The organism is Novosphingobium indicum, from assembly GCF_014645195.1.
GTDB classification, from domain to species: Bacteria; Pseudomonadota; Alphaproteobacteria; order Sphingomonadales; family Sphingomonadaceae; genus Novosphingobium; species Novosphingobium indicum.
Genome location: NZ_BMLK01000003.1, coordinates 55,402 through 113,072, shown reverse-complemented (window position 1 = coordinate 113,072; position 57,671 = coordinate 55,402). Strand labels below are relative to the sequence as shown.

46 protein-coding genes, 1 tRNA gene and 1 pseudogene (1 of these 48 running past the window's edge) are annotated in these 57,671 nt (G+C 63.5%); 17 read left to right on the top strand and 31 right to left on the bottom strand.

Annotated elements, in window-relative coordinates; all coding sequences use genetic code 11:
• Nucleotides 1-393: 393 nt before the first annotated feature.
• A pseudogene (locus IEX64_RS03800) lies at nt 394-834 on the bottom strand (CopG family ribbon-helix-helix protein); the annotation flags it as partial.
• Between the two features lie 574 nt (nt 835-1,408).
• Here IEX64_RS03800 and IEX64_RS03795 point away from each other — a divergent pair.
• The gene (locus IEX64_RS03795; RefSeq protein WP_188818353.1) at nt 1,409-2,389 is read left to right on the top strand and encodes a sterol desaturase family protein; all 981 of its coding nucleotides are present in this window, start codon (nt 1,409-1,411) and stop codon (nt 2,387-2,389) included.
• A 197-nt stretch (nt 2,390-2,586) separates the two neighbouring features.
• Nucleotides 2,587-4,962: a TonB-dependent receptor gene (locus tag IEX64_RS03790; protein ID WP_188818352.1), complete on the top strand. Its 2,376-nt coding sequence runs from the start codon at nt 2,587-2,589 to the stop codon at nt 4,960-4,962.
• 129 nt (nt 4,963-5,091) lie between these two features.
• On the opposite strand, the gene IEX64_RS03785 is transcribed toward IEX64_RS03790, so the two are convergent.
• Nucleotides 5,092-6,648 (bottom strand): tetratricopeptide repeat-containing sulfotransferase family protein, encoded by a 1,557-nt coding sequence (locus tag IEX64_RS03785; protein WP_188818351.1) that lies wholly within the window; start codon nt 6,646-6,648, stop codon nt 5,092-5,094.
• Between the two features lie 184 nt (nt 6,649-6,832).
• On the opposite strand from IEX64_RS03785, the gene IEX64_RS03780 reads away from it, so the two are divergent.
• Entirely contained in the window at nt 6,833-7,594 is a 762-nt protein-coding gene (locus IEX64_RS03780; RefSeq protein WP_444544065.1) for a glutaredoxin family protein, read from the top strand.
• Here the strand turns inward: IEX64_RS03780 and IEX64_RS03775 are convergent.
• The 3 genes from IEX64_RS03775 to IEX64_RS03765 form a co-directional block, all read right to left on the bottom strand.
• Nucleotides 7,587-8,693, bottom strand: a complete 1,107-nt coding sequence (locus tag IEX64_RS03775; RefSeq protein WP_188818350.1) for a glycosyltransferase — start codon at nt 8,691-8,693, stop codon at nt 7,587-7,589. The genes IEX64_RS03780 and IEX64_RS03775 overlap by 8 nt on opposite strands.
• A complete protein-coding gene (locus tag IEX64_RS03770; RefSeq protein WP_229710051.1) occupies nt 8,690-10,006 on the bottom strand; it encodes a lipopolysaccharide biosynthesis protein in 1,317 nt (438 codons plus the stop codon). Before IEX64_RS03770 ends, IEX64_RS03775 begins: the two co-directional genes overlap by 4 nt.
• Nucleotides 10,007-10,089: 83 nt before the next feature.
• The gene (locus IEX64_RS03765; protein ID WP_188818348.1) at nt 10,090-11,283 is read right to left on the bottom strand and encodes a CDP-glycerol glycerophosphotransferase family protein; all 1,194 of its coding nucleotides are present in this window, start codon (nt 11,281-11,283) and stop codon (nt 10,090-10,092) included.
• Nucleotides 11,284-11,444: 161 nt separating this feature from the next.
• Between IEX64_RS03765 and IEX64_RS03760 the strand changes: the two genes are divergently transcribed.
• Complete coding sequence (locus IEX64_RS03760) at nt 11,445-12,497, top strand: endonuclease/exonuclease/phosphatase family protein (protein WP_229710050.1); 1,053 nt, start codon at nt 11,445-11,447, stop codon at nt 12,495-12,497.
• 224 nt (nt 12,498-12,721) lie between these two features.
• Nucleotides 12,722-13,954: a glycosyltransferase gene (locus tag IEX64_RS03755; RefSeq protein ID WP_188818347.1), complete on the top strand. Its 1,233-nt coding sequence runs from the start codon at nt 12,722-12,724 to the stop codon at nt 13,952-13,954.
• Here the strand turns inward: IEX64_RS03755 and IEX64_RS03750 are convergent.
• On the bottom strand, nt 13,852-15,393 hold the full coding sequence (locus IEX64_RS03750; RefSeq protein WP_188818346.1) for a bifunctional aminoglycoside phosphotransferase/ATP-binding protein: 1,542 nt from the start codon (nt 15,391-15,393) through the stop codon (nt 13,852-13,854). The two genes, IEX64_RS03755 and IEX64_RS03750, sit on opposite strands and share 103 nt — an antisense overlap.
• Before the next feature lie 216 nt (nt 15,394-15,609).
• Between IEX64_RS03750 and IEX64_RS24690 the strand changes: the two genes are divergently transcribed.
• The 3 genes from IEX64_RS24690 (at nt 15,610) to IEX64_RS03735 (ending at nt 21,507) form a co-directional block, all read left to right on the top strand.
• Entirely contained in the window at nt 15,610-19,995 is a 4,386-nt protein-coding gene (locus tag IEX64_RS24690) for an autotransporter domain-containing protein (RefSeq protein ID WP_373290125.1), read from the top strand.
• 168 nt (nt 19,996-20,163) lie between these two features.
• Complete coding sequence (locus IEX64_RS03740) at nt 20,164-20,757, top strand: CC0125/CC1285 family lipoprotein (protein WP_188818344.1); 594 nt, start codon at nt 20,164-20,166, stop codon at nt 20,755-20,757.
• A 42-nt stretch (nt 20,758-20,799) separates the two neighbouring features.
• Nucleotides 20,800-21,507 carry a hypothetical protein gene (locus IEX64_RS03735; protein ID WP_188818343.1) on the top strand — a complete coding sequence of 236 codons (708 nt, stop codon included), beginning with the start codon at nt 20,800-20,802 and terminating at the stop codon, nt 21,505-21,507.
• Between the two features lie 316 nt (nt 21,508-21,823).
• Here IEX64_RS03735 and IEX64_RS03730 read toward each other — a convergent pair whose 3' ends face one another.
• The 3 genes from IEX64_RS03730 to IEX64_RS03720 form a co-directional block, all read right to left on the bottom strand.
• Nucleotides 21,824-22,009, bottom strand: a complete 186-nt coding sequence (locus IEX64_RS03730) for a hypothetical protein (RefSeq protein WP_188818342.1) — start codon at nt 22,007-22,009, stop codon at nt 21,824-21,826.
• Nucleotides 22,006-22,197 (bottom strand): hypothetical protein, encoded by a 192-nt coding sequence (locus tag IEX64_RS03725; protein ID WP_188818341.1) that lies wholly within the window; start codon nt 22,195-22,197, stop codon nt 22,006-22,008. The genes IEX64_RS03730 and IEX64_RS03725 overlap by 4 nt, the downstream gene beginning before the upstream one ends.
• Before the next feature lie 67 nt (nt 22,198-22,264).
• A complete protein-coding gene (locus IEX64_RS03720; protein ID WP_188818340.1) occupies nt 22,265-22,603 on the bottom strand; it encodes a DUF6481 family protein in 339 nt (112 codons plus the stop codon).
• Nucleotides 22,604-22,850: 247 nt separating this feature from the next.
• Between IEX64_RS03720 and IEX64_RS03715 the strand changes: the two genes are divergently transcribed.
• A complete protein-coding gene (locus IEX64_RS03715; RefSeq protein ID WP_188818339.1) occupies nt 22,851-23,066 on the top strand; it encodes a hypothetical protein in 216 nt (71 codons plus the stop codon).
• 636 nt (nt 23,067-23,702) lie between these two features.
• Here IEX64_RS03715 and rpoD read toward each other — a convergent pair.
• Complete coding sequence (gene rpoD / locus IEX64_RS03710) at nt 23,703-25,718, bottom strand: RNA polymerase sigma factor RpoD (protein ID WP_188818338.1); 2,016 nt, start codon at nt 25,716-25,718, stop codon at nt 23,703-23,705.
• A 370-nt stretch (nt 25,719-26,088) separates the two neighbouring features.
• Nucleotides 26,089-26,742 carry a cold-shock protein gene (locus IEX64_RS24685; RefSeq protein ID WP_188818337.1) on the bottom strand — a complete coding sequence of 218 codons (654 nt, stop codon included), beginning with the start codon at nt 26,740-26,742 and terminating at the stop codon, nt 26,089-26,091.
• 642 nt (nt 26,743-27,384) lie between these two features.
• On the opposite strand from IEX64_RS24685, the gene IEX64_RS03700 reads away from it, so the two are divergent.
• Nucleotides 27,385-27,933, top strand: a complete 549-nt coding sequence (locus tag IEX64_RS03700; protein ID WP_188818336.1) for a hypothetical protein — start codon at nt 27,385-27,387, stop codon at nt 27,931-27,933.
• Nucleotides 27,934-28,071: 138 nt separating this feature from the next.
• Here IEX64_RS03700 and IEX64_RS03695 read toward each other — a convergent pair whose 3' ends face one another.
• The 4 genes from IEX64_RS03695 to IEX64_RS03680 form a co-directional block, all read right to left on the bottom strand.
• Nucleotides 28,072-28,356 carry a hypothetical protein gene (locus IEX64_RS03695; RefSeq protein ID WP_188818335.1) on the bottom strand — a complete coding sequence of 95 codons (285 nt, stop codon included), beginning with the start codon at nt 28,354-28,356 and terminating at the stop codon, nt 28,072-28,074.
• 625 nt (nt 28,357-28,981) lie between these two features.
• Nucleotides 28,982-29,251, bottom strand: a complete 270-nt coding sequence (locus IEX64_RS03690) for a hypothetical protein (RefSeq protein ID WP_188818334.1) — start codon at nt 29,249-29,251, stop codon at nt 28,982-28,984.
• Nucleotides 29,252-29,335: 84 nt separating this feature from the next.
• Nucleotides 29,336-30,757 carry a DUF6538 domain-containing protein gene (locus tag IEX64_RS03685; protein WP_308422584.1) on the bottom strand — a complete coding sequence of 474 codons (1,422 nt, stop codon included), beginning with the start codon at nt 30,755-30,757 and terminating at the stop codon, nt 29,336-29,338.
• 155 nt (nt 30,758-30,912) lie between these two features.
• Nucleotides 30,913-30,986 (bottom strand) — tRNA-Gly (locus tag IEX64_RS03680).
• Between the two features lie 290 nt (nt 30,987-31,276).
• On the opposite strand from IEX64_RS03680, the gene IEX64_RS03675 reads away from it, so the two are divergent.
• A complete protein-coding gene (locus tag IEX64_RS03675; protein ID WP_188818332.1) occupies nt 31,277-32,644 on the top strand; it encodes a malonyl-CoA decarboxylase in 1,368 nt (455 codons plus the stop codon).
• A 55-nt stretch (nt 32,645-32,699) separates the two neighbouring features.
• Here the strand turns inward: IEX64_RS03675 and IEX64_RS03670 are convergent, their stop codons facing one another.
• From IEX64_RS03670 to pepN, 6 genes are all read right to left on the bottom strand, one after another.
• The gene (locus tag IEX64_RS03670) at nt 32,700-33,236 is read right to left on the bottom strand and encodes an adenine phosphoribosyltransferase (protein ID WP_188818331.1); all 537 of its coding nucleotides are present in this window, start codon (nt 33,234-33,236) and stop codon (nt 32,700-32,702) included.
• Between the two features lie 85 nt (nt 33,237-33,321).
• Entirely contained in the window at nt 33,322-34,158 is an 837-nt protein-coding gene (locus IEX64_RS03665; protein ID WP_188818330.1) for a cytochrome c1, read from the bottom strand.
• 28 nt (nt 34,159-34,186) lie between these two features.
• Nucleotides 34,187-35,470, bottom strand: a complete 1,284-nt coding sequence (locus IEX64_RS03660; protein WP_188818329.1) for a cytochrome b — start codon at nt 35,468-35,470, stop codon at nt 34,187-34,189.
• A 23-nt stretch (nt 35,471-35,493) separates the two neighbouring features.
• Nucleotides 35,494-36,027 carry a ubiquinol-cytochrome c reductase iron-sulfur subunit gene (gene petA / locus IEX64_RS03655; protein ID WP_188818328.1) on the bottom strand — a complete coding sequence of 178 codons (534 nt, stop codon included), beginning with the start codon at nt 36,025-36,027 and terminating at the stop codon, nt 35,494-35,496.
• Nucleotides 36,028-36,248: 221 nt separating this feature from the next.
• On the bottom strand, nt 36,249-37,028 hold the full coding sequence (gene pgeF / locus IEX64_RS03650) for a peptidoglycan editing factor PgeF (protein ID WP_188818327.1): 780 nt from the start codon (nt 37,026-37,028) through the stop codon (nt 36,249-36,251).
• Complete coding sequence (gene pepN, locus IEX64_RS03645) at nt 37,021-39,675, bottom strand: aminopeptidase N (RefSeq protein WP_188818326.1); 2,655 nt, start codon at nt 39,673-39,675, stop codon at nt 37,021-37,023. Before pepN ends, pgeF begins: the two co-directional genes overlap by 8 nt.
• A 166-nt stretch (nt 39,676-39,841) precedes the next feature.
• Here pepN and IEX64_RS03640 point away from each other — a divergent pair, with 166 nt between their 5' ends.
• Nucleotides 39,842-40,687, top strand: coding sequence for a Rossmann-fold NAD(P)-binding domain-containing protein (locus tag IEX64_RS03640; protein ID WP_188818325.1), 846 nt, complete (start codon nt 39,842-39,844; stop codon nt 40,685-40,687).
• On the opposite strand, the gene IEX64_RS03635 is transcribed toward IEX64_RS03640, so the two are convergent.
• Nucleotides 40,597-41,511: a DMT family transporter gene (locus IEX64_RS03635; protein ID WP_188818324.1), complete on the bottom strand. Its 915-nt coding sequence runs from the start codon at nt 41,509-41,511 to the stop codon at nt 40,597-40,599. The two genes, IEX64_RS03640 and IEX64_RS03635, sit on opposite strands and share 91 nt — an antisense overlap.
• A 22-nt stretch (nt 41,512-41,533) precedes the next feature.
• Nucleotides 41,534-42,529 carry a threonine aldolase family protein gene (locus IEX64_RS03630; protein WP_188818323.1) on the bottom strand — a complete coding sequence of 332 codons (996 nt, stop codon included), beginning with the start codon at nt 42,527-42,529 and terminating at the stop codon, nt 41,534-41,536.
• 64 nt (nt 42,530-42,593) lie between these two features.
• On the opposite strand from IEX64_RS03630, the gene IEX64_RS03625 reads away from it, so the two are divergent.
• Nucleotides 42,594-42,884 (top strand): GNAT family N-acetyltransferase, encoded by a 291-nt coding sequence (locus IEX64_RS03625; RefSeq protein WP_188818322.1) that lies wholly within the window; start codon nt 42,594-42,596, stop codon nt 42,882-42,884.
• A 40-nt stretch (nt 42,885-42,924) separates the two neighbouring features.
• On the opposite strand, the gene IEX64_RS03620 is transcribed toward IEX64_RS03625, so the two are convergent.
• Nucleotides 42,925-46,515 carry a hydantoinase B/oxoprolinase family protein gene (locus IEX64_RS03620; protein WP_188818321.1) on the bottom strand — a complete coding sequence of 1,197 codons (3,591 nt, stop codon included), beginning with the start codon at nt 46,513-46,515 and terminating at the stop codon, nt 42,925-42,927.
• A gap of 253 nt (nt 46,516-46,768) precedes the next feature.
• On the opposite strand from IEX64_RS03620, the gene IEX64_RS03615 reads away from it, so the two are divergent.
• Nucleotides 46,769-49,240: a TonB-dependent receptor gene (locus IEX64_RS03615; protein WP_188818320.1), complete on the top strand. Its 2,472-nt coding sequence runs from the start codon at nt 46,769-46,771 to the stop codon at nt 49,238-49,240.
• Between the two features lie 79 nt (nt 49,241-49,319).
• On the opposite strand, the gene IEX64_RS03610 is transcribed toward IEX64_RS03615, so the two are convergent.
• The 5 genes from IEX64_RS03610 to IEX64_RS03590 form a co-directional block, all read right to left on the bottom strand.
• The gene (locus tag IEX64_RS03610) at nt 49,320-50,021 is read right to left on the bottom strand and encodes a phosphotransferase-like protein (protein ID WP_188818319.1); all 702 of its coding nucleotides are present in this window, start codon (nt 50,019-50,021) and stop codon (nt 49,320-49,322) included.
• Nucleotides 50,018-50,962 (bottom strand): DUF7064 domain-containing protein, encoded by a 945-nt coding sequence (locus IEX64_RS03605; RefSeq protein WP_188818318.1) that lies wholly within the window; start codon nt 50,960-50,962, stop codon nt 50,018-50,020. Before IEX64_RS03605 ends, IEX64_RS03610 begins: the two co-directional genes overlap by 4 nt.
• Complete coding sequence (locus IEX64_RS03600; RefSeq protein WP_188818317.1) at nt 50,959-51,414, bottom strand: nuclear transport factor 2 family protein; 456 nt, start codon at nt 51,412-51,414, stop codon at nt 50,959-50,961. The genes IEX64_RS03605 and IEX64_RS03600 overlap by 4 nt, the downstream gene beginning before the upstream one ends.
• A gap of 110 nt (nt 51,415-51,524) precedes the next feature.
• Nucleotides 51,525-52,748 carry a M20 metallopeptidase family protein gene (locus IEX64_RS03595; protein ID WP_373290124.1) on the bottom strand — a complete coding sequence of 408 codons (1,224 nt, stop codon included), beginning with the start codon at nt 52,746-52,748 and terminating at the stop codon, nt 51,525-51,527.
• 11 nt (nt 52,749-52,759) lie between these two features.
• On the bottom strand, nt 52,760-54,121 hold the full coding sequence (locus IEX64_RS03590) for a lipopolysaccharide biosynthesis protein (RefSeq protein ID WP_188818316.1): 1,362 nt from the start codon (nt 54,119-54,121) through the stop codon (nt 52,760-52,762).
• Between the two features lie 155 nt (nt 54,122-54,276).
• On the opposite strand from IEX64_RS03590, the gene IEX64_RS03585 reads away from it, so the two are divergent.
• Genes IEX64_RS03585 through IEX64_RS03575 form a run of 3 tightly spaced genes read left to right on the top strand, consistent with a single transcriptional unit; the run spans nt 54,277 to nt 56,520 of the window.
• The gene (locus IEX64_RS03585; protein WP_188818315.1) at nt 54,277-55,035 is read left to right on the top strand and encodes a phosphocholine cytidylyltransferase family protein; all 759 of its coding nucleotides are present in this window, start codon (nt 54,277-54,279) and stop codon (nt 55,033-55,035) included.
• Between the two features lie 31 nt (nt 55,036-55,066).
• Nucleotides 55,067-55,870, top strand: a complete 804-nt coding sequence (locus IEX64_RS03580; RefSeq protein WP_188818314.1) for a TlpA disulfide reductase family protein — start codon at nt 55,067-55,069, stop codon at nt 55,868-55,870.
• A complete protein-coding gene (locus IEX64_RS03575; protein WP_188818313.1) occupies nt 55,867-56,520 on the top strand; it encodes a DsbA family protein in 654 nt (217 codons plus the stop codon). Before IEX64_RS03580 ends, IEX64_RS03575 begins: the two co-directional genes overlap by 4 nt.
• A 132-nt stretch (nt 56,521-56,652) precedes the next feature.
• On the opposite strand, the gene IEX64_RS03570 is transcribed toward IEX64_RS03575, so the two are convergent.
• Nucleotides 56,653-57,081 (bottom strand): HIT family protein, encoded by a 429-nt coding sequence (locus IEX64_RS03570; protein WP_188818312.1) that lies wholly within the window; start codon nt 57,079-57,081, stop codon nt 56,653-56,655.
• A 15-nt stretch (nt 57,082-57,096) separates the two neighbouring features.
• Nucleotides 57,097-57,671: the 3' portion of a CDP-alcohol phosphatidyltransferase family protein gene (locus tag IEX64_RS03565; protein WP_188818516.1), read on the bottom strand. The gene runs 562 nt beyond the window's last position; 575 of the gene's 1,137 nt are visible here — the last part of the coding sequence; the start codon falls outside the window, past its right edge — the gene reads right to left on this strand; it ends in the stop codon at nt 57,097-57,099.

Below are 57,671 nucleotides of genomic sequence, written 5' to 3'. Positions count from 1 at the left end.
TACGCGCAAAATTTTTGGTAATACCTCGCGCATATAAGGGAAGCGTGTGCAGTACCCGCCCGGCGCTGCGGCGGCACTATCGACCGTCAAGCGCGAATCAGGCTGGCGGAGTTATGCAGGAAGGCACGATGGCAGCATCGAACCCGACACAGCTCGCTAAAGCGTAGCGGCCGCGCGGCACTGCTGCCGCGCCATCGTCATGCCGGAGTACGAAACCTCTTGTCGGAAATCGAAAGCGCGGGCCTAGAGCGCCAGCGGCTCCGCGACCTTCTTCGCTGTAGCGCGTTCCTCGTCGCTGTCGCGACCGGCAGCAGCCGACCGGGCCGTCTTGCCCCTGCCGTTCTTGCCCGCCTGGGTCTGGCGCGCCTTGCCCGCATCGCTGCGCAGGCGGCCCTGTTCGTGCAGGGGCGGCAGCAGCGCGGTCGTGGTGACAAGCTGGAGTTGCTGCACGCCGCGGATGCTGCGCAGGGCATCACAGAGCTCGTCCAGCCGCACCGCCGGTCCCTGAACGAGCAGCACTTCGAGCGACTGGTCATCCTCCAGAAAGACGTGCTGCGAGGAAATGACTTCCTTCAGGTACTCGGCCTGGCTCTCGGCAAGCTGCTGGCGCACGCGCCCGCGATCCCCGCGATATACCAGCGTGATCGTGCCCGCGAGCATGTCGTCCGGACGGGTCCGGGCTTCATGGTCGGCAAGCGCATGGCGAATCAGTTCCGCGATCAACTGCGACCGGGACGGGAGGCCGCGTTCCTCGACCATGACATCGAGCTTCCGGAACAGTTCGGCAGGAAGGCTCATGCTGAGACGCGCCAGATTGCCGTTGTCGGTGCTCATGCTGCGGTCCTCTCAAGTCCTGTCGCTGTCATCAATTGTCTGCTTTCGTCCTTTTCGAGGAGATCCGAAGCGAATTTCGGCACCCTTGCCAAAAATCGGCACTCAAGTCCACGCACCGATATTACCGCTTTAAAGCCTTTTAATATCCGGGCACACTCCGCAGATCGGGTTGCCGCCCAAACATTGGCATCAGGTTCACAAGCCCATCTGCGGCGATTTGTTCCTGCTCGTACCGGCGCACCTGCAGTTCGGGCACCCTGCAGGCTGACTCCTAAATCCTTATGACGGCCATTTCACGAATCGATACCTGCGCAAAGGCAGCTGCTTGATCGGCAGATAACCCGGGAGCGACAACCGTCCCGGCCGCTGCCATCGGCCCGACCATCCGTGACGACCGCAGGATTCACTGGCATTTTTGCAACGCACCATACGAATGACGCGGTGCGGAATTAATACGCTTGACGCAAAGCGTAATATCGATACCGTGTGGCTCATCGCCTGGCAGAGCGACATCTACAGGGAGAGAAGATCTGGAGCATTGAGCCGTTTTCCGGCTCGATAGGGGAGATTTTCGATGGATCAACTGCCGGCCAACAGCACGCATTCCAGCGACGGGAAACCGACTGCCGGGAATCGCACCGCGGAAGCGGCGGCCGAACAGAATGAGGGTAGGATCAAGCGGTTGCTCGTCAACCTGCTGCCGCCTGCGACTGTCGTAGCCGTTGTCATGTTCTGGGCCTTTGCGCCGCAGGCAGTGCTCGACAATCCCTGGACTCTGGTAATCGCCATCGCCGCCACCGTGGCATTCGTCCTTGCACTCGAGTGGGTTTTCGAACGGCACGCCGGCTGGCGCATGACCTGGACCGAGTTCGCCACCGACTTCTTCTACGTCATTCTCAGCTTCACGGTCATCGCATGGGTGACGGAAGCCCTCGCCGAAGCGCCGCTGCGCGCGGCCAAGGCGTCGCTGGGCATTTCCACCGAATGGCTGATGACCCTGCCATTCCTCGTGCAAGCCGCAATCGTGGTGTTCCTGATCGAGTTTGGTCAGTACTGGATGCACCGCGTGATGCACAACTCGCATCCGTTCTGGCTGACCCATGCGCCGCATCACCATATCACCCAGCTCAATGCCATGAAGGGCTACGTGGGCAATCCCATCGAGCTCTTCCTCATCAGCCTCAGCGTCGTCGCCCTGCTCGATTTCGATACGGCTGCGATATTCTGCGCGCTCAACGTCCTCGCGGTGGTGTCGACCTACGCGCACGCCAACGTGCGCGCCAATCCTCCGCTGTTATACTCGTTCTTCTTCACGACGATCCGGCATCACAGCCTTCATCATTCGACCGATTACGAAAGCACCCGCTGCAACTACGCCAATTCGCTGATCCTCATCGATCGCGTTCTCGGGACGTACCGCGAGGGCGAATCGGCCATCGTCGGACAGGACGAGCGGAAGCGCTTGTCAATCTGGGAGCAGTTCATGTTCCCGTTCCAGCCAATGATCGACCGCATAAAGGCAAAAAGCAACCAGACGACGCACAAGGCACATTGAATCGCGACGCCTGATCGAGGTGAAAGGGATCGCACTCCTCGACGGACGTCCAAGAAGTACCGCGGCGCGCGCGGCCACCGAATTCCTGCTCATGGTGGCCCGGGCAACGCATCGGAATCCTCAATGCAACAACCATCCGGTCCTGAGGCGGCGCTTCCAGGGCACGGGACAACTTTAACCTAAAAGGGGGGCAGCATATGTCACATCGCACCAAGTTGAGGGCCGGACTTTTGTCCGCGACCATTTTCACCAGCACGGCACTCGCAACGCCGGCATTCGCGCAGGAATCGCCCGATGCCAGCTTCGGCAACGGCGAGATCATCGTCTCGGCTACACGCCGCGACACCACGCTGCTCGAAACGCCGATCAACATCTCGGCGATCGGTGCGGATCAGCTGGAACGCGAACAGATCCAGGACATGCGTGACCTGAGCGCCTTCACGCCGGGCCTGACCGTCATCGATAACGGCGCGCGTGCATCGGGCACGATCGTCATGCGCGGTCTCTCGGCCGACGACACCGCCGCCGGCGGCGGCGCCAACGGCGACAGCGCCATCGGCATGTATCTCGGCGAAGTGCCGATGTACTACGACTTCAAGCTCATCGACATGAGCCGCGTCGAAGTCCTGCTCGGCCCGCAAGGCACACTCTACGGTCTCGGCACGCTCGCCGGCGCCATGCGCTACATGCCCAACCGTCCCGATCCCTCGAAGTTCAGCGTCGAAGCGAGCGGCCGCGTTTTCGACATGGCCCACTCGAGCGACGTCGGCTATTCCGGCCACGCCACGCTGAACATCCCGCTCGCCGAGCAGATCGCATTCCGCACGACGACCGGCTACTACTCGACGCCGGGCTTCATCGACTATCCCTACCTGCTGCAGACGCCGGGCACCTCGCTGCCGCAGCCGGGTCCGGTCTCCAACCCGCTGGGCAGCGCGGAAGACCAGGCCGCCAACTTCACCGGATCCAAGGACGTGAACTACGATCACACGTTCACGTCGCGTAACCAGCTCGGGTTCGTGAGCGACGACTTCCAGATCTACGTCACTTACGCCTACCAGAAGACCAAGACCGGCGGCCGTCAGGCAACCGGCGGCGGCGTTGTCGGCGAAGGCAAGTACGAAGGTCCGTGGCGCTACCTCGAGCCGGCCACGCGCGAAGGCCAGCTCATCTCGCTCGAAGCAACCGGCAACGTGGCCGACTTCATGGATGTGGTCTTCGTCTCGGCCTATACCCAGCGCAAGACGGCCTACCGTGGCGACAACACCGACCTGCTGCTCGACCTCGACTACGACTACGAGCTGTTCCCGGCCTTCTCGAGCTTCAATCAGTCGAACCAGAAGCAGTACGAGTACACCAACGAGGTGCGACTGGTCTCGACCTTCGACAGCCCGCTCAGCTTCGTGGCCGGCGCGTTCTGGAACCGCCAGAACTACCGCTCAAACTACGACGAATACACGCCGGGCTTCGGCGCCTGGGCGCTGGAAAACTGGGGCGTCGATATCGGCACCGAGGACCACGAATACTCCTCGTACGTCCGCACCAAGACCGACGAAAAGGGTCTCTACGGCGAGGCCACCTGGCACTTCACGCCCGACATCCAGATCACCGGCGGTCTGCGCTACTACAAGTACGATGCGTGGATCGACGGCGGCAGCTACCTGCCCTACTGGCAGGACGACTACCGTTCGCGCTCGGGTTCGACCGCCGACGACGGCCTGGTCTACAAGATCAACGCTTCGTGGAACGTGACGCCCGACCTGATGTTCTGGGGCACCTACTCGACCGGTTACCGTATCGGCGGCGTGAACCGCGTCGCTCCATGCGTCCTGCCGCTCCCGCCGGGCCAGAACCTCTGCGCTCTCGAGAACGAACTGGATTTCGGCCCCGACAAGGTGAAGAACGCCGAACTGGGTGTGCGCGCCCAGCTGTTCGACAAGCGGCTTTCGTTCAGCCTTTCGGGCTACCGCGTGGGCTGGAACGGCATTCAGCTGGCCGGCCAGACGGTTAACGGCGCCATCGGCATCACCGTCAATGGTGGTACGGCGGTATCGAAGGGTATCGACTTCTCGTTCAATGCCAACCCGTTCCCGGGCTTCAACATTCGCGGCAACTACTCGTACCTCGATGCCCACCTGACCGAGGACGTGCTCGCGCTGCTTTCGATTGCCGGAGGCGATCTGGTCGATGTCTATTCGGGCGACCGCCTGCCGGGCTCGACCAAGAATTCCGGTGCGCTTGGCGCGACCTACGAATTCCCGGTCGGTCTGAACTCGGTCATGCTGGGCTGGACCGCCACCTACATGGGCGGCATCTACACCCGTACCGGCCTGCGCGGCGGCGGCGAGCGCCTTCCGTCCTACGTGATGCATCGCGCCAACATCACCTACAAGGCCGAGAACTTCGAAGTGGCGCTCTTCGCGAACAACATCTTCGACAAGTACGCGCTTACCGGCGTCAGCAACGACCTGACGCGCCGCAATCTCGTGAACGATGGTGTCATCTCGCGCTACTATGCGCAGAGTGTCGCCACGCCGCGGGTCATCGGCCTGGAAGCGCGCATCAAGTACTGAGCGCCTGCGGGTCGCACCCGGTCGCCAACACTGGAAGGGCGGCATCGCGCAAGCGGTGCCGCCTTTTTCATGGGACACGCCTATTCGTAAGCATAAATGACGCGCCGCCCCGCATTCGGCGCGCAATGCTCAGTCTATGGAAATGCCGCGTTCGGCAAAAAAGGCGCCGACTTCGGCCATGCCATCGGCATGGGTCTTCCAGCGGCCGACGCCATCGGCATTGAGGCTACGCCGCACCTGGGCAGCGCTGGGGGTGGCGACGGCAGCCTGGTTCTCATGGAAGGCCAGGCAGGCCGGATCCCACGAGAGGCCGCAGTGCTCCAGCAGGCGGCGGGACTCGACCTCCTGATCGTTCACCAGCGCCTCGTAGCTGAACTGCAGCACGCGCCCCGGATAGAGCCGGTCCCAGAATGCCATGAGCCGGTCGAACCGGGCGTAGTAGCGCGCCGTGTCCAGCAGATCGTAGGAATAGGCGTAGTAGGCGGACTGGGTCGCGAAGAGATTGCGGAAGTTGCTCCAGACCGTGTCCATCGGATTGCGGCGCAGGCAGACGATCCGCGCATTCGGCAGGCTGCGGACGATATGGCCGACGTGCAGGAAATTGGCCGGCAACTTGTCGACATAGCGCGTGGCCTCGGTTGGCCGGTGATGGGCGGCGCGGGCCAGATAGAGCTTGCCGATCTCCGCAGGGTCGGCGGCCATGGCCGCACGCGCCGTCTCGGGATCGATGACCTGCCGCGAGCGCGTACCGGACACCTGCTTGACCGCCAGCGGCATCGCCTGAAGCTCTCCCGACGAGGCCACCTCCGGGTGCGAGGAGAGGATACGGTCTACCAGTGTCGTCCCCGTGCGCGGCATGCCGACCACGAAGATCGACGACGCATCGGGCAGACCCGCTGAAGGCGCAGTGACGGCCGAGGTGAAGGCCGCCTCTATCGCATCGAAGATCGCTTCATCCTGCGCAAAATCGTAGCGGATCTGCCGCTTGTAATCGGCATTGGCGACGGACAGCGTGGCGAAGGCTTTCGGTGCTTCGCCGATGTCCTCCAGTTCCTTGGCCAGCGCATAACGCAAGCGGACAAGGTCCTGCGGGTTGTGGGCATTGGCGACCGCGCGTTCGAGGCGCGGAACGTGGTTCGCCTCCTGCGTCTGGCGTGACAGGATCGCGAGCCCGTAATGGCTGCGGGCATTGCCGGGATCGGCGGCCAGAATGGCTTCGTAGTGTTCGCGCGCCGCATCGACGCGTCCGGTGAACCCGCAGGCAGCCGCCAGATTGTAGCGATAATCCAGATTGGCCGGTTCGCGGGCGACGGCCTGTTCGAACGGCGCAACCGACGTTTCGTGATCGCCCAGCCGCGCCAGAACGCATCCCACGGTATCGAGCGTGCGCGGATCGTCGCTGCCCTTTTCAAGCACGCGACGCGCCACCTCGGCGGCCTGCCCGTCGCGCCGCAGGAGAATAAGCAGCCGCGCCTGCTGGGCCAGATACTCGGTGTTGTCGGGATCTAGCGCGAGCGCCTTGTCTAACATCGGCAGCGCCTGCCCCATCTGCCCGGCTTCGGCAGCCACCATGGCCAGGACGAAATAGCCTTCCGCATCCTGCGGACGGGACTGGATCAGGGCCTGCGCTGCCGCTCCTGCGGCTGGCAGATCACCGCGTGACAAGGCTTCGCGTGGAGACTGCATCACGCGTTCGGATAAGACGCATTCTGTGCGTAGTTCAAGGATCACCCATTCCGCGAAAATCGCGCCCGATTGCTCGTGTCGAGCGTACCCACCGACACCCGGCCTGGCAATCGTGTTGGGGCCGCACCAACCTCAAGGAACCCACCTGCCATGAGGCCGTTGAGTCTTTCGAGAAGGTGAAACCATGAACGATATGAGCTCTGTCCCGACCACCAACGAAAAGACCGCGACCGTCTATCGCATGGTGATGGAAAAGCACGTCTGCCCCTTCGGCCTCAAGACGGTACATCTGCTCAAAAAACAGGGGTACGAGGTCGACGATCACCACCTGACCACGCGCGAGGAAACCGACGCGTTCAGAGACAAGTACGGTGTGAAGACAACCCCGCAGACTTTCATCGGCGGGCAGCGCGTCGGCGGGTACGAAGAGCTTCGCGAGTACTTCGGCAAGCCTGTGAAGGACCCCGATGCCACCAGCTATAAACCGGTCATCGCCATCTTCGGCATGGGCGCGCTCATGGCATTGGCAGTCAGTTGGCTGCTTGCGGGGGTACTCCTGTCGGTGCTGACTGCGGAGCTGTTCATTGCGATCTCGATGTGCCTGCTCGCAATCCAGAAGCTGCTGGATGTCGGCAGCTTCGCCACGATGTTCCTGGGGTACGATCTCCTGGCCCGGCGCTGGGTGCCCTATGCCTATCTCTACCCGTTCGGCGAGGGGCTGGCCGGTGTACTGATGGTCGCCCATGCCTTCGACTGGATCTCGGTACCGATTGCCCTGTTCATCGGCGGCGTAGGTGCTGTTTCCGTGTTCTATGCGGTCTATGTGCAGAAGCGCGAACTGAAGTGCGCCTGCGTCGGTGGCGGATCGAACGTTCCGCTCGGGTTCGTTTCGCTGACCGAGAACGTGATGATGTTCGCCATGGGTCTGTGGATGCTGTTTACCTGAGATAGGCGTTACGCGGAAAGACAGTGCGCCAGATCCGCTCGCCAGTCGCGGCAAACTGCTCCTTGGAAAATCGCGCGAACATCGAGGTGCGCGCCGCCGAGCCCATCGCAGCGAATGCTCCGGGCGCGGAAAGCGCCTCCCGCAAGGCCCCGGCCAGCGAGTTCATATCGCCAGGATCGACCAGCCATCCCGTCTCGCCGGGAACGATCGAATGCGGCATCTCGCCTACGCGCGCGCCGATGACAGGCAGACCGGCGGTAAGGGCTTCATGCGCGGCGATGCAAAAGCCCTCTGCTCGCGAGGGCTGCAGATAGAGGTGCTGGCCAGCGAGAAACTCCCGCGGCTGCGCGGTGTAGCCGGCCAGCGTCAGGCCGATCACCCCGGCTTCCGCCGCCTGTGCCTTCAGGCGCTCGCCTTCCGCGCCATCGCCGGCAACGGCAATTTCAATCGGCACCGGCGGTTCGAAGCCGGAGGCGCGCAGTGTTGCCAGCGCAGCGATGAGCACATCGTAGCCCTTTGCGGGATGCAGGCGGCCGAGGCTGCCCAGCCGCAGAGGCTCTCCGGGTGTCCATGGCCGGGCTTCGGGCATTTCGGGATCGGCGAAGTATATCGGCCAGGTTTCTAGCCGCTCCGATCGCACGCCAAGGCGCTGCTCGGTCAGCGCGGCGACCGAACGGGAATCGGCCACCCATAGAGCCGCGCGCTTCTGCAGCAATCGCAACAACCGGCGGTTCCACGGATTGAGGAAGGCATTGTGCTGCCATGCGATCACGGGCAGCCCCAACAGGGGGCCGACGATCAGGCCGAGGATCGTCGCGCGGCTGAGCGAGGTCCACAGGTGAGTCGCGCCCCAGCCCTGCACCTCTCGTCTGAGCCACAGGGCTGCAGACAGGTGATCGCCCGTCCCTCCCGTGCGGATGACAGGATCGAGCCCGGCCTGCGCAATCGGAGGCAAGGCCCGTCCGTCCCGCTCTAGCAGGGCGAAGACGCGCACATCCGCACCCGCGTCGCGCAGCACTTGAGCAATGGCGGGTACGGGCAAGGCAGCGCCCCCGCCTTCGAGCGAGTTGATGACATAAGCGATGCGCGGACGGGTCATCGCATCCGTCCGCTGCCGCGCCAGGTCAGCACCACGAGCAAGGCGCTCGCGAGCATAGCCTGCCCGACGGCCTGTATCCCTGCCCCCATCAGGCCGAAGCTATGCAGCAACCAGGGCAGTGCCGGCAGGAAGACAAGGCTGGAGAAGAGATTTGCGCTCATCGAACGCTCGGGATGCCCGAGCGCGGATATGGCGGCGCTGCAGGGAGGACCGATCAGGCCGATGGCTCGCGCGACAACGAGCACGACCATGACCGGGGCCGCACCCGCAAAGGCAGCGCCGGCCAGCAGCCCGACAATCGCCTGCGGCAAGAGCGCGACGATCAGCACTACCGGCAGCGCGGCCAGCAGGCTGATCCCGACGACCTTGGCAACCGTCTGGCGCAGCGAACGTCCGTCGCCGCCCTCCGCGACGATGTGGGAGAGTTCCGCGTAGGAAGTATTGCCGAGGATCTGCGCGGGCTGCGCGATGATGACCGTCGCCCGCTGGGCCACGGAATAAAGACCCGCCGCAGCCGGCCCGAGAACCCAGCCGACGATCAGCGGGGCGACGCGGCCCGCAAGATCGCGGAGCGTCACATCTGCATTGCTGGCGATAAGGAAACGCCAGATCCCCGGATTCTCGAGGCGCACGTCTCCCGGCTCCGGCTTCCAAAGTCCGGGGCCGAACCGCCGGGCGGCAAACCACAGCCCCATGCTCCACAGCACCGCGAACTCGGCCAGGGCAGCGAGCAGCCAGGCAACGAGGAAGGACCTGAGCCCCCAACCGAATCCGATCACGATCGCCGCGCCGCCAAGACGGACGAGCGGCTGCACCAGATTGTGCAGGCCGATCAGGTCGAACCGGCCGATCAGTTGCAGGTATCCCGCCGGGGAGGAGCGCACCGACCCGAGCACGGCAAAGGCGTAGAAAGGGGCAAAGGCCAGCGCCTTGGCAGACCAGCCCAGATGCGGCCCGACAAGGGGGGCCAGCACCATGGCCGAGACGATGGCGAAAGCGCCCCCGATCAGTTCCACCGCCGCGCCGAAACGCAACAGCCTGCCCAAGCGGTGCGTGCCGCCGTCGCGATCCGCCTCCGCGCCGTAGCGCAGGATCGCCTGCCACGAGGGAAACTCGATGATGCCGCAAACGGTGGTGGTATAGGCATGGACCAGCACCAGCACGCCATAGTCGGCCGGACCCAGATAGCGGGTTGCCAGCAGCAGATAGAGCAGGCTGATGAGTCCTGCCCCGGCCTTTCCGCCAAGGACCAGTCCCAGTCCCTTGAATATGCGGCGGATCCGATTGCCCGCCGGGCTGGCTTCAGCAGACACCTCGCACTCCCGGTCCGCGTGCTCTTGCCCCCTGGGCGGCGCGGTGCTGGCCGTAAATGGCATGCTCTTTTCCGGTGCCCACCTTATGCGCCGACGAGCCTGAGATGCGGGCGCGCCTTCTTCCGGCCATGCGCAAATTCGACAATGGCCTCCGCGGCGCGGACGTCCGAGGGGGTGCCGGTGATGTGAAAGCTCTCGGCGAACATCTCTTCCTGAACCGCCCGGTAGTGCGTTTCGTGGAGATCTTCCGCCCGTGCCAGCGCGGCGGGAATCTGGTCCGGGCTGACGATGACCTCCCCCGCTTCCCAATGGCGGAAGTTGGGGTCGCCCATCCAGTCGTGCCGATGCGAATTGAGGAAGATGCAGGGGCGCGGCTGCAGGAGAAACTCGTAGACCTGACTGCTGGCATCGCCGAGGTAGATGTCCGCCGCAAGCGTGTAAGTCATATCGGTCGACGCCCTGCTGCCGAGATCGATCTTCACGTTGTCTCCGCGCAGGTAGCGCTGCGGAATGGCACCGGCACTATCGACCGTGAGCTTGTCGATGGTCACCACGAAATTGCGCTGGAACAGCATGACGTGGGGAGCGAAAATGATCCCGTAGCGCGGGTTGTCCAGAAAGCTGTCGAACACCTGACGCCCGTGCCGGTACCACGACGAGAGGTGCGGGGACGGGTGCGGGTTGTAAAGCACGACCTTTTCGGCCGTGGGCAGGAACCGGTGGCGCTTGGCGTCGCGCAACAGATCGAACTTCGGATAGCCCACCACCGAGATCGCGTCCGGCGCGACACCGGCTTCGCGGATCAACCGATCGCGGATCTTCGGTCCTGAACACAGCACGTGGTCGAATCCGGCGCTGGCCTTGTTGAAACCTATGGCCCGGTCGCCTGCGCCGTGCCGGGTATGCACGATAGCGAGATCCTTCAGCCCGTAGCGGGTCTTGAGCAGGAGCGAGGTCTTCTCGGCGACGACGAGTACGTCCAGAGCGCGAAAGAAATCCAGATTATCCTTGTAGATGAGGAGTTTTTGCGCGGGCAACAGCTTGCCCAGGACCGCATCCAGCCCGCGCGAAAAGCCCGACGTTGCCAGCTCCACATGCTCGATCCGCGTCCCGATCGTCTCCCCGCCGATCCGCCGCACTTCGGCAGCCAGCGCCGGGGTCGTCGTGGCAACGACGATGTCGCCGGAAAAGCCGCCCCGCTCCAGAGCCAGGGCGATGGGCAGACTGTGAGCTACCTGATGGATCTGGTCGTGGTTGAACAGAAAGCCGATGCGCATGCGTGCCTGACGCCGCTGGCATGCCGCTTCCGCAGTCGCGCCGCGGAAAAATTCTTTCGCGACATGCATTTCGTTCCAATCGCCGGTTCAACGCAGAACGAAACTGAGGAAGCCGCAGGGCTACGGCGTCGAAGGAACATTGCAAGACGGAAAAGCACCCGATGAAGTTCCTCCGCCCGGTCGTCGCTGCCGCCACGGTCCTGATGCTCGCCGCCTACGTCCCGAAGGGCGCGCCTGCGGCTGTCGTCGCCGCCACCGTATCTGTTCGGCACCAGTCCTTTGATGGTGGTCAGCCGGCACTGTCGGTGATGACCTGGAACGTGAAGGGCCTGCCGCGTCCGGTGGCTCTGGGCCGACCGGCCGCGCTGGCCGAAATCGGACGGCGCCTCGGCGAACTGCGCCGCATCGGCAAGCAGCCGCATGTCGTCCTCTTGCAGGAAGCCTTCATTTCCGATGCCAAGGCGATTGGCGCGGAAGGCGGGTACCCCTATGCAGCCGTCGGCCCCCAGCCGGAGGACGCCTCGGCATCCCCCACTGCATCGCTGGGTGACGACTTCCGGCAGAACGCAAGCTGGGCCAAGGGAGAAGACGAAGGCAAGTGGCTCGGCAGCGGATTGGTGATCCTGTCCGATTATCCCATCCTCGCCACCCGAAAGATGGCCTTCCCGCAGGATGCCTGTGCCGGGTTCGACTGTCTCGCGGCCAAGGGCGTCCTCCTGGCAAAGATCGCCGTGCCTGGCTCTGCAAAGCCCGTCACGGTGATCGACACCCACCTCAACTCGCGCCATGCCTCGGGCGTATCGGTCCGGCGGGCCAATGCCGCCTATTCCTGGCAGGCTGCTGCGGTACGCCGCTTCGTCGCGCAGCAAACCGGGCCGGACGAGGACATCGTGTTCGGCGGAGACTTCAACATCGGGCACGATCCGATACGGCGCGCCGCTGCCAGCCGGGACGGCGGGTTCCTGCCACAAGGGCGCGAAGCGATAGCCACGGTAGCCGCCTCCAGCCCGCTCGCCACGAAGCAGAATGCGGATTTCGTCGCGGTCGAACAGCGCGCCAAGGACAAGCAGTACTTCCGCCCTGCGCGGGGATCGCAACTCGAACTGGGCAACGTCGATGTACCGTTCGGCCTCGCCAATGGCGGCTTCGACCTTTCCGACCATCTCGGCTTTGTCGCCACTTACCGGATCAACGACAGTGTAAGCGCCAGATAGCTGCGGGCGAGCGCATGGAAGGCATGGGCCCGACGCGACGAGGGACTGGCCGAATAGCTCTGCAGAGACACGCGCGCGTTGATATGCCGACACCGTGCGCACGCACGATCTGCAGTCGGGGATGCGGGAAATTGTCCGGAGGTGACCTGGACGCAGGCTGGAAGCTTTTGAAAAGATTGCGCCCGCCGACTGCGGATGCCGCGGGACGGGAGCGTCTTGGTCTCATGCCCGCTCCCTTGCGCATCGCGATCCCCATCCACAGCTTCGAACCCGGCGGCGTCGAGAGAGTGGCTCTCAATCTCGCCAGTGCCTGGCGCGCTGCCGGCCACGATGTCCGCGTCGTGCTGGGCCGGGACGAGGGCGCAGACAGGTCCCGCGCGCCGTGCGACCTCGACTACTGGAGCCTGCCGAGCCGCATCTCCACCGCCGCCTTCGAAACGCTCTGGATGATGTGGTGCCTGTTCCGCTACCTCCGGCGCGAGGACACCGATGTCGTGTTCTGCGCCGGGAATACGTACGCGGTCGTCTGCGTAGTCATGCGCCTGCTGATACGCCGCCGCTGCCCGCCGGTGCTGGTGAAGATCAGCAACGACCTCTACCGGTGCGACCTGCCGCCCGGATACCGCCACCTCTACCATCTCTGGCTGAAGGTGCAGCGGGCGATGCTCGACCGTTTCGTGGCGCTTGCCGGGCCGATGAATCGCGAGATCGTCGAAACGCTGGGTATCACGCCCGATCGCGTCGTCACCATTTGCGACCCTGCGCTCACAGCCGAGCGATTTGCCAAGCTGAGCGGCATCCCACGCGAGCAGGCAGCTCCCTTGCATCGGGGGCTGCGGTTCCTCGCGGTGGGACGACTGGCGCGCCAGAAGAATCTACCGCTGCTGATCAGGGCCTTTGTCGGCGGTTCGCATGCCAGCGACACACTCACCATCGTCGGCGACGGCGCCGAAAGGGGGAAACTCGAGGCCCTCGTCGCGGCCCTGGCGATGCAGGACCGGGTCACGTTCGCAGGACATGTCGTGGACCCCGATCCCTTTTACCGGCGCGCCGATTTCCTGCTCATGTCATCCGACTACGAAGGCGTGCCCGCCGTCGCCATCGAAGCGATTGCGGCGGGGCTGCCGGTGATCGCCACCGACTGTTCAAGCAGCATGAAGACATTGCTCGGCCATGGATCACGCGGCGTTCTCGTTCCCGTGGGCGATGTCAGCGCGCTTGCAGCAGCCATCGGCAAGGCAGGTCGTATCCCTCGCCTTGATGCTGCATCGCGCAGCTACGCGGAGACCTTCACGATCGAATGCGCAGCCAGAAAGTATCTGGCTGCCATGCGCTCCCTTGCGGCCCGGCCGCGTCAGGAGCCCGGTTCGATATCCCGGCGCGCAGCGGCCAGCGTCGCATCGGGCGTACCGCCGGCATCGACGCGATGCCAGTCGGACAAGTCGCCGAGCGCATAGTCCAGCTGACGATCGACCACTGCGGCATCGGCATCGGATGCATCGCCGGTTCTTGCCCCTACCCGTTCGCGCAGGACCGCCGGATCGGCCTCCAGCCAAAGGCCCTTGAAAGGCACGCCGTTGTTCGCTGCAACGGCGGCCATGGCCGCACGCTCCGCCGGATCGGCAAAGACGGCATCGACAAGCACCGTCGCACCCGCTGCGAGCGCCATGCACGCTTCTTCGCCAAGCCGCCGATAGACCGCTTCGCTATGCTCGCGCGTGTAGGCATCGGCAGACAACCGGTCTTCCGGCGAGACCCCGGCTATCCGCTTGCGCAGCACGTCGCTGCGCAGCCATCGCGCGCCTGGCGCTCCGCCCAGATGCGCAGCCAGCCGCCCGGCCAATGTCGACTTGCCGGTCCCGCTCAACCCGCCGACCGCGACGAGCCGCGGTACTGGCCGGTCGAGAAAGGCAAGGGCTGCCGAGAGATAACCGCGCGCCTCCCCGATCTTGGCATCAAAACCGGCGGCGCTCTCCTGACGGCCCGCTGCGCTTGCGCCGACATGCGCCCGCACGGCCGCGCGCATCGAGAGAAACAGCGGCATTGCCGCCAATCCATCGTTTTCGGCACGCATGTCGCAGTAGCGGTTGAAGACCAGCGAGGCCTCTTCATGCAGACCGCGCTGCCACAGATCCATGATCAGGAAAGCCAGATCGTAGAGCACATCCGTTGTTGCCAGTTCCGGATCGAACTCCAGACAGTCGAAGAGCGTCGGTTTTCCCTTCCACAGACAGATATTGGCGAGGTGCAGGTCGCCATGACAATGCCGCACATGACCGCTCCGCGCTCTCGCGTCGAGCAGCGACGACAGGTCCTCCATCAGGGCCCGGCTACCCTCGTGCAGCCGGGCGCAATCCTCCTTGGGCAGGAGGCCGTCCGACAAGGCATCCATGCTCGCGCGGTTGCCATCGATCACGCTGCGGACACGATCGGCACCCGCGCAAGGCACGACTTCCGCATCATCGTGGAATGCCGCGATACCATCCGCCAGATCGCGTAGCAGATCGGGCGCCAGCGGCCCTTCCTTTGCCATCGCTTCCAGCAGGCATTCCGGCGGGAAGCGGCGCATGACCACGACCCAGTCGACAGGCTCTCCCGCGCCCAGCGCAAGGCTCCCATCGGACATCCGCCCGACACACCGAACCTCGAGATAGATGTCGGGCGCGGTGCGGCGGTTGAGTTTCAACTCCGCCTCGCAGACCGCCCTGCGCCGGTCCACCGTGGAGAAGTCGAGGTAGGGATAGCGCACAGCCCGCTTGAGCTTGAAAGCATATTCGCCAGCCAGGAATACGACGGCCGCATGCGTGTCGATGCGTTTGACTGTATCGGCAACGCCATATGCCTTTGCACGGCAAAGAAAGGCGATGGTTTCGGCTTGATCTTCGCTTTCCGTCACGCCCTCGAATCCCCTTTATCGCCCTTGATACCTGCGTGGAACGCGGCTGACGACCATGGCCGCAGCCAGCGTCTTCAAAAATTTAACAAGTTTTTTGCGCCCCGTTGACGGTCGTCAAATTCGACATGCCGTCGTAATATTAGAAGGTTCTCATCTGACCACGAGTCGACTCGGAAAGAGAAGCGAGGGTCAGGGAACCGAGGGAGGCAAACCTATATGAAAAAAGTAAGTTTCACGAGAAGCGGCTTGACCGTCAGCGTCTCGCTTGCCGCGCTTTGCGTGGCGATGCCGGCTCTGGCAGACCAGACCACGACCACATCGCCGGGCGATGATCTCGCCCCCGTCTATACTGTCACGGCAGACGAAGTGGTTGCCAGCGGCGTCAGTGCCGTCGGCTCGCCGACGGCGACCGCAACGATCGACACGCCGGCTAACGGTGCATTCTGGCAGCACCAGTCAGGCGAGGGTGAAGGCTTCGTGCCCGACCTCTATCTGGAAAACCAGGGCAATGTGACGATCGCGGCCAGCGCCGTCGCAACGATGCCCGACAGCAACGCTGCTTTCGTTCACGCGATGGCCACGATCACCGATGCCGTCTCACAGGTGGTAAGCGCACCCAACACAAATGTCTCGGCAACGCTGATCAATGGCGGCACGCTGACCATCTCGTCCAGTGCCAGCGCCGATGCCACCAATGACGGCACCCAGACCACAAGTGCATTGGCACGTTCCGAACTGATCGGCGGCCTGCATCAGGAAGCCACTGTCGAAGGTGGCGGTGATGGGTCGGCCACGGTGACCCAGGTCAACGACGGCACCTATACCGCCAGTTCGACGGCCGATGCCACTTCCAACACGTCCTGGAGCGATGCGCAGGCGATCCTCGAAGAAGCGATCTTCATGCGCGCGCAGGGCAACGGTGCCGGCGATGCCACAACCTTCACGTCGCTGACCAACAACGGCCTACTGGACTTTTCGGCGTCAGCGACAAGCACCAGTGCAACCGACGGTGCCTGGTCGACGGCAGAGGCAGGTGGCGGCGAACACGGCCTGATCCACATCCGCGCCGCAACCAACGGCGTTGGTGTCGATTCAGCCACGACCGAGTTCACCAACAGTGCCGACGGCACCCTGCTCGTCAACGCCAATGCCCTGTCGAGCGGCTACTGGTACGCCTATTCCGGTGCCGTCACCAACGGCGCCATCGTGATGAAGGCCCAAGGTAGCGGCGCAGACGATGCGACCATCGCCATCAACATGGTCAACGACGGCGCGATCGCGATCGGTGCCAGTTCGTCGGCTACCAGCACGGCCGAAAGCACTGACGAGGACACCGCCGGCTCTTACGCTACCACCAACATGGACGGCTCGATCGTCCAGACGGCGGAAGCAGGCGGGCCCGAGAGCTTCGTGGGCCGCACGGGCATAGCCACACTCGACAACACCGGTTCGATTTCGATTGTCGGCACGTCGGAAGCGAACTCCACCGGCTCCGCCTTTGCCTTCACCAGCATCCTGTCCGGTATCCTCCAGGAATCGGAAATGTCGGGTTACGGCGAGACGCTGTTCTCCAACAGCGGTGACGTGACTGTTTCGGGCACAGCGACAGCCAATGGCATGTACGGCTATGCCGAAAGCGATGTCGTGGGCATCGAGCAGGAACTGTTCGGCCTCGGCGACGGCGGCGGCGGCGTGTTCGGGTTCGACAACTCGGGCACGGTGAACGTGGCTGCCGCGGCAACCGCCAGTTCGGACCCGAATTCCGGGTACGCCGATGCGGAAGCCTTCGCCTATCGCGCCTGGGGTGAGCCGGTCAACGTGGCCTTCGCCAACAGCGGGACCTTCACAACCTCCGCGAGTGCCACTTCCGACTACTACGCCTATGCCCTGGCGGTCGGCATGGAACTCTCCGCCACCTGGGATCCGACCGTCGTCGTCGAGGAAGACGAGGAAGGCCACGGCCACGGCGGCAGCGAGAACGGCAATGGCCAGAACGGCCATGGCGGCGGCGAGGACGAAGAACCGGTCGTCTGGCAAGAGGCCGCGACCAACGCCATCACCGGCACGATCGTCAACGAGGGCATGTTGAGCGCGACCGCAAGCGCGATCGGCTCTCCCTATGTGGCCACCGACGGAGAAGCAGTGGCGACCGACTATTCGGTCCCCGCCTACGCAACCTCTGCCGGCATCTACATGCAGTCGGCCGTCAACAACGCCACGCTGACCAACAGTGGCACGATCATGGCCAGCGCGATCACGAATGACGGCTACTCGCAGGCTTACGGCATTCTGGTCCAGGACTTCTTGTACTCACCGATCGAACCGACCGAAGATGACGTGTTCACGCTCGTCAACGATGGCGGCTGGATCATCGCGCGTACCAGCACGGACAGCGGCGAGACGTGGCAGCATGGCAATGCCATCGACCTCAGCTACGCGCCGAACCGCTCCGACCTGCAGTTCACGGGTAATGGCGGCATCTACGGCGATGTCTTGCTGTCCGCAGACGATACGATGACCGTATCGAACGGAACGACCTTGCTCGACGGCACGATCAATCCCTATGTCGAACCGGTCATGGTCGATTCGGCTGCCGCCGACGCGACGGTCATGACCGCTGCCGTACCTGCGGGCAACTATGTCGGCTCGCTCTCCGTCCTGAGCGGCGGCACGCTGTACATGGCGGATATGCCGTGGAGCAACACGGCATACGACGGCCCGGCAATAGTCAACGTCGCGGACTTCACGCTGGCAAGCGGCGGCACGCTGGTGCTGCAACTGCCAACCAGCCAGTTCCCGGCCGTGGCGCAATCGGCCTATCCGACGATCAACGCACCCGACGTCAGCCTGGCGGGCGATCTCATGCTCGACCTATCCACGCCGAACGGGCTCTACGGTGACGTCTACCAGTACGACAACATCGTCGCCGCCGACACGCTCGACGGGACGTTCTCCAGCGTCGCGACCAGCACCGGTTCGCCGCTGCTGACGCCGGGCGTGGTCTACGACACCGATGCCACCGTCGATCTGACGATCACCCGCGTTCCCTTCGGAGCGGTTTCGGGCCTGACCTTCAACCAGAAGGCTACCGGCGACGGGATCGAGGCGGTCTACGATCCCGATCAGGCAGCGCCGTTCGGCACCCTGCTCGCCAATCTGTTCGAACTGGGGCCGGATGCCTATCCGACCGCGCTCGAGCAGCTCTCCGGCGACATGTACGCCGGCTATCTGCAGAGTGTCCGCAACGGCAGCCTGCAGATCGACTCGCTGGTCTCCGACCAGATGGACTGTGCGATCAGCGTGAAGGGTATCGAAACCTGCCGCGAGCCCGATGGCGGCCTCAGGGTCTGGGCGCTAGGCGGCTACAACGATGCCGCCGTCGATCCGGACGGCAATGCACCGGGTTACGATGCAGGCAACACCTTCGCCCTGCTCGGTCTCGACTACACCGTCGGCCACTTCACCTTCGGTGCCTTCGGCGGCTACCGCAAGGCAACCGCCAGCTTCGACCGCTACGGCGGCCACATCAAGGCTGACGGCCTGCAGATCGGCGGTCTGCTCGGCTTCGACAACGGTACGGTCTACCTGCGGGCGAACGGCAGCTATGCCTCGCTCAACGGCGACAGCACCCGCACGGTGGGCATCCTGTCGACCGCCGGCACGCTCTCGGGCAAACCGGACTACCGCGTCGCTTCGTTCTACGGAGAAGCCGGTGTCCGCGTCCCGCTCGGCGCGACGTGGCTGACGCCTTTCGCGGCGGTCGACCACACCAGTGTGAAGATGAAGTCCTTCGTCGAATCCGGTGTTCCCGGCGCCAACCTGGGCTTCGACAACCAGACCGAGAAGCAGACCTCGTTCCTGGCGGGCCTGAAGTGGGCCGGCAAGCTGGGCGCGGTGATCCCCGAAGCCAAGGTCATGTACCGTCATGACGACGGCGACGGCTTCTTCCGCTCGACGGGCTACTTCGCCGACGCCCCAGCGGGCAGCGACTTCACTGTCCTCTCGCCGGTGACGGACAAGGACTCGGTCATGGCCGGCTTCAGCCTGGCCGCCGTGCTCGGCGACAAAGTCACCGGCCGGATCGGCTATCAGGGCCGGTTCTCGAGCGAACTGAAGGATAACACCTTCTACGGCAGCCTCGTGGTCCGGTTCGGAGGCAAGGAAGTGGCACCGCCGCCTCCCCCACCTCCGCCGCCCCCTCCGCCTCCACCGCCTCCACCCCCTCCGCCGCCACCGGCTCCGGAAGTGGTCTGCAACACGGGTCCGTACATCGTGTTCTTCGACTGGGATAAGTCGGACATCACGGCGGAAGCCGCTACCGTTCTCGACAGTGCGGTTTCGGCCTACGGCAACTGCGACAATGTGCCGATCATGCTGGCCGGCTACACCGACCGCTCGGGCACCGAGCAGTACAACATGGGCCTGTCGCAGCGGCGCAATGCCTCGGTCCGCACCTACCTGAACGGGAAGGGCATCCCCGACGATGCCATCTCCAGCCAGGCGTTCGGCGAAAGCAACCCGCGCGTGCCCACGGCCGACGGTGTTCGCGAATTGCAGAACCGCCGGGTGGAGATCACCTACGGTCCGGGTTCGGGCATGTAAGCCCGGGCAAGAGCCGCAAAAAACGGGAAGGAGCCGGAGAAATCCGGCTCCTTCTCTTTTGGAGGCAGGGCCCTGATCCCGGTCAAGCAACTGTCAGCTTGGGAAGCTACATAAGAAAACGATAATTTACGACTCGGGGCATTTCCGAGCCCCGCAAGGAGGGTGTTCATGCAAAACGGCAAACGAACTTTCCTTGCTGCAGGAATGATGGCGCTGTCGCTGGCCATCGCAGGCTGCAGCACCACGGGCAGCACACCATACCAGCCCGTATCGACATCCAACCGGGCCGCCGGCGGATTTTCCGACGAACGCCTCGCCACGGGCGACTACCGGGTGACGTTTTCGGGCAACCGCCTGACCTCGCGCGAGACCGTGGAATCGTACCTGCTCTACCGCTCGGCGGAACTGACTGTCGAGCAGGGCTACGACTGGTTCGTGATCGTCGACCGCGAAGTCGAACACCAGGTCGACCGCGATACCTATCCCGATCCGCGCTACGATCCGTGGTTTGCATCCGACTATGCCTACTGGCGGCCGTACTGGCGCTATTACGCGCCGGGCACAGGGTGGAACAGCTGGTATCCCTATTACGGCGACCCGTTCTGGGCGAGCCGTGCGCAGACCCGGACAATCGAACGTTTCGAGGCGACTGCGGAAATCCGCATGGGCCGTGGCGCCATGCCGGCCGAAAACGTGCGCGCTTTCGATGCGCGCGATGTGATTGCCCGCATCGGTCCGCAGGTTCAGCGGCCGGAGGACTGAACGCAGAAGACTTCAGAGGTGCTTTGAGGAGGAGTAAGGAAGATGAAGGCCAATTCTTCGACAGCTCGCACAATCACCGCCCTGATGGCCGCAGCGGCCCTGGGCAGCCTTGCCGCGCCCGCCCTAGCCCAGCGTGGCTCCGGTGGCGGTGGCGGAATGGGCGGCGGCCCCGGTGGCCAGGCCATGCCGACGCCGACGAGTCCCGGAACGATGGACCGCATGCGCGATCAGGATCGGCTTCGCGACAATACCGGTGATCAGGATCAGGATCGCGATCGAGACCAGGACCGGCTGCGCGACGGCACCGGCGACCAGGATCGCCTGCGCGACCGCGATCGCATCCATGTGGACCAGGCGGTCGTCGGCCAGATGGCGAGCTGGCAGCTGCTAAGCGATCAGGAGCGCATGCAGTTCCATGCCCGCATGCGCAGCGCGAACACGGCACAGGAACGCAACGCGATCCGGTCCGAATACCAGAACACGATCCGCCAGCGCGCTGGCGATCTCGGCGTTTCGGCGCCCTTCGGCCCGCAGCGCCCCGGCTCGGGCATGCGCGACGGCTACTATCTCTCGAAGATCCTGACCGAGCAGGAACGGCTGCAATTCCACAACCGCATGCGGGCCGCGAACAGTCTCGAGGAGCGCAACCGCATCCGCACGGAAATGCAGACCACCGCCCGCGAACGCGCTCAGGAGATGGGCATCGAAGTCCCGGCATGGTTTGCCGGCGGACCGGACAAGGGACAGTAACGGCCACTGGCTGCGGTCCTTGCATCCAGGCCCGCAGCCTTCGTCTCCGCGTGGCCACGTGAGGTGCGTTACTCGGCACCAACGGGACAAAGCCAAGCGCGTGAAATGGCGCTCGAGATCGATTGTGAGGAGTTGGAGCGGGTAGCGGGAAGCCAAATCGGCAATTTTTCTAATTCTATATCAGAAGGTTAGAAAACACCGCCCAAGAAAGACCCCCCAGCCAATCCCGGGAATCTTTTGGCTGCGACCGGGTCTGGTCGACCACAGCAACGGCTTCTACGCTTCCCAAACTCCCGCTATTCGTCAATCGATCAAATTATGCGCTGGCAAGCTCTTGCATCACCGCTTCGAGGTTCCCCTTGACGACGATGTAGTTTCCTTTTTCGAAATTGATGGCGCTGGCTTGATCGGTTCCACGGTAACGTCGAACAAAGCTGACGCGATCCGCATTGATAGCAACAACATCGCCCTCGAGCGTTTCAAATTTGACGTAGCCGTTCACGGCGTTTTTGCATCAGAGCCGGACGGACGTGATGGGACGCCTTTCTTGGCCTTATGCTGCGCAAGCAGTTCGTCCAATTCCGCTATTCGGATACGCGCCGGAGTATCTTTTGCCAGACCTTTCAGCCTGCATTCAGCCCACAGGCTTCTGCGCTCCGACTCCAATGCCTTCTGATATAGGTCGGCCACGATGTCTCCTGAACTTAGGTGTGTATACCAGTGCGTCGAGCCGGTTAGGGTGACGCGCTGGTATGCATTATTTCTTGCGCGCTTTGCGCGCAGCGTAGCGTGCATCCCGTGCTGCCTTCATTTCGGCTGCGCTGGCAGGCGCAAGCCTAGCGGCTTTGAGTTCTGCTGCGGCTTCAGCGGTCGCTTTGCGTTCGGCTTTTTCCGCTTTGGCCATGGCAATAGCCTCAATCCTGGCAGCCCGTTTGGCAGCAAGCGCCCGATCCCGTGCTTCCTGCACCAGGCGGCGCTCTGCCATAGTTGCTGCATCGACAGGTGGCTTGGCTCTAAGGGCATCCAAAGCCTTCTGCTTGGCCGATCCGGCTGCAGCAATACGGTCTTGAAAAGAGGGTGCTTTGTAGGAAGGCAATGTCTATCCTTGGATGATCAATTTCGATGGCAAGCTCCTTACCGGAGAGCAAAGGGAGCTTTGCGTTGGGACGGGAGCCAGTAGCAAAAAGCCCCTCTGTTCTCAATGTTGCCGGATCGCAAGGTACGACTACGATCCTGTCCACCTGAACTTGGGCTGCCGATTGGCATCGCAGGACGGAAATTTTGCCTCTGAATGGCCGGTATGGGTAGGCGGGCCATAACAGCCCAACCGTTGGAGTGAATTGATGGAACAAAGTGCTTCGGGTCCGGAGCAAGAGCGCAACGCGGCGATCTATGTTGCCGTGATGGACGGGGCGACCTTCGGGCAGCTTGCCGAGAAGTACGGTATCAGCAGGGTGCGCGTGAAGAAGGCTTACGCGCGTGAGCGAGAAAAGGCATGGGAAGCGCGCAGACGTGGTGAAAGCAGTTACCGTAATCGACCATTTCCTGCGGATGTTTGAACCTCGCACGTCCGCTCACCCATCAGCATTGGGAAAGAGATCGGGAATAGTCGCAAGGTGCCAGAACCGGACGATCTGCAGCGGCGCAGACAAAATTATGGTCTAAGCGTCGGTAAAGGGGGCGGGCGCAGAAGAGCCTCCACGAGTCCGCAGTGGGAATGCCTGCCAGGCGCCCGTCCCATTCATCCCTCCATGCGAAGTCTTAATCGCCGTTGCCCCCACGAGCCAGCCGACGAATACGGCGGATGGACGGGCACTGCGTCCGGCCAACGTCGTACAATTCTGGGGACACAAGCGAAACCACGGAGAACTCCCCGCAGGGCCGCAAGGCGGCATGGTAGGCTTCTCCTCGTCACCCTTGGCCTCGTTGCAGGCAACCTCATCGGCCTGGGGGGGGGCAACATGGGGAGGGAAACGGGCCGGCCAGGATTCGCCCGGGATGCCGCAGTGAATGCGGCGCCGTCCCTTTGCATTGGAAGTGTGTATGACGGCGATACCATCCGCACGTGTTCTGGCGAATGAGTGCGGATCGAGAACATCGATGAGCCGGAATGGCCAGACGGCTATCGAAGCCGCGTATGGTATCACATCGGCAATGACCGGCCAAAATCCGCAACGCCGGCTTGCGGCCTGTACCTAATCAAGGAACGCTCGCATGATGCGTGAACGGCTCGGATGCTTCAGCTTGCGGAGCGCCTTCGCTTCGATCTGGCGGATACGTTCGCGCGTTACCGAGAACTGCTGGCCGACTTCCTCCAGCGTATGGTCTGTTGGCATGCCGATGCCGAAACGCATGCGGAGTACACGCTCCTCACGAGGCGTCAGCGAAGCCAGCGTGCGAGTGACCATTTCCTTCAAGTTGGCCTGAATTGCTGCGTCCACCGGAATCACGGCGTTCTCGTCCTGGATGAAGTTGCCAAGGCTGCTATCTTCCTCGTCGCCGATCGGCGTTTCGAGCGAGATCGGCTCCTTGGCAATCTTCAGAACCCGCTTCACTTTCTCAAGCGGCATCGACAACTTCTCGGCCATTTCCTCGGGTGTCGGCTCGCGGCCCTGCTCGTGGAGGAACTGCCGGCTGGTGCGCACCAGCTTGTTGATCGTCTCGATCATGTGGACCGGGATGCGGATGGTGCGGGCCTGATCCGCGATCGAACGCGTGATCGCCTGCCTGATCCACCAAGTCGCATAAGTCGAGAACTTGAAGCCGCGGCGGTACTGGAACTTGTCGACTGCCTTCATCAGGCCGATGTTACCTTCCTGGATGAGGTCGAGGAACTGCAGGCCGCGGTTGGTGTACTTCTTGGCGATCGAGATCACCAGGCGCAGGTTTGCCTCTACCATCTCCTTCTTGGCGATGCGCGCTTCACGCTCCGCCTTCTGGACCATGTTGACGATGCGGCGAAACTCGGGGATCGCCATGCCGGTGGCGGTGGCAATATCCGAGACTTCCAGCCGGATGCGCTCGGCAGGTTCAGCCTCATTTTCTGCGAAGGCAGACCACTTCTTGTCCGTCCTGGCCACTTCGGCAACCCAGTTGTCATCGAGTTCCCGGCCCGTGTAGGATTCCAGAAAATCGGCGCGCTTCACCTTGTGGCGCTCGGCCAGACGCAGCATCTGTCCGCCAAGTGCGGTCAGGCGGCGGTTGAAGGCGTAGAGGTTGTCGACCAGATGCTCGATCTTGGCCGCGTGGAACTGCACCGATTCCACCTGCGCCGTGAGATCCTCGCGCAGTTGCAGGTACTGGTCTTCTTTCGCAGCCGGGAAGTCGATACCCAACGCCAGAGCGTCGAGGCGCTCGCTCTGCAGGCGTTCGAAGGCGCGGAACAGTTCGGTGATGAGCGCGAACTTCTCCAGCGCTTCCGGCGTAAGCGCGGCTTCCATCTGGGCGAGCGAGAGGGTGTTGTCCTCTTCATCGTCTTCGGCCCCGCGTTTGGGGACCGGGTTGCCGTCTTCGTCGACTTCCTCCGGGTTGTCCTCGACGGAGTCGTTATCGTCCTTGAAGGAAGGACCAGCAGTGGCAGCGGAAATCTCGCCATCGGCTTCGCCGTCCTCGCTCAGATTTTCGGGCTGTGGCTCCTTGGTGAGCATCGCGTCGAGATCGAGGATTTCGCGAAGCAGCATGTCGCCATTGTTGAGCGCTTCGGACCACCCGATGATTGCATGGAAGGTCATGGGGCTTTCGCAGAGCCCCATGATCATCATGTCGCGGCCGGCTTCGATGCGCTTGGCGATGGCCGCTTCACCCTCGCGGCTGAGCATCTCGGCGGCGCCCATTTCCTGCAGATACATGCGTACCGGGTCGTCTGAACGCCCGAGCGTGTCCGTCTTGCGGGTCTCGCCAGGACGGCGCCGGGCGTTGCCTTCGTCAACCGAAACGGACTCGTCATCGCGATCATCGACGGCCTCAGCGCCGTCTTCCTGCTCGCCTTCCTCCTCATCATCCTCGATGATCTTGACGCCCATCTCCGAGATCGCGGCCATGATGTCCTCGATCTGATCGGTGGTCATCTGGTCCTGCGGCAGGGCGGCATTCAACTCCTTGACCGTGATGACGCCCTTGCTCTTTGCGCGCGAGATGAACCGCTGGACCGACTCATTGTCAAAGTCGATAAGGGGTGAGTCGTTGTCGCCGCTGCGATCGTCGTTAGTCATGCAATCGGTCATCGCCTTATGAGCCTTTTCATGACGATCGTTCCGTCAGGACAAGACCAGGTTTTCAGAGCATTCGCCTGACATGGCCGCCGAAGAGCAACCTTTCAGACAAGAATTGAACGAACCCAGGCCTGGGGTTCAAGCAATTTGGCCGGGCATCGGTCCCAGGAGAAATCTGGCCCGCTCGCAGCCGGATGCGCTCGGCATACGGCTGAAGGACACGAGCCCCTGCCCCTGCCGGCATTCTGTCGAAAGCGGCTTGGATCAGGGCGCTCAAATATGGCGCGTGCTTTCCGTTGCCGATCGCGATGCGATCCCGGAAAGCCGAAGACGAGGCCATGACCACCAGCGGCAGCCATGGCAATCCCCGTCAGCGCTGGACCAGGTTTACGGCAGACGCTTTACCGCGGCGATCGATCTCGATCTCGAATTCGAGTTGATCGCCTTCGGAGAGCCCATGCAGACCAGAGCGTTCGACGGCGCTGATGTGCACGAACGCGTCGGGTTGGCCATCGTCGCGCACAATGAAGCCAAAGCCTTTGGCGCCGTTGAAGAACTTGACCGTGCCGGTGGCCTTCTCGCCGGTCGACTGGCGCGGAACCGGCGCCCGTTCGCGACGTTCGGCGGCGACGACCTCACCGACGATCGACAAATCCGACGCGGAAACCTTGCCGTTACGCTCGACCAGCTGGAATTCCAGCTGCTGGCCTTCAGCCAGCGTCTCAAGACCGGCCGACTGCACGGCACTGATGTGCACGAAGGCATCATCGCCGCCACTCTCAAGCTGGATGAAGCCGAAGCCCTTGTCCGGGTTGAAGAACTTCACGGTGCCGCGCCCCTGACCGACAACCTGGCCCGGGCCGCCACGCGAACCGCCGCCGCGCGATCCACCGAAGCCGCCACGCTGGCCGCCGCCGAAGCGATCACCGCCACCGCCAAAGCGATCGTTGCCACCACCCCAGCGGTCATCACCACCGCCAAACCGGTCACGGCCATTGCCGCGATTTCCCCTGTCGAATGCCATCTTTTAAACACCTTAAATCTACGCTCGAAGAAATTCATCCTCGCGAGTGAACGTAGCACGCAAGGCCGCAGATCCGTTTCCGGATACAGGGAGACGAGCCGATAGCAGCGCTGTGCCTACTTGGCGACCAGAGTTCTGCGAGTGGCTCAATGTATCACATGCAAGCGGCTCTATCATGGCGATGGATGGCCGCTGCGGTGACCGACCCATTGTTGCCATTCAAACGCCAAATCCCGACGTCCAGATGCAGTCGATCAGGTTCCGGCAGTTCGCGATCCAACATCCGCCGTTCGATCCATCGCCCGCAAAAAAGGCGTCGCCTCAGATCGTTCCGGCATCGTGTCAGCAACAGTCTTCGAAACAGGTTCTTCCCCTAATATCCGCGAATCATGGGGCAGGCCCTGCCTCCGCCGAGCCTCTTCGAACGATGCCTCTATCTCGGCGGCAACCTTCCGACTGACACGAATGGCCAATGATCGGCAGCCTGTTCACAAGGTTGGCAATCGACAGAAGCCGTCTATCATTCAGGTGAACGGCAGCATTTCAACATTTTAACCGGCAACCGGGCGTTCCGGAACCGCCGATATTGCTGACATGATGGTGCGGAGCTAGGTAGGTGAATAACGCTGAGGAAGACCAACTTTGAGGAAGCCCATCATACTGTGGTTATTCGCAGCGCTATGGTTTGCAGGCGCTATCGGCCATTGGCTTCTCACTTGGCACGACGGTGACCGTGGTATCGACGCAGTATTATTCGAAGCTGGTCTCCTTGCAGTCTTACTGATCGTCTTCACGAAAAGCCATTTCGTCCGGCTGATCTACACCATCGTAACCGCTGCGGTAGTCATCTTCACGTTAAAGGGAGTTTGGGAAAGCGGGATACCCGTTTATCAATTTTCTCCCATCTTCCTCGTCAGCCTTATTCTGGATGTGTTTTCGTTGCTTGCGTTGTGGACGACTCAAGCAAGGAAACACATTCACCAAGCGCGGGGTGACTGGATTGCCGGTCTGGCGACGTGCGGATTTCTGGTCCTCTTCGCACCGATTTGGTTTGGCATCTTCTTGTTGACTACTCTTCCTGACGTCTTCTTTGTCGCCCTCTACATCGCTGTTGCCGGAAGCGCATTCGTTGCGGCAAGATTGTATTTTGACAACAGGCCGAGCGCGGCGTTCCCGCACCGCGAAATCTGAACGACTGCTCCCCCCGGCTTTGCGGTCACCCAGTATGGCAGCAACGGCGTCGGTAGCAGCCGACCATTCAGACCAAGGGCAGCGTTTCAACCTTTTAACCGGAAACCCGCCTTTCCGGACCCGCCGACATTGCGGACATCAGCGGTTCAGGCTTGGGGCGTCAATTAGGTGCCATCCCGTTCGATCAACGGCGACGTAAGTAGAAAAGCTCTTCCACTTCTTCTCGCTCCTCTGCTGCCACTTGCACTCTGCTTCAGTAGGTTCTTCGTCGAAGCCCTTGCATGACAGGCGACGAATGTCAGTGACGGAAACCGACTTGCCCGTAAATTCGGCGACGGCATTGGCGAATTCTGCGGGACTAGGACCTGCATAAGCCGCGCTCGCAGCGAAAAGCGCAGGAAGGGCAAGAGCGACGTGCGGCATCGGCCCGAGTTCCGCACGATCCAGCTAGGAAGTCAATGTCCGTTTCCCCCGACGTTGCTGCCGTTAGACCGCCTACGACAGCTATGTCGGGGCAAGCGGACACTCTCAAACGGAGTGAAAGGCGTCCCAAGCTGCTGCCTCTAGACGACCATCGCCATTCGATATGACTGTGCCGCTTTCGTCAGTGACGGTGAACGACCGCTGATCGCCATCAAGAGAGGCTGCCCCGTCGAGAGCGAGCAGGAGCGTGTAGATGGTGTCTGTCAAAGCCACCCCTATCGCCGCTACTACCAGTTCCCGCTGAATTTGCGTGAGATTGGCTTCTAGCAAGCGTGATGACACTTCAGTTTGCCCTGCCGGGTCCGTGAAAGCCTCTAGCAGAGCGTCCCGCTCATTTCGGCACGCTCTTACAAATTCCGTTGGCCCCATCGCAATCCACCTCCAGCAAGTTCCCGATAGCAACCGATGGGGATCAAACCAATGACAGCTTTGTCGGCGGCTCCGGAAAGGCTGCTCTTCTGTTAAAAGGTTGAAACGCTGCCGTTCAGGTTAACGTTCGACCGCTGTCGGCACCGGCCGAACTTGGTCGTAGGAAGGCAAGGTCGGGGACGCGGGCGTTGGATCGTTATTGGCGAATGTCGTAAAGTTGCCGCAGCATTTCGCCGATATCTTTATCCCTGTCAGGCTTGGGCGGTAGCTCCATTCGATCCCGAACGGCACCCGTCAGATAGTCGGCAATCTGCTCACCGGTCGCATTCGCCTTGAGCATTTCAAGCACATTCGGGGCGTACATGTCGTACTCGTCAGTGGCACCTTCGATCCCACGAACGCCGATGGGGTCCCACGCCCAATGCAGGACAATTCGAACCATTTGCAGTTTGGCATCAATGCTCATGGAGAACGCGTAAGCCGCCCGTCGAACGACTACAACGTCGGCTATTCCAGAAAGTCGGCTCCTGAGGCAAAAACCCGGCACTGTTCACATTCGCAGTCTTCTCCGATCTAGGAGATGGGAGAGATCAAGTTCTGGATACTCGATTGCGGAAATAGCATCATAAAGAACTTTCGGCCGATATCCCGCCCCATAGTCATCAGCGGTTTCGCTATGAGTGCCGCCCGTGATCCACCCACCAAGCCGCAGGGCGATATCCCGGTCAATGCGAGCGTTGCGCGCAGCGTCTCTGAAACCGTGTCGAAATGAATGGTAGCAGGTTCGCGGTGACGTAGCCTCAGCGCTAACCAGAAATCTCGAAAACCATCGCGAAAAGGCAACCGAGCGGAAACCCCTTACTCCCGCTGGAAGGTCATCAAAGAGCTTGAGTGAGCCGCATTTCCGGCGCTGTTCGACGAATGCCAAGAAGCCTAGATCGATCAGCGTCGGATGCAATGGCACCAATCGCTCACTTGATTTGGTTTTCAGGCTCTTGTCGCGTGTCCCTGAAAGGCTTTCCTGTGTGATTACGAAGCAGTGCACCCCTTCTATGTTCCGCACGTCCGCCACATCCAACTGGCAAGCTTCATTTAATCTCATCCCAGACCACAATCCGATAAGGGGAACCCAGTATCGCGCGCCCTCTGCAATTACATTTCCCGCAATTGCATACCCCTGCTTATCGTCACGGCATCCCGTGTAAATCGGGGCCTGAAAAATGCGGCGAAGCTGCCATGATTCGAATGGTCGGCGACGGTCTTGCGGATGCACGGTTTCCGCCAATTGCAGGCCCCGCGCAGGATTTCGTCCTATGAACTCCTCAGCCACGGCCCAGTTCAACATTGTCGCGAAACGAGCCATATAGGCATTCAGGTTCGTAGCGTTGATCGTCTTAATGTGGGTATCTGCCTTGGCGATCGCCACGGCTTCTCGCACCGAGATAGAGCCGAACTTCTTCCCAAAATTGACGGGTAGCCATCGAAGGATTTCCAGAAGCTCTCGACAATCCTCACGCGTGATATCTGCGATCAACTTATCCGAACCGAACACGTTCTCGATCACGCGCCGGGTCGTATGGTGAGCCAACATCGTGCGATCGGAACGTCGCTTGGTCGGGTCCTGCAAATACCGCCCATAGATGTCCGACAGAGTGGGACCTGCTTTCTCCCGAACCGTCGCCTCAGATCGTTCCGGCATCGTCTCAGCAACAGTCTTCGAAACAGGTTCTTCCCCTAATATCCGCGAATCATGGGGTAGGCCCCGCCGCCGCCGAGCCTCGTCGAACAATGCCTCTATCTCGGCGGCAACCTTCCTACTGAGACGAATGGCCAATGATCGGCAGCCTGTTCGCAAGGATCGTTTCAAATGGCTGTGGGGAATTACATTCCGCAGATCGGCAGGAACCCGAACGCGAAACTGGTAGATCGACCCTCGCTGGTAAAGTCCGCGAATGGATCGTTTGTGACCCACCTTTGTGACCCACTGTTCGACACGATTTTCCGAACGATTTTCGTTGATTACGTCTGTTTCGAGGGCATGGTTGTGACCCACCTTTGTGACCCAAACGTGGGAATCTGAGGCTTGATCGGAAGAAAATGGCTGATTTTCAGAATGTTGAGAGCGACTGGAGCGGGTAGCGGGAATCGAACCCGCATAACCAGCTTGGAAGGCTGGGGCTTTACCACTAAGCTATACCCGCTCGCTCAGGTCCGCGGACCATGACCGGCGATGCCGCATCGAGTGGCGCCGATTGCCACGATTTCGACTGGCTCGTCAACGGTTCTCTGACGATTTCGGTGCATCCTTTCAGGATGATTTCAGTCACCTGTTCCGGATCGCGGGGGCGGCATCTTGCCCATGCGGTCACGATTTTGGGCAGCCAGGGGTGCGCAAGAGCGTTCTCAAGTCCATGTTGAAGGAAGCTACCGTATTCTCTCGCAGATGCAGCAATGATAGCATCGGGTGTCAGCAGATGAGGATTCACATCACATGAACGCATCACGCCAACCAACCGTCCAGGAGCTTTCCGCCCCCGCAAGGCGGCGTAATCCCCTGGATCTGCTGATGAATTCCGGGCTGGGCAAGCTTCTGCGCGGAATCGGCGTAGCCACACCGCGGCAGGACAGCGGCGAGAGCCTGCTCGACATCGCCGATGCATTGCTCTCGCTGCGCGGACGCGCATCGGGCCCCGCACTGGCCTCGGCGTTCTTCGATCTTTACGAGGCGACCGACCTCGAAGCGCGGCAGGACTTCCTCGCCAAGGTCCACGACCTGCATCCGGCCGATGCCAAGGCGATCGACAAGGCGATCGCCAAGTGGAACGAGAAGCGCGACGAAGCGTCCGCGCTGGCGCTCAATGCCGCAACCGAATCGCCGAGCGCCAAGCTGATCAATCAGCTCAACCTCGCTCCGCAGGGTACCCAGCGTCTGATCGGCATGCGCGAGGACCTGCTGGCCGTGCCCAAGGCATCCACCTCGCCCGGCCTCGCCGCGCTCGACCGTGAGCTGGAAAGCGCGTTCACGGCCTGGTTCAATGCCGGTTTTCTTGAACTGCGGCGGATCGGTTGGGATTCGCCCGCAGCCCTGCTCGAGCGAATCATCCGTTACGAAGCGGTGCATGAAATCCATGGCTGGGACGACCTGCGCCGGCGCGTCGAACCCGTCGACAGGCGCTGCTACGGGTTTTTCCACCCGCAGATGCGCGACGATCCGCTGATCTTCGTCGAAGTGGCGCTGACACCGCAGCTGCCCGGCGGCATCCACCAGATCATCGCCGAAGAGCGCGAGACGATCGATCCGCGTGAGGCGAACTGCGCGATCTTCTATTCGATCAGCAACTGCCAGAAGGGGCTGAAGGGCATTCCCTTCGGTAATCACCTGATCAAGCGCGTGGTGGGGCTGCTCAAGGAGGAGCTGCCGCACCTCGATACTTTCGCGACACTTTCTCCGGTGCCTGGCTTTGCCAAGTGGCTCGCCAGGGAGCGCGGTGCCGATGCCAAGGTGCCCGGCGCAAAGGACTTGCGTCAGTTGGCCGCGCGCTATCTGGTTACGGCCAAGGGCCGCGGCAATCAGCCCGCCGATCCGGTCGCGCGCTTTCACCTCGGCAACGGGGCCCGGCTCGAGGCGGTCCATGCCAATGCCGACCTGTCGCCCAACGGGCAGAAGCAATCGCACGGGGTCATGGTGAACTACCTCTACGACCTGGCCGATATCGAAGCGAATTTCTTTGCGCTGACCGAGCTGGGCACGGTCGCCACGTCGAAGACGGTTCAGGCCCTCGTCGACGACAGCGAGGGAAGCGACAAGAAGGGTAACGGCAAGAAGTCCGGCAGCACCAAGGACACCGTTCCCGCCTGAACGAGACCGACAGTCACTGAGCGGCTAACGCGGCCAAAGCCGTCGCGCAGACCGGTCAGTCGCCCTCGAATGCCATGATGGCATCGACCGTGAGATCGGCACCGCGCAGGCGGTCCGCGCCGCCCAGTGCCGGAAGGTCGATCACGAACAGACCCCGCGATACGACCGCGCCTGCCCGGCGGAGCAGTTGCACGGCGGCGTGCGCCGTGCCGCCCGTGGCGATGAGATCGTCGATCAGTACGACACTCTGGCCATCGATTACGGCGGCCGGATCGACCTCGAGCGTGTCCGTTCCGTACTCCAGAGCATAGTCCATCGCCAGAACCGGGACAGGAAGCTTGCCCGGCTTGCGCACCGGCACGAACGGCACGCCCAGCCGCGCGGCCGCTGCGGCGCCGAAGATGAAACCCCGCGCCTCGATGCCCGCAATGGCATGCGCCCCGGCGTCACGCGCCTTGTCGGCAAGGATCTCGGTCGCTGCTGCCAACCCGGCGCCGTGCCCGATCAACGTCGTTACGTCACGAAACATGATCCCCGGCTTGGGAAAGTCGGGAACTGTGCGGATCAGCTGCTTCAGCTCTTCAGGTGTCACATCTCACTCCGGCGGCACAAATGCGAAGCGCCCCCGCCATCGCATGATGGCAGGGGCGCCTGCGTTCAGGTCAACGGACCCGATCTCAATGCTTCTTGTCGGACCAGATATTGCGGTACGACATGTAGCCGAGGATCGTGGCGAAGAGCAGGAAGCCCAGCACAGCCCAGCCGGTCTGCTTGCGCTTTTCCAGCGTCGGTTCGGCGGTCCAGATCAGGAACGCCGCTACGTCCTTGGCCATCTGGTCAACCGTCGACTTCGTGCCGTCGCCGTACTCGACCTGGCCGTCACCCGAGAGCGGCGGAGCCATCGCGAGGTTGAGGTTCGCGAAGTACGGGTTGTAGTGCAGGCCCGGAGGGGTCTTGGCTTCGGGGAAGTGCTTCAGCAGCTCGGCCGGCTGATCGCGATAGCCCGTCAGCAGCGAGTAGACGTAGGCGGGGCCGTTGTGGCGCGCCTTGGTCATCAGCGAGAGATCGGGCGGAACCGCGTTGTTGTTCGCAGCGCGGGCAGCGATGTCGTTGGCGAACGGCTTCGGGAAGTAATCCGTCGGCGAGCCCGGAACCATCGCGGATTCGCCGGTGTTCGGATCGGTGCCCGGAACGGTGAAGCCGGCCGCGATCGCCTTCACTTCAGCTTCGCTGTAGCCCAGCTGTTCCAGATCGCGGAAGGCGACGTGGCTCAGCGAGTGGCAGGCCGAGCAGACTTCCTTGTAGACCTGGAAGCCGCGCTGCAGCTGCTGGTTGTCGAACTTGCCGAACGGGCCATCGCTCGCGAAGTGTACGTTCTTCGGGTGCAGGTGGAACTCGTGTTCGGCCGTCGCTGCCGCCGGCTCGGTCGTCCAGGTGTAGAAACCGAGGCCGAACGACCAGAGAAGGGCTACCGTGAAGAACAGCCCGACGAGGATCGAGAGAATGCGTGCCATGTCTTTCGTCTTTCGTTCTAGCTGTTGATCACGCTGTCGGAGCCAGTTCGGCGCCGTCGTCCTTGCCGAGAACAGCCTCGGTAATGGAGTAGGGCAGCGGAAGCGGCTTCTCGATAGCCGAGACGATCGGCAGAATGATCAGGAAGTGCGCGAAATAGTACAACGCAGCGATCTGGCTGAACATCACGTAGGGTTCCGCAGCCGGAGCGCCGCCGCAGTAGAACAGCACCGCCATGGCCGGGATCAGACCGAACCAGAAGAACTTCTTGTAGGTCGGACGATAGGAACCCGAACGGACCGGCGACTTGTCGAGCCAGGGCAGGAAGAACCAGACCAGGATCGCGCCGAACATCGCGAGGACGCCCATCAGCTTCGCAGGAATGAAGAAGAAGTCCTGAGTGAAGGCGCGCAGGATCGCGTAGAACGGCCAGAAGTACCATTCGGGCACGATGTGCGCCGGCGTGCTCATCGGGTTCGCCGGAATGTAGTTGTCCGGGTGGCCCAGCGAGTTCGGGAAGAAGAACACCGCAGCCGCGAAGAGGAATGCGAAAGCACCCACGGCCCAGCCGTCCTTGGCGATGTAGTAGGGATAGAACGGAACGGTATCGCTCTCGGTCTTCACTTCCACGCCGGTCGGGTTCGAGGAACCCGGGATGTGCAGCGCCCAGATGTGCAGCACGACCACCCCGACGATCACGAAAGGCAGCAGGTAGTGCAGCGAGAAGAAGCGGTTCAGCGCGGCATTGTCGGGAGCGAAGCCGCCGAGCAGCCACTGCTGCAGGGGTTCACCCACCAGCGGGATCGCGCCGAACAGGCCAGTGATGACCTTGGCACCCCAGAAGCTCATCTGGCCCCAGGGAAGCACGTAGCCCATGAAGGCGGTGGCCATCATCAGCAGGAAGATCACGACGCCCAGCAGCCACACCATTTCGCGCGGCGCCTTGTACGAGCCGTAGTAGAAGCCGCGGAAGATGTGGATGTAGATGACGACGAAGAACGCCGATGCGCCGTTGGCGTGCGCATAGCGGAACAGCCAGCCCCAGTTCACGTCGCGCACGGTGTGCTCGATCGTGTCGAAAGCGACTGCGGTATTGGCCGCATAGTGCATGGCCATGACGATGCCGGTGACGATCTGGATCGTCAGGCAGATCAGCGCCAGGAACCCGAAGTTCCAGAAATAGTTGAGGTTACGCGGAACCGGATAACCGCCGCCAACCGAATTGTAGACGAGGCGGGGAAGAGGAAGCTTCTCGTCCATCCACTTCATGAAGGGATGCGACGGCTTGTACTCGTTGGCCCAGGGAAAGCTCATGATCGTTGTCCTCTCGCTTGCCCTTAACCGATCTTGACGACGGTATCGGAGGTGAATTCGTATTCCGGAACCTCGAGGTTCTTGGGCGCGGGGCCCTTACGGATACGGGCGGCAGTGTCGTAGGAAGAACCGTGGCAAGGGCAGAAATAACCGCCGAACTCACCCTTGTTCTCTCCCTCGCCGGCACCGAGCGGCACACAGCCGAGGTGGGTGCAGACACCCATGGTGATCAGCCAGTTTTCCTTGCCTTCCTTGGTACGCTCGGCAAGCGTCTCAGGATCGCGCAGGCTGGAGACGTCGACCTTGTTGGCCTCCTTGATCTCTTCGGGCGTCAGATTGCGCACGAAGACCGGCTGCTTGCGGAACACGGCCTTGATGGCCTGGCCCGGCTGGATCGCGGAAATATCGACCTCGGTCGAAGAAGCCGCAAGAACGTCGGCCGATGCCGACATCTGGCTCACCAGTGGGACGACAACCCCAACGCCAGCGACACCCGCCGCGCTAACTGCGGCGATATTGATGAAATCGCGCCGCCGCACGCCATCTTCTTCTGCCATTTTGCCCTTGCCTTGCTTTCGACAACCCACTGCCGGAAACCCGTCAGCAGGCCAAGAAACTGACCCAAACTTAAGTCTGGTATCCCCCGTTACGGTGCTCAGACCGGGTGTACCCCGTGCCGATACCGACTTCGCGGGCCTGATATACGCGAAAATCGGCCATGCCAACCGCCTTTTTGGTCTATCTTCAGGCGAGTGGCGATGGCCGCTGATTCACCGGGTCAGTCGAGCCCGATCAGGGAAATCTGTCGTCCGTAGGAAGGTTCGCCGCGATGCGTGGCGCGGCGGAAGGAGAAGAACCGGTCCGGCTGGGCATAGGTATCGAGCCCGAGGCGCTCCACCGATGCGACTCCGACGGCCGCGAGCCGCGCGGCAACGTAGGCCTCAAGATCGAACTGGTAATGCCCGGCCCGGCCGGACCGGAAGAATAGCGCATGGGCCTGATCCTGGCCGCAGAATCGGTCGCGGAATGCCTCGTCCACTTCGTAAGAGGCCTGCGCGATGCACGGCCCCACGGCGGCCACGATGCGCGAGGCCGAGGCCCCGAGCTTCTCCATCGCCTCAACGGTACTGTCGGTCACGCCGCCAATGGCCCCTTTCCAGCCGGCATGAGCCGCACCCACGACTCCCGCTTCGCGATCCGCGAACAGGACCGGCGCGCAGTCCGCCGTAAGGATGCCCAGCAGCAGGCCCGAGCGGGCGGTCACCAGCGCATCGGCATGCGGCCGCTCGCTGTCGGTCCACGGATCAGCGACGACCGACACACAGTCGGGCGAATGCACTTGGTACACAGTGACAAGCCGCGCGCCCGGCAGCACAGCCTCGGCAGCCCTGGCGCGATTCTCCGCGATCAGTTCCGGATCGTCCCCGGAGCCAAGCCCGACATTGAGCCCCGCCACATCGCCGCGACTGACGCCGCCACGACGACCGAGGAAGCCGTGCGGCAAACCCTCGAGGCAAGCCGCACGGTTGACCTCGACCGGCTCGGCGGTCTCAGCCAAGGCTCTTGGAAACCTGTTCGCGCACGTCGCGCGACAGCGAAGGCTCGGCAGCGATTCTTTCCAGCTCTTCGCGCATCATCGCGGCACGAACCGGTTCGATCCGGCGCCAGCGCCCGAGCGAGGGCACGAAACGGGCAGCCGTCTGCGGATTTATCGGATCGAGCCGGCGGATGAGATCGCCAATCAGACGATAGCCGTCACCGCTGGCATCGTGGAACGCCTTGGGATTGACCGCTGCCGCCATGTAGAGAGCGCGGACCCGGTTCGGGTTGGTCATCGTGAAGTCGGGATGTTCGGCCAGCTTGCGGATATTGGCGAGCACCTCGGGATGGAACGAGCCCGCCTGCAGCGAGAACCACTTGTCGATGACCAGCGCATTGCCTTCGTAGCGGCTGCGGAAGTCGGCCAGCGCCTCCTCGCGCTCCGGCACGTCGAGGCTGGCTAGGACCAGCACCGCGCCCTGACGGTCGGTCATGTTGTCGGCCGCGCGATACTGGTCGAGAGCCCGGCGTGCGCCTTCCTCGTTGTTGCCGGCAGCGATGTAGCCGAGCGCCTGATTCTTGATCTTGCGGGCGCCGCGCGCCGCCGCGTCGCGGCTGTAGGGCACGGCAAGAGCACGGTCGTGCAGCGCGATAAGATCGTCGGCGCATTCGCGGCCCAGCCAGGCCTTGAGCGCCTCGCGCTCGGTGTGGATCGCGCCCGGATCGGCAATCAGCATCTGCTCGGCGAGATAGCCTTCGGCCGGCAGGATCATCAGTTCGCCGCGCATCAGGTCGTCGAGCGCCGGGTCGGTCAGAATGGCCGAGAAGGCCCTGCCGATGGCCGCGCGACCCGCCGCGCGGGTCTCGTCGTTCAAACCGCCGCTGACCGCCATGACGAGATGCTGGACGACGAGGTTCTGCATCGCCTCGTAGCGGGCAAAGGGATCGTCGTCGTTGGCCGCGAGGAACACGAGATCTTCGGCTTCGCGGTCAAAGTCGATCGAAACAGGCGCGGAGAAGCCGCGGTTGATCGAAAGCACCGGCGGCTTGGCAAAACCGTCGAAAGTGAAGGTGTCGCTCGGCTTGTCGAGCACGATCAGCTTCTCGCCGGCATGGGCGCCGCTGTCGCGGTCGAACAGGGCGACACGCAGCGGGATCGGCATGGGCTGCTTGTCGGGCTGCCCTGGGGTGGCGGGTACCTTCTGCGTCAGCTTGAGCGTGGCGGTGGAGCCTTCGTGCGTCAGGCTTACCGAGACCTGCGGTGTGCCCGCCTGCGAGTACCACAGACGGAATTGCTTGAGGTCGAGTCCGGTGCCATCCTCGATGGCCTTGACGAAGTCCTCGCAGGTCGCCGCTTCGCCGTCGTGGCGGTCGAAATAGAGGTCGGTACCTTTCCGGAACTGCTCTGCGCCGGCCATGGTCCGCATCATGCGGATCACCTCAGCCCCCTTGTTATAGACAGTCGCCGTATAGAAGTTGTTGATTTCGTGATAGGAATCGGGGCGGATCGGGTGCGCCAGCGGGCCGGAATCCTCGGGGAACTGCGCCGCGCGCAGAATGCGGACGTCCTCGATCCGCTTGACCGCCTCGCTGCCCATATCGGCGCTGAAGAGCTGGTCGCGCAGGACCGTGAAACCCTCTTTCAGGCTGAGCTGGAACCAGTCGCGGCAGGTCACGCGGTTGCCCGACCAGTTGTGGAAATACTCGTGACCGATCACGCCTTCCACGGCATCGAAATCGCCGTCGGTCGCGGTTTCGGGGTCCGCCAGCACATAGCGGGTGTTGAAGACGTTGAGACCCTTGTTCTCCATCGCCCCCATGTTGAAGTCGGACACGGCGACCACGTTGAACAAGTCGAGGTCGTACTCGCGCCCGAAGGTCTCCTCGTCCCACTTCATCGAGGCGATGAGCGAATCCATCGCGTGCTGGGTGCGATCCTCGTCGCCGGGACGGACCCAGATGTTGAGATCGACCTTGCGGCCCGACATCGTGGTGAAGGTTGAATGGTTGGACACCAGCTCACCGGCCACAAGCGCGAAGAGGTAGCTCGGCTTGGGCCAGGGATCGTGCCACTCGGCCCAGTGCGACCCGTCGGCATTCTCGCCCTGCGCGGTGCAGTTGCCGTTGGCGAGCAGGATCGGGAACGTCGCCTTGTCGCCCGTCATGCGCACCGAATAGGTCGAGAGCACGTCGGGACGGTCGGGGAAGAACGTGATGCGGCGGAAGCCTTCGGCCTCGCACTGGGTGCACAGCATGCCGTTCGAGGCATAGAGGCCCATAAGCTGGCTGTTGGCCGCCGGGGTCACCTGCGTTTCCACCTCGACGATATGCGCATCGCCCGAAAGCTCGACCAGCAGGTCCGCCCCGTCCAGCCGCCAGTCGCTCACCGCCGCGCCATCGACGCGCACTGCAAGCGGCGTGATCTGATCACCATTGAGCCGCAGCGTCGAAGCGCCGTTGCCGTCCGGATTGCGCGCGACATGCAGCTTGGAAACCACGCGCGTAGCCTCAAGGCCCAGCGTGAAATCGAGCGCGATCTCGGGCACCAGCCAGGCCGGAGGCAGATAATCCTCGCGGCGAATGACCGGGGGAGCCTGCGGCGGCGGGGCCGCATCGGCGATCTGGGTGTTCTCGTCGGAATCGGCGGGTCTGCTGGCTATGTCCATCCTGCCTACTTAGAACCTCGCCAAGCGATTGCCAGCGCAGGGACGTGAAAATTCATTCGTCCCCGCGCACCCTCCGTTCGTGTCGAGCGTAGTCGAGACACGGTAGCACCGACGTGTCTCGACTACGCTCGACACGAACGGGAGCGGGAAGCTATCAACCTCTCCTATGCCTCGCATGTTCATCTTCGGCCTCGGTTACACCGCCAAGGTCATCGCATCGCATCTCGAATCGCTCGGCTGGGAAGTCGTCTCGACCGGTAGCGACGGTACGCTGTCGTTCGACGACGAAGGCTCGGTACGCCTTGCCCTGACCGATGCCGATCACGTGCTGTGCTCGGTGCCACCGGGCAAGGAATCGCGCGGCGAACCGCTGGACCCGGTGCTGGACCGCTACGGCGAGGCGTTGAAAGGCAAGGCGCTGTCCTATCTCTCCTCGACCGGTGTCTATGGCGATGCCGGGGGCGCCTGGGTCGATGAGAGTTCACCCGTCGGTACCGGCCGACGCACGGCGCGCAGCGAGGCCGACGCGGCATGGCTGGCACTCGGCGCACGGGTCTATCGGCTTCCAGGCATCTACGGCCCCGGCCGCTCGATGCTGGAGCGCGTCCACGCGGGCAAGGCCCACCGCATCGACCTGCCCGGTCAGGTCTTCAGCCGCGTGCACGTGGAGGACATTGCCGCCGGGGTGATCGCCGGGCTTCGGGGCCCTGCCGGCGCCTACAACCTCTCGGACAACCTGCCCTGCCCGCAGAACCATGTCGTGGAAGAAGCCTGCCGTCTGCTTGGCATGGCCCCGCCGCCGCTGCAGACGCTCGACGAAGCCGGACTCTCCCCGATGGCGCGCGGGTTCTATGCCGAGAACCGCCGTGTCGCCAACGGCAAGGCGAAACGCGTGCTGCAATGGCAGCCGCGCTATCCCGATTATGCGGCAGGCCTGCGCGCGCTGAGGGCGACGATGAGCCCGATCATCGAGAGCAGAGCCCCGGAAATTGCTACCGGCGTCCAACGGTAGCCTTCCAGCAGCGTCGAAAACAGCATCGCGATCACGACCACCGCCACGCCGTTGTATGCCGCCTTGCCCGCGCCGAGCTGGCGAATGAGCGTGTAGTAGAGCGGGAACGTCACCACCGAGCCGAACAGCGCGAGGTACCCGGTACCCAGCCAGTAGCCGAGGCTCGACGGCACCACCGGCGGCCCCGCCGTAAGCAAGGCGATCACGACATTGCAGATCGTGCCGTAGAGCATGGCCCAGGCGAGCAGGCTCACCATCGGCAGCCGCTGGCCGACCTCGTTGGCCTGCATCACGTTGGATACCGAGGCGCAGAGCATCGCGATCAGCGCGAAGCCGACGCCGAGGAACACCTTGCCCTGCACCGGCGCCTCGCGCGCCTCGTGCAGCAGGAGCAGCGCGATCCCGGCAATCGCGATCACGCTGCCGACGGCAAAGCGCCGGGTGATCACCTGATTGAGCAGGAAGCGTCCGAGAATGGTATTGGGCACCAGCAGCAGCGCGATCATGACCGCGACGATGCCCGAGGTCAGGTGCAGCTCCGCGCGATAGACGAAGTTGTAATTGCCGCAGAACTGCGTCACGCCGACGAAGAACGCGAGCTTCTGCCCGGCTGCGCCCAGCTTCAGGCTCCGGCCCATCGCCAGCGCGACCGCGAACATCGCCGGTGTCGCCATCAGAAAGCGCCAGGCGACCGACCAGCTGGCCGGCACATCGCCGATCTGGCCGGTAATCACCCACCAGGTCGAGCCCCAGATCAGGCAGACCAGCAGAAATGGCAGCGCCACCGCCGGGCGCAGCATCGAAGGTGCAGAATCGCCGCTCATCGCCCCGAACTCACCAATCTGCTCACAGGCCCGCGATGGCTCGCGCGAGGGCCGAGACATGCTCGTCCTGCGCATCCCACGACGTAACCAGCCGCGCCGCGTCGACGCCCCAGTCGTAGAAGCCGAAGCCCTGCGCGCGCAGGACATCGCGCTCGGCAATGGTGCACGAGAGGAACACTTCGTTCGCTTCAACCGGATGCAGCAAGCGATCCCCCGCGCCGCGGGCAATTTCGGCGGCCGCGGCATTGGCGGCGCGCGCATTGCTCAGCCAAATGTCGTCTTCGAGCATCGCGAGAATCTGCGCGGCGAGGAACCGGCCCTTCGACTGGAGGTGCCCCGCCCGCTTGCGGCGATAGCGGATCATATGCGCGGCATCGGGATCGAAGAACACGATGGCCTCGGCCCCAAGCCCGCCATTCTTCACGAACCCGAAGCTCAGCGCATCGACGCCCGCACAGGCCTCACCCGGCGCGCAGTCGAGAAACGCCACGGCATTGGCGAAACGCGCGCCGTCCATGTGGAAGCCAAGGCCGCGCTCTCGGGCCAAAGCCGCCAGCTCGGCGACTTCACGCGGCCTATAGACGCAGCCATACTCGCTCGCCTGCGTGATCGACAGAGCGTGCGGCTGAACCTGATGGACGTCGTCGCGAATCGGATCGATCACGGCGGCAACGGATTCGGGCGTGACCTTTGCGCTCGCGCCATCGGCGAGCAGCAGCTTGGCGCCGTGCAGATAGAAGCCGGGAGCGCCCGCCTCGTCCATTTCGATATGCGCTTCGCGGTGGCAGACCACGCCGCCGTGGGGCTGCGCCATCGAGGCGAGCGCCAGGCAGTTCGCGGCCGTCCCGGTCGCTACCCACAGCGCCGCACACTCGCGGCCGAGCAGCGCCGAGAACGCCGCGTCGAGCTCGCGGCTCAGTGCATCGTTGTCATAGGGCGCATCGGCGGCATCGGCGGCCATCATCGCTCTCCAGACGGCGGGATGAACGGCGGCGGCATTGTCGGACATGAACTGCATGACCATATGCCCTGTAAGGCGGCGCGCGCGTCGTCAAGCATTCGAACGTATCGAGGAGAAGCCCATGGTCGGCGTGACGATCACCAAGCACGAAAACGGACCCTCCGGCGAGTACCATGCCCACGTCGCCGACAATGACGCCATCGGGCGGCTGACCTGGTCCGAGCGCGGCGGTGTGCGCTATGCCGAGCACACGCTGGTCCCGCCGGCGATCGGCGGCAAGGGCGTGGCCGGACGGCTGGTGGAAGCGATGGTCGCCGACGCGCGCGAGAACGACTTCAAGATCGGTCCGGTCTGCAGCTACGTCGTCGCGGCGTTCCAGAAGCACCCGGAATGGGCGGACGTGGCGGCGTAAGCGCCGCCAGTTCAACTCGTCGGGTAGGTTCCGTGATGGGTTAGGCCGCCCCGTATCCCCCGCCACCCGGCGTTTCGATCACAACGGCATCCCCCGCCGAGAGCCTGACCGCTGCCGTAGCGCCCAGTTCCTCGACCGATCCGTCGGTCCGTTCGATCCGGTTGCGCCCCGGCGCGCCATCCGCGCCGCCAGCCAGCCCGAACGGCGCGAATGTGCGGCGGTTGGCAAGGATGCCAGCCCGCATCGGCTCAAGGAACCGCACCCGGCGCACGGCTCCGTCTCCGCCCCGATGCGCTCCCGCGCCGCCAGACCCGCGCCGGACCGAAAATTCCTCCAGCAGCACCGGGAAGTTGGTCTCAAGCACTTCGGGGTCGGTGAGCCGGCTGTTGGTCATGTGCGTCTGGACCACGCTGGTGCCATCGAAGTCCGGTCCAGCCCCTGAGCCGCCAGCAATCGTCTCGTAGTACTGCCGCGTCGCATCGCCGAAGGTGAAGTTGTTCATCGTCCCCTGCGAGGCCGCCATGGCGCCGAAAGCGGCAAAGAGCGCATCGGTGATCGCCTGGCTGGTCTCGACATTCCCGGCGACCACGGCAGCCGGTGCCTTGGGGTGCAGCATCGAGCCCTCGGGCACTACCAGCGTGATCGGCCGCAGGCAGCCCTCGTTCATCGGCACGGGATCATCGAGCAGGCTGCGGACGACATAGAGCACCGCCGCCCGCACCACCGGCAGCGGGGCATTGAAGTTGTCGGGCAGCTGTGCGCTGGTGCCGGTAAAGTCGATCGTCGCGCCGCGTGCCGCGCGATCGATGGTGACGGCGACGTGGATCTCCGCGCCGTTGTCCATCGGTACGGTGAACCGGCCGTCCGAAAGCCGGTCGATCAGCGCACGCACCGCGTTCTCTGCATTGACCTGTGCATGCGCCATATAGGCATCGACCACCGCCCTGCCCTGCTCGCCGGCGATCCGCCTTAGTTCGGAGGCTCCGCGCGCGCAGGACGCGATCTGGGCGCGCAGGTCGGCAAGGTTCTGATCGACATTGCGCGAGGGATAAGGACCCGACGCCAGCAGGTCGCGGATCGCGTCCTCCTGCAGCGCGCCGCGGTCGACCAGCAGCACGTTATCGAGCAGCACGCCTTCCTCTTCCAGCGTGCGGCTGTCGGGCGGCATCGAGCCGGGACTGATCCCGCCGACATCGGCATGATGCCCACGTGCGGCGACGAACCATGCCGGGGCCGTCTCGTTACCCTCCGCAAAGACGGGCATAACCACGGTAATGTCAGGCAGGTGCGTGCCACCATCGTAAGGCGCGTTGAGCACATAGGCATCGCCGGGCAGCATTCCGCGTCCGTCGCGGCTGCGGCGCTCCAGCACGGTGCGCACGCTCTCGCCCATCGAGCCGAGATGCACCGGCATGTGCGGAGCATTGGCAACGAGATGACCTTCGCGGTCGAACACGGCGCAGGAGAAGTCCAGCCGCTCGCGGATGTTCACCGAACTGGCGCTGAACTGCAACGCGGCGCCCATTTCCTCGGCAATCGCCATGAACAGCGCGCTCATGATCTCCAGCCGCACTGGATCGCATGCAGTACTGGTATCGGCAGCCAGCTCTTGCGGTGCCTCACGCGTCAGCACGAGATTGCCAATGGCATCGACGCGCACCGACCAGCCGGGTTCGACGACCGTGGTCGAAACGTCATCTACCACCAGCAAGGGCCCGTGCGCCGAGAACCCCTCGGCCAGCCCTTCGCGCAGATAGAGCGGGACATCGTGGGCCGCGCCGTCAGTCCAGATCGTCGCGATTTCCGCAGGGGGCGCGGACTCCGGCGGCAGCGTCAGTGTGGCCCCGCCTCCCACGTGCCCCCCGGCGATGGCTTCCACCCGCAGCGTTTCGGCAATCAGGTCCTCGCCCGCGCCGAAACCGAAGCGGTGCTGCCAGCCATCACGAAAGCCCGCGCGCATATCTTCCAGCGTGCCCACCGGCACATCGACGGCATTGTCGTTGCCCTTGGGGCGAATGGCGAGCGTGGCTTCGGTGCGGATGGCCCCCGAAGCCACGCCCTGCGCTTCCAGCCCTGCGCGCGCAGTAGCGCCGAGATCGGCAACGGCCGCCTCGATTGCCGCCATGCCCTGCGCGTCAAGCGGCACGGCGAGGGTCTGCTGCTGCAGCAGGCGCCGGTCTGCCAATCCCATGCCGTAAGCCGACAGTACCGAGGCCAGCGGGTGGCACAGCACGGTCGTCACCCCCAGCGCATCGGCCACTTTGCACGCGTGCTGTCCGCCCGCGCCGCCAAACGTCACCAGTGCGGCGCGGGTGACGTCATGGCCGCGCCGCAGCGAGACGGTCTTGATCGCATTGGCCATGTTGGCAACGGCGATTTCAAGAAAACCTTCCGCCGCTTCCTCGCGCGTCATTTCGCGGCCGGTCGCCGCGCGCACATCGGCCAGGACCGCGTCCATGCGTTCGCACGCAGCCTTCAGCGACAGCGGCTCGTCGCCCCCGGGGCCGAAGAGATGCGGGAAGTGCCCGGGGCGCAGCTTGCCGAGCAACAAGTTGCAGTCGGTCACCGCCAGCGGCCCGCCGCGCCGATAGCAGGCCGGGCCCGGCACCGCGCCCGCACTTTCAGGCCCGACGAGGAAGCGCGCACCATCGAAATGGCAGATAGAGCCGCCACCCGCCGCCACCGTCTCGATCCGCATCATCGGCGTGCGCACCCGCGCGCCTGCCACCCGCGTCTCGCTGTCGCGCTCGTAGTGCCCGGCATAGTGCGAGACGTCGGTGGAGGTGCCGCCCATGTCAAAGCCGATCACATGATCGAACCCCGCTTCCTTCGCGACGGCCACCATGCCGACGATGCCGCCGGCGGGGCCCGATAGGATCGCATCCTTGCCGCGAAAGGCCGCGCCCGTCGCCAGCCCCCCGCTCGACTGCATGTAGAGCGCATCGACGCGCGGCCCCAGGCCGGCCTCCAGTCCCGCAACATAGCGGCCCAGCACCGGCGAGAGGTTGGCATCCACAACAGCTGTATCACCGCGTGCGATCAGCTTGATCAGCGGCGCCACCTCGTGACTGACCGAGATCTGCGTGAACCCGATCTCGCGGGCGATCTGCCCCAGCCGCGCCTCATGCGCGGTGTGGCGATAGCCATGCATCAGCACCACCGCGACGGCGCGCAAGCCCTTGTCGAACGCCTGTTGCAGGCCTGCCCTCGCGCACGCTTCATCGAGCGGCCGGTGGACCGCCCCGTCCGCCCCCACGCGTTCGTCTATCTCCAGAACCTCGGCATAGATCGGATCGGGCAGGACGATGCGGCGCGCGAAGATGTCGGGCCGCTCCTGCGTACCAATGCGCAGGGCATCGCCAAACCCTTTGGTGATCGCCAGCAGCACCGGCTCGCCCTTGCCTTCGAGCAGGGCGTTGGTGGCAACCGTAGTGCCAAGGCGCAGTTCGGCGGCGGGCAGATCGCCCTCATGCACGCCGGTCAGGCGGCGCATCGCCTCGACCGCCGCGTCATCGTATCGGCCGGGATCCTCGCTCAACAGCTTCAGCCGCGCGAACCGTCCATCGGGCGCACGCGTCACAACATCGGTAAATGTCCCGCCGCGATCGACCCAGAATTGCCAGAAATCCATGCGCCGATCATGGCGGGAATCGCCCGCATTCCCAAGCCCTATCCCGGCATGATCCACGGCGTGATCCTGCGCGCAATAACGCCTTTCTGCGCGTCGCAAGTCAAAGCGTGTTGCCCGCAAGGAAAAACGCCTAGGCGAAAGATGCTTTAGGCAGATGCCTCGTCATCGAGCTGGCCAGGAGATCCAAACCTTTGACTTCATTCCGTTCTCTTCACGGACGGCATGACACATATAAAAGTGGAGGGGAGACATCATGCGCAAGAGCATTCTGCTGGCCGCTGCATCCGTCGGCGCCATACTCGCTGCCAACCCGGTGCAAGCGCAGGAATCCGACGCCAGCCCTAAAGTCCAGAACGGCGACATCATCGTCACCGCCCGCAAGCGGCAGGAATCGGTGCTGAAAGTGCCTGTGGTCGAGACCGTGATCACGCCGGAAATGATCGAGAACCGGCAGGTCACCAGCATCGACAGCATCACGCAGCAGGTCACGGGCCTGCAGATCGGCAACAACGTGCTGACCGTCGGCGCACAGATCTCGCTGCGCGGCGTGGGCACCAGTTCGCTCGACGCCGGTGTCGACCAGTCGGTTTCGCTCAATATCGACGGGCTCCAGCTCACGCAGGGTGCCAGCTATTCGGTCGGCTTCTTCGATATGGCCCAGATCGAAGTGCTGAAGGGGCCGCAGGCGCTGTTCTATGGCAAGAACAGCCCCGGCGGCGTGATCGCCATCCACACCGCAGATCCGGGCGATGAAGTCGAACTGATCGCGCGGGCCAGCTATGGCTTCCAGGACCGCCAGAAGCGCGGCGAGCTGATCATGTCGGCACCGCTGGGCGACACGCTCGGCATCCGCGTCGCCAGCATGTACCAGAAGGACGACGGCTACTTCATCAACAAGGCGACCGCGCTGCCGGGAACCGGCGCCGTCACGCCGAAAAGCCGGCGCTACAACGGCGGCGACGAGTACATCGTGCGCGGCACCCTCGTGTGGAAGCCGGTCTACAATTTCAGCGCCCGGCTGAAGATGAACACGACGCAGAAGGAAGTCATCGGCGGCAGCGCCCCGATCGGCAGCTGCCCCGACGGCAATGGTGCGCCGGCAGGCATTCCCTTCATCAACCCGGCGGACGACTGCAAGGTCGACCGGACCGTCTATGTCGTGGATGTCGATCCCGCCGCCTTCCCCGAGGCACGCAACAACGGCGTGCCGTTCATGAAGTACAAGACCAACTTCGGCACGCTCGAACTGCGCTACGATCTGGAATCCGGCATCAGCATCGATTCCACCACCGGCTACTACCACACCGAGGTCAACGGCATGTTGAACGGCGTGAACTCGGGATATGCAGGACCGTCGCTGATCGCCGACAACCAGTTCAAGCGCCGCGACTTCACCCAGGAAATCCGCATTGAATCGGACTTTGCGTCCCCGCTGAACTTCCTTGTCGGCGGTTTCTACCAGGATTCCAATGTCAGCAACCGGGTCATCGTAGCCGGCAACCTCGCCTACTTCGTCAATCCCGCCTTTACGACGCTCGCAGCGGGCATCAACGACGTGAGCATCAAGGCGAAGTCCGCCTTCGGACAGCTACGCTACAAGCCGGTCGAGACGCTCGAGATTGCGGCCGGCGCGCGCTACACGGACGAGAAGCGGCACGACGACGCCTCTTCGCTGACCGGCATCAACGCGACACCGACGCCGGTCATGCTGGCCAACCCGACGTTGCGGTCGAAGAACTGGTCACCCGAGCTGACGGTCACCTTCACGCCCACCGACGACCTCACGGTCTTCGGCGCGCTCAAGCAGGGCTACAAGTCCGGCTCGTTCATCATGACCGCGCCGCCCTATCCGGGGCAGGACAACTCGTTCGGCGACGAACGCGTTCGTGGCGGCGAAGTGGGCGTGAAGGCGCGTCTGGCCGATCGCTCGCTGCTGGTGAACACCGCGTTCTACTACTACAAGTACAGCGACCTGCAGGTCGGCGCCAATGAAGTGGCCGCCGGCGGCATTCCGCAGATCCACACGATCAACGCGGGCAAGTCCAAGGTCTACGGTGTCGATTTCGACCTCACCTACCGGCCACCGTCGCTGGAAGGGCTGACCGCGAACTTCAGCGTGAACTGGAACCACGCCCGCTTCACCGATTTCCCGAATGCACCGTGCTGGGGCGGCCAGCGGATCGAGGACGGCTGCGACCAGCTGCCCTACGTGGTCACCGATCCCGCCGAGATCGCCGCGGGCAATTACGTGGTCGATCAAAGCACGGGCGATTTCATCCGCTATTCCTCGCAGAGCCTCGCCGGTCTGCCGCTGCCCAAGGCGCCGACCTGGTCGATCAACGCCGGGCTGGACTACACCACGGACATCGGGCGCGACTACAAGATCGGGTTCGGCGGCAACGTCCAGTACTCGTCGAAATTCCTGACCAATCTCGGCAAGAACCGTCCCGATTTCTATCAGAAGGGTTTCGCCAAGTTCAACGCGCACCTGAACTTCGGTGCCCAGAACGAGGCCTGGAGCGTGTCGCTGATCGGCAACAACATCTTCAACAAGTTCACCACCGGCAACTGCACGAACTTCTCCGGTGCGACAGGGCAGATCTTCCTCTCGCCGCTGACCGGTCTGGACAAGCGCAATGCCGCGGGCGTGGACGAAACGGCCTGTATTCCGGATCGCGGCCGCGAGGTATTCCTGCGCCTGACGCTCAGGCCGACGGCCTGGTAAGCGCCAGTCGCGGAATCAAAAAATCGGGGCGGGCCATCACAGCGATGGCCCGCTCCTTTTTTCATGTACCCGGAGTAGTTCAGGCGCCCGCGTAGGTACGACGCAGTTTGTCGAAAGCCGTGCCCGGTCCCTCGGCCAGCCGCTCCTCGATCATCACGCAAACCTCTTCCGGCCCATGCACCGAGGTATCGATAGTGAGGTCGGCCAGTTCGTTGCGATACACTTCCTCGTAGAACCAGGGGCGCAAACGGGTGAGGCGGTCGATGATCTTCCTCGCCGCATCCTCGCCCAGCAGATCGACGGGGATCTTCTTGTCCATGCGGCGTTCGGCCACGCGGCGCTCGAGCACCTCGAACGGTGGTTTCAGCGTGACGAGCAGCACCGGCAGCCCCTCGGTGCGGCGCACGAGGTCCTGCAGGACCGGCGGATCGCTCATCAGCAGGTGATCGAACACGACGTTGAGGCCCTGCCGCGAGCTGGCCGCCATCCATTCGTGCATCGCCGCGAAGGCTGCCGTGCCCTTGGGGCCGAAACGCCAGCGCAGCGGTCCCTCGGGATCGGCGGGATCGACCGGTACCGCCTCGATCCCCTCACTGGCACGCGGACCGTGGTGACCGAACTTGGCGGGCAACGTGTTCGCGGTGAAGTGATCGATGCCGTAGAGCATCCAGTAGCCGTCCTGCCGCCTTTGAAACATTTCGCAGGTGGTCGACTTGCCCGAGCCCGACGTGCCGTTGACGACGACGATCTGGCCCGCGCCGTTTTGACTGGCGCTGGTCATGCCGGGTCCCCCAGCGCGATTTCGCCCCGCGCGATGCGGCGGAAGCGTTCGGCGGGCGAGAATTCCTGGTTGTCGCCCCAGTGCTCTATGCCGTCCCAGTCCCAGCGCACGAGCGACCAGGCCACGGTGTGATCGGTATAGCCGGTGAACACCAGGCCGGGATCGATCCACCCGGTCGCCTCCATGCTGCGCCCGAGTTGGTCCTTCCCCTCCCACAATACCTTGGCCGGGCCGAACTCGCCCCACTCCAGCACTTCGCGGCGGCCCGAGATCAGGCTCGCCATCTCGCCGTCCTTCCAGATGAAGCCGCCGATCGATCGCGCCTCGCGCCCTTCGCCCATGGCTATGGCGTGGAAGGCGCTGCCATCGGCGATGCCCCAGAAATAGCCCCCGCAGGCCAGCGATTCGTATTCACGCGCGCCATAGGACGTGTCGCGCATCGAGAAGCAGTCGACCGTGAACGTCTCGCCATGGCGCACCATGGTGCCGGTCATCCGGCCCGGCTGTTCGATGTGGAACTTGGCGGTTGCCGCCTGCCCGGCATCGCCGGTCCGAAGCTCGTGCATCGGGCCGATCGCGTTCCATGTCAGGTCCAGCGTCAGGCCATCCTTATCGTAGTCGATCTTGTACTTCGCCAGTGGCTCGATCATCCGGCACGAGAGCGAATTGCGGGCCTGCATGTCGAACTTGCCGCGCACCTGCGCCGGCATCGCCTGCAAGTGGCTCCACTGGTAGTGCAGGCAGTTCCACTGGTAGGTGCCCGAGGGATCCCACAGCACCGGTCCGCCATTGAGCATGCCCATGTTGGGGCGGAAGTAATACTGGATCATCCCGTGAATGTGGCGTTCCGGAATCGAGAGCGAGAACCACACGCTTTCGTTCCAATAAGGATTATCGTCGCGGCCCGCCCCGAAGTGGTCGGCAAAGCTCAGGTCGGTCATTGCAGGGTCTTTCCTTCAGGCCATTCGATGTCGAGGCTGAGCCGCGTGAGCGTCAGCGTGGCGATGCGCCAGGCACCGTCCTCGAAGCGGTAGGTTTCATGGTAGTGGCCGCGGCCGAGAATGGACTTCCAGCCCTCGCGCGGATGAGCGGTTTCCCATACGATCACGTCCTGCATCGCCCATATGCCCGACGCGTTTTGCTCGTCGTGAACGTCGAGCTCGCCGGTCAGCCCCTGGTGGCAGGACACAGCGTTTTCCAGCGAGGATTTCAGGTTCTGCGCATAGGCCGCGCCGCCCGTCATCCAGGTGCGGCCATCGGGCGTGACGACTTTCATGTCGGTGGTGAACACGGCGGCCAGATCGGCCCACTGCTTGGTGTCCATCAGGCGAAAATAGCGCGCCTTGAGATTGCGGATCTCCTCGATCGCTTCGAGGCGTTCCAGCCTGTCCATGCCCTCTCCCGGTTCCTCTTTGCCCAAAAAGGGAAGCAGAGCGTCAGGGCCCTTGCAACCACAGCACGCGCAGAGGTTTCGATAGGAGGCCCGAAGCTCCGGGCGCAGGGTCAGCCCCAGCCGCGCTCCAGAAATGTAGTCGCCAGCCCGGCCAGATAGGCCGCGCCCTGCGGCATGACGCTTTCATCGACCATCATCCTGGTCGAGTGGATGCCGCAGCAATGCGCCCAGTCGTCGCCCTCGTGGCTGACTCCGAGGAAAAACATCGCACCGGGCACTTTTTCGAGGACATAGGCGAAATCCTCCGCCCCCATGATCGGATCGGCAAGCCGCAGGAAGGCCTCCTCGCCGAACATGTCGCGCGCAACCTTTTCGCCGAAGTCGACGGCGCCGGCATTGCAGAGCGTGACCGGGAAACCCTCGATGATGTTCACTTCGCCAGTCAGGCCATGCGCGCCGGCGATCCCGGCCACGAGCAGCGGCAGCTCCTCGCGCAGCCGCGCCCGGTTCGTGGGCGACAGCGTCCGCATGGTGCCCAGCATGTTCGCGGTATCGGGGATGACATTGTGCGCGGTCCCCGCCTCGATCTTCGAGATCGTCACCACCACCGGATCGAACACGCTGAAGCGGCGGGCGACCATGGTCTGGATCGCGCTCACCATCTCGCAGGCGACCGGGACCGGATCGAGCGTGTCGTGCGGCATCGAGGCATGGCCGCCGCGCCCGGTCACGGTGATATGCAGCTGGTCGGCAGCCGCCAGCAGCGCGCCGGTGCGCCCGCCGACAAGGCCGTGCGGAGCATTGGGCATGACATGGAGCGCGAAGGCCGCATCGGGCAGCGGCCGGTCGAACCCTTCGCCGCCCAGCAACCCGTCTTCGAGCATGAAGCGAGCGCCGTGATAGCCCTCCTCGCCCGGCTGGAACATGAAGCGCACTTCGCCCTTCAGGGTGTCGGCCTGCCGCGCAAGGATTTCCGCGGCACCGGCAAGCATGGCGGCATGCGCATCGTGACCGCAGGCATGCATGGTGCCGGGAACCTTCGAGGCGAAGTCGAGCCCGGTTTCCTCAGGCATCGGCAGCGCATCCATATCGCCGCGCAGCAGCACGCATGGCCCTTCGCCGGCACCGCCCTTCAGCGTCGCGACGAGCCCCGTGGTGGAGGGTCCTTCGCGCCATTCGAGCGGCAAATGCGCAAGAGCGTTGCGGACCTTGTCGCGCGTCTTGGGGGTGTGCAGGCCAATTTCGGGTTCGGCATGGATCGCGCGGCGGAGCGCCACGATGCGATCCGAGATGGCGGCGGCTTCGGCAATGAGGGGCTGGGACATGGCCGGCATGATAGCCGCCCTCAAGCCTCTGTCGAGCCGCCTTCCTCCTGTGCCGGAACGATTTCTTCGCGCTTGATCTTCTGCAACGTGCGCCAGGCCATCACGCCCATCGCCACGTAGGAGACAAACCCCGCCATGGCGACGGCCCAGGCAGCGCCGCTCGGGCCAAGGGGAATGAACAGCACCAATCCGATGCCGAGCGCTGCAACCGCGATCAGCCTTGCGGTCAGCGACAGCCGCGCCCGGCCGGTCGAGTGCAGCACCGGCTCGAAAGCGACACTGGCAAGATCGAAGCTGGCGGCAATGGCCAGCGGCACCAGAATGGCCGCGCCCCCTTCGAAGGCATCGCCGCCGATCAGACCGAGAAGCTGCTTACCGGCCACCAGCGCTATGCCCACCACGACGAGACCGGCAAGTCCCGCGATCATGCTGGTCTGCAGCGCCAGCTTGCGGAATTCGGCCTGTTCGGACGTGACCCGCACGCGCGCCACTTCGGCATAGACCGACCGGGTCAGCAGGGTCGAAAGCTTGCTCAGGGACTGCGAAATCTGCGAGGCGAGCCGGTAGAGACCGGCGGCACGCGTACCCACCCAGCCGCCGACGACCAGCAGCGGGCCGTTCTTCATCGTCGCATCGATCGTCGCGCCGGCATAGGTGACCAGGAAGAAGTGCGTGACGCCGGGGTTTTCCTTCAGCGCGAGACGCCACTTGCCCAGATTGGCGAGCCGCACCGCCTGCGGGCAGAGCCGCCGGGCCATGGCCCAGTAGAGAATCGCCTCGAGGATATCGATGGCGGCCCATGCGAGCAGGAAGCGTCCCACGCTCGGCCCGGTCATCCAGATCGTCAGCGCTGCAATCAGCCGTCCGGTCGGCACGATGGCTTCGACATAGACGGCCATGTCGAAACGGTGCAGCGCGCGCACGATCCCCGTCGGTGCGGAAACCAGCGCCCACAGCGAGGCGCAGCAGAACCAGAAAGCCAGATCGATGTAGTTGGGGTTGAGCTCGAGGATATGAGCGAAGCCATAGATCACCACCCCGGCGAGCGCGCAGCCGATCACCGCGCCTGCAGCATCGAGCATGCCGCACAGCATGCCGAGCCGCCCGAACTTGTCCCACTCCTCGGCATGGACGTGCTCGCTGCCGTAGCGCACGACCACGCGCCAGGTCTGGAAGCCGGCCAGCGCGATAAGCGCCTGCGCCGTCCCGAAAATCAGCGAGAAGTGGCCGAAGTCCTTGAGGCCCAGAGTACGCGTGAGGATGGCAAGGTACGCGAGGCCGCAGATGGCCCCGAATCCCTTGCCGCCGAGCAGCCAGGCAGTGTTTTGCAGTATCCGCCCAAGGGGAGAAACATTCTCTTGGCGGTCACGTTTGGCGGACATTGCGGTGCATTTGGACGAGGGGGCTTTCACTTGCAAGGTTTCACGCGCGCAGTTGCGCCCGGCCGTGGTGCAGGTTGCCCGACTTGGGCTTTCCCTTTCGCCCGGCAACCGCTAGAGGCCGCGGCTTCCCCCCAACCATATTGCGTCCGAAACCCATGATCGAACATGCCATCCTTCTCAGCGCCGGCCAGGGCTCGCGTCTGCTCCCGCTGACCGCCGAACGGCCCAAGTGCCTCATCGACTTCTCCGGCAAGTCGCTGATCGAATGGCAGGTCGAGATGCTGGCGCGCGGCGGCGTGAAGCGCATCGACGTGGTGACCGGGTTCATGACCGACATGCTCGAGGATCACCTCAACGCGATCGCCGATCCGCGTGTAGAGATCTCCGTGCGCTTCAATCCGTTCTACAAGGTGGCGGACAATCTCGGCTCGTGCTGGATCGCCCGCGAGGCGATGCGCGGCGACTTCCTGATCCTCAACGGCGACACGCTGATTTCCGAGGAAATCGTGCGCAAGGTGCAGCAGGGCGGGCAGGACAAGGACGGCAATCCCTGGCCCATCGCTGTCACCGTCGACGTAAAGGCCGAAGGCTACGACAGCGACGACATGAAGGTCGAGCGCGAAGCGGATGGCCGCCTCGTCCACATCGGCAAGACGCTCACCGCCGAGCAGTCCAATTCCGAATCGATCGGCTTCCTCGCCTTCCGCGGCGAAGGTGCGGACCTGTTCCGCGAGACCGTGCGGCAGGCGATGCGCACCCCCGAAGGCGTGCAGCACTGGTACCTCAAGGTCATCGATTCGATCGCGCCCACCGGCAAGGTCGGCACAGTCTCGATCGAAGGCATGGACTGGGCCGAAGTCGATTTCCTCAACGACATCGAGATCGCAACGCAGCTCACCGACACCTGGGCCTGATCCCAGAGGCCGTTTTCAGGGCCTGTTTGCCATGACCTCCATTCCCCTCGGCCCGCTGATGCTCGCCACGGAACGGCTCATTGCGCTCGTCCTTATCGGCGCGTTCCTGTTTCTCGGCAGCCGGATCGCGCGGCGCACGGCGGCGCATGCCGATACGGCGGCATGGCGCGCACTCCTGATCGGGCTGGTGGCCGCGCGGCTGGCCTTCGTTCTCGCCAATCTCGATGCCTATCGCACCGAGCCCCTGTCAGCGCTGGCCGCGTGGCAGGGCGGGTTTGCCCTCTGGCCCGGCGTGCTGGCCGCGCTCGTGACGATCTTCGCGATGCTGCGCCGGACGCGCGCGGCATTTCTGCTGGGCGGAGCGGCGGTGGGACTGGCACTGGGAGCGAGCCTGCTTACGCCGATGACGCGCCCCGCCCCGCATCCTCTGCCGCCGGGCCTCATGCTCGGCACACTAGAGGGCCAGACCGTGGCGCTCGACGATTTGCGTGGCCGGCCCTTCGTGCTGAATATCTGGGCGACTTGGTGCGGCCCCTGCCGGCGCGAAATGCCGATGGTGGTGGACGTCGCCCGCGATGCGACAATCCCGGTCTATCTCGCCAATGCCGGGGAGGACTTGCCGCGCATCCGCGAATATCTTGAAAACGAAGGCCTTTCCGGCAAGCGCGTGCTCGTCGATCCGCAAGGGCAGGCGATCCCGGCGCTGGACACGCGAGCGCTGCCCACAACCCTGTTCATCGACGGTTCGGGCATGATCGTCTCCAGCCACGTCGGAGAGATTTCCCGCGCGCAACTGACCGCGCAGATCGAGGCTCTGGAAAGGACCCCGCAATGATCCGCCCCCTGCTGCGCACGCTCACCGGCGCGGCCCTGATCGCTCTCGCCGGCCTCGCCCCGGTGTCAGCCTCCGCGCAGGAGAAGAACAGCGCCGCAGCGTCTGCCGAAGCCCGGCAATTGCGCGAACAGATCCGCACCGACGCGCTGGCCCCGGTCGCAGGTACGCGCAACGGCGACGTCACGGTGGTGCTGTTCTCGGACTACCAGTGCCCCTATTGCCGCCGCTTCAACAGCACGCTCGACGCACTTATCGCCGCCGATCCGAAAGTGCGCGTCGTCTATCGCGACTGGCCGATCCAGGGGCAGGCCTCTGTGCTCGCCGCCCGCGCGGCCATCGCCGCGCAATACCAGAACCGGCACGGCGCCATGCATGCCGCGCTGATGAACGGCCCGGTGCGGCTGGATGCGGCTTCGGTAAAGCTGGCCGCGCGCAACGCGAAGGTCGATTGGAACCGGCTGCAAGCAGACATGAAGACGCACAAGGACGAGATCGACTCCCTGCTCGTGCGCAACTACCGCTTTGCCAAGATCATGGGGCTGGAAGGAACGCCCGGCATGCTGGTCGGGACTTACGTCGTTCCCGGCGCCGCCGATCTCAAGACCATGCAGCAGGCCGTGGCAAGGGCGCGCAAGGCGAACGAGGGATAGTGTAACCCTGAATCGAGAACCGCTCCCCCTGAGCGTGTCGAAAGGTTTTGATCGCAGCGCAGTGCCAGCGTCCTTCGACAAGCTCAGGACGAGCGGAGAGCCTTGCGGTTTTCCGCGCGATGCACCGGCAGCCTAAGTGAAGTGGCCCTTCAGCCATGCGACGAGCGCGCTGAGATCCTCGCCCTCCAGCGCGACGGCATGGCCGAGGTCGGGAACCTTGGGCCAGCCCACATCCACGAATTCGCGGCCCTGCCACTCGCGCGCGCCCTCGTAGCGCGGGATCACATGGAAATGGACGTTGGGGTCCACCATCATCAGCATCAGGTAGTTGAGCTTGGCGTAGGACACCGCCTTGCCAAGCGCAGCCTCGATCGCGGTTGTCACCTGCTTGAGTTCGGCATGGGCTTCATGCGGCAGGTCGCCAAAGGCCGTTACCTCGGACTTCGCCGCCAGCACCAGCGATCCCAGCGTCGGCTGCGCGGGACGGGCGAGGACGACCCAGTGTTCGAATTCGGCCACCAGCGTCGCCGGGTAGCCGAATTTCTCCATGGTCACGTTCATCAGCGTCTCCTCTGATCAGGCCTCGGACAGCCATGAGGTGATCGTACCGCCGCGAGCGCGCACGATCCATGCCTGCACCAGCCGCACGGCGTGGACGAGGCACGACACGACCGTCCACCAGGCCACCGCGATCAGCCCCAGATCGGGCCGCGCGAAGAGCATCGAGACGAACAGGATCACCATGTTCGGATTGCGCCGCGCGGTGATAAGGCGGAAATTGCTGTCGAACTTGCGCCACACGTGGATGTGCATCATCCCGTTCTGGCGCATGAACACACCTTCGATCACGCGCTGGACGACATAGCCGCCCTGGATCGCGGCCTGCACCAGCCAGAAGGTCTCGGTGTCGTAACCGAGGCCCCAGTACGCGAGGCCGGTCGCCCAGAACCACCACCAGAACGGCGGGTGCACCAGATCCATGCCATGGTCGAATATGTTGCCCCAGTAGGACGAGGTGATCGTGCAGCGCGCGAGTTTGCCGTCCACGGTATCGAGCACCATGAACACGAGCCCGGACGCCATGCCTGCCCAGTAGTGGCCATAGGCGAAAAGCACCGTGGCAATCACGCAGAACACCGCGCCAACGGCCG

What these genes read in the sequence shown, in the direction of transcription:
- IEX64_RS03795 (WP_188818353.1), top strand. Translation starts at nt 1,409, where the DNA reads ATGGATCAACTGCCGGCCAACAGCACGCATTCCAGCGACGGGAAACCG.
- IEX64_RS03790 (WP_188818352.1), top strand. Translation starts at nt 2,587, where the DNA reads ATGTCACATCGCACCAAGTTGAGGGCCGGACTTTTGTCCGCGACCATT.
- IEX64_RS03785 (WP_188818351.1), bottom strand. Translation starts at nt 6,648, where the DNA reads ATGCAGTCTCCACGCGAAGCCTTGTCACGCGGTGATCTGCCAGCCGCA.
- IEX64_RS03780 (WP_444544065.1), top strand. Translation starts at nt 6,833, where the DNA reads ATGAACGATATGAGCTCTGTCCCGACCACCAACGAAAAGACCGCGACC.
- IEX64_RS03775 (WP_188818350.1), bottom strand. Translation starts at nt 8,693, where the DNA reads ATGACCCGTCCGCGCATCGCTTATGTCATCAACTCGCTCGAAGGCGGG.
- IEX64_RS03765 (WP_188818348.1), bottom strand. Translation starts at nt 11,283, where the DNA reads ATGCGCATCGGCTTTCTGTTCAACCACGACCAGATCCATCAGGTAGCT.
- IEX64_RS03760 (WP_229710050.1), top strand. Translation starts at nt 11,445, where the DNA reads ATGAAGTTCCTCCGCCCGGTCGTCGCTGCCGCCACGGTCCTGATGCTC.
- IEX64_RS03755 (WP_188818347.1), top strand. Translation starts at nt 12,722, where the DNA reads ATGCCCGCTCCCTTGCGCATCGCGATCCCCATCCACAGCTTCGAACCC.
- IEX64_RS24690 (WP_373290125.1), top strand. Translation starts at nt 15,610, where the DNA reads ATGAAAAAAGTAAGTTTCACGAGAAGCGGCTTGACCGTCAGCGTCTCG.
- IEX64_RS03740 (WP_188818344.1), top strand. Translation starts at nt 20,164, where the DNA reads ATGCAAAACGGCAAACGAACTTTCCTTGCTGCAGGAATGATGGCGCTG.
- IEX64_RS03735 (WP_188818343.1), top strand. Translation starts at nt 20,800, where the DNA reads ATGAAGGCCAATTCTTCGACAGCTCGCACAATCACCGCCCTGATGGCC.
- IEX64_RS03715 (WP_188818339.1), top strand. Translation starts at nt 22,851, where the DNA reads ATGGAACAAAGTGCTTCGGGTCCGGAGCAAGAGCGCAACGCGGCGATC.
- rpoD (WP_188818338.1), bottom strand. Translation starts at nt 25,718, where the DNA reads ATGACTAACGACGATCGCAGCGGCGACAACGACTCACCCCTTATCGAC.
- IEX64_RS24685 (WP_188818337.1), bottom strand. Translation starts at nt 26,742, where the DNA reads ATGGCATTCGACAGGGGAAATCGCGGCAATGGCCGTGACCGGTTTGGC.
- IEX64_RS03695 (WP_188818335.1), bottom strand. Translation starts at nt 28,356, where the DNA reads ATGCCGCACGTCGCTCTTGCCCTTCCTGCGCTTTTCGCTGCGAGCGCG.
- IEX64_RS03690 (WP_188818334.1), bottom strand. Translation starts at nt 29,251, where the DNA reads ATGAGCATTGATGCCAAACTGCAAATGGTTCGAATTGTCCTGCATTGG.
- IEX64_RS03675 (WP_188818332.1), top strand. Translation starts at nt 31,277, where the DNA reads ATGAACGCATCACGCCAACCAACCGTCCAGGAGCTTTCCGCCCCCGCA.
- IEX64_RS03665 (WP_188818330.1), bottom strand. Translation starts at nt 34,158, where the DNA reads ATGGCACGCATTCTCTCGATCCTCGTCGGGCTGTTCTTCACGGTAGCC.
- IEX64_RS03660 (WP_188818329.1), bottom strand. Translation starts at nt 35,470, where the DNA reads ATGAGCTTTCCCTGGGCCAACGAGTACAAGCCGTCGCATCCCTTCATG.
- petA (WP_188818328.1), bottom strand. Translation starts at nt 36,027, where the DNA reads ATGGCAGAAGAAGATGGCGTGCGGCGGCGCGATTTCATCAATATCGCC.
- pepN (WP_188818326.1), bottom strand. Translation starts at nt 39,675, where the DNA reads ATGGACATAGCCAGCAGACCCGCCGATTCCGACGAGAACACCCAGATC.
- IEX64_RS03640 (WP_188818325.1), top strand. Translation starts at nt 39,842, where the DNA reads ATGCCTCGCATGTTCATCTTCGGCCTCGGTTACACCGCCAAGGTCATC.
- IEX64_RS03635 (WP_188818324.1), bottom strand. Translation starts at nt 41,511, where the DNA reads ATGAGCGGCGATTCTGCACCTTCGATGCTGCGCCCGGCGGTGGCGCTG.
- IEX64_RS03630 (WP_188818323.1), bottom strand. Translation starts at nt 42,529, where the DNA reads ATGCAGTTCATGTCCGACAATGCCGCCGCCGTTCATCCCGCCGTCTGG.
- IEX64_RS03625 (WP_188818322.1), top strand. Translation starts at nt 42,594, where the DNA reads ATGGTCGGCGTGACGATCACCAAGCACGAAAACGGACCCTCCGGCGAG.
- IEX64_RS03620 (WP_188818321.1), bottom strand. Translation starts at nt 46,515, where the DNA reads ATGGATTTCTGGCAATTCTGGGTCGATCGCGGCGGGACATTTACCGAT.
- IEX64_RS03615 (WP_188818320.1), top strand. Translation starts at nt 46,769, where the DNA reads ATGCGCAAGAGCATTCTGCTGGCCGCTGCATCCGTCGGCGCCATACTC.
- IEX64_RS03610 (WP_188818319.1), bottom strand. Translation starts at nt 50,021, where the DNA reads ATGACCAGCGCCAGTCAAAACGGCGCGGGCCAGATCGTCGTCGTCAAC.
- IEX64_RS03605 (WP_188818318.1), bottom strand. Translation starts at nt 50,962, where the DNA reads ATGACCGACCTGAGCTTTGCCGACCACTTCGGGGCGGGCCGCGACGAT.
- IEX64_RS03600 (WP_188818317.1), bottom strand. Translation starts at nt 51,414, where the DNA reads ATGGACAGGCTGGAACGCCTCGAAGCGATCGAGGAGATCCGCAATCTC.
- IEX64_RS03595 (WP_373290124.1), bottom strand. Translation starts at nt 52,748, where the DNA reads ATGCCGGCCATGTCCCAGCCCCTCATTGCCGAAGCCGCCGCCATCTCG.
- IEX64_RS03590 (WP_188818316.1), bottom strand. Translation starts at nt 54,121, where the DNA reads ATGTCCGCCAAACGTGACCGCCAAGAGAATGTTTCTCCCCTTGGGCGG.
- IEX64_RS03585 (WP_188818315.1), top strand. Translation starts at nt 54,277, where the DNA reads ATGATCGAACATGCCATCCTTCTCAGCGCCGGCCAGGGCTCGCGTCTG.
- IEX64_RS03580 (WP_188818314.1), top strand. Translation starts at nt 55,067, where the DNA reads ATGACCTCCATTCCCCTCGGCCCGCTGATGCTCGCCACGGAACGGCTC.
- IEX64_RS03575 (WP_188818313.1), top strand. Translation starts at nt 55,867, where the DNA reads ATGATCCGCCCCCTGCTGCGCACGCTCACCGGCGCGGCCCTGATCGCT.
- IEX64_RS03570 (WP_188818312.1), bottom strand. Translation starts at nt 57,081, where the DNA reads ATGAACGTGACCATGGAGAAATTCGGCTACCCGGCGACGCTGGTGGCC.